General features: G+C 55.3%; 50 protein-coding genes (2 of these 50 cut by a window edge). 35 read left to right on the forward strand and 15 right to left on the reverse strand.

Annotated elements, in window-relative coordinates; genetic code table 11:
* Positions 1-803, forward strand: partial view of an MFS transporter gene (locus tag BSR28_RS02755; RefSeq protein ID WP_073713295.1) — the 3' end only. Its footprint begins 874 nt before the window's first position; 803 of the gene's 1,677 nt are visible here — the last part of the coding sequence; its start codon lies off the left edge, out of view; its stop codon occupies positions 801-803.
* Between the two features lie 66 nt (positions 804-869).
* Here the strand turns inward: BSR28_RS02755 and BSR28_RS02760 are convergent, their stop codons facing one another.
* Complete coding sequence (locus BSR28_RS02760; protein ID WP_073713296.1) at positions 870-1,178, reverse strand: hypothetical protein; 309 nt, start codon at positions 1,176-1,178, stop codon at positions 870-872.
* Positions 1,179-1,374: 196 nt separating this feature from the next.
* On the opposite strand from BSR28_RS02760, the gene tig reads away from it, so the two are divergent.
* The 3 genes from tig (at position 1,375) to BSR28_RS02775 (ending at position 4,438) form a co-directional block, all read left to right on the forward strand.
* On the forward strand, positions 1,375-2,934 hold the full coding sequence (gene tig / locus BSR28_RS02765; RefSeq protein WP_073713297.1) for a trigger factor: 1,560 nt from the start codon (positions 1,375-1,377) through the stop codon (positions 2,932-2,934).
* Positions 2,935-3,145: 211 nt separating this feature from the next.
* Positions 3,146-3,751 (forward strand): ATP-dependent Clp protease proteolytic subunit, encoded by a 606-nt coding sequence (locus tag BSR28_RS02770; RefSeq protein ID WP_089024671.1) that lies wholly within the window; start codon positions 3,146-3,148, stop codon positions 3,749-3,751.
* Positions 3,752-3,793: 42 nt separating this feature from the next.
* Positions 3,794-4,438: an ATP-dependent Clp protease proteolytic subunit gene (locus BSR28_RS02775; RefSeq protein WP_073708860.1), complete on the forward strand. Its 645-nt coding sequence runs from the start codon at positions 3,794-3,796 to the stop codon at positions 4,436-4,438.
* Between the two features lie 116 nt (positions 4,439-4,554).
* On the opposite strand, the gene BSR28_RS02780 is transcribed toward BSR28_RS02775, so the two are convergent.
* Positions 4,555-5,808: an ROK family transcriptional regulator gene (locus BSR28_RS02780; RefSeq protein ID WP_083562971.1), complete on the reverse strand. Its 1,254-nt coding sequence runs from the start codon at positions 5,806-5,808 to the stop codon at positions 4,555-4,557.
* A 72-nt stretch (positions 5,809-5,880) separates the two neighbouring features.
* Between BSR28_RS02780 and xylA the strand changes: the two genes are divergently transcribed.
* From xylA to BSR28_RS02815, 7 genes are all read left to right on the forward strand, one after another.
* Positions 5,881-7,050: a xylose isomerase gene (xylA, locus tag BSR28_RS02785; protein ID WP_073708861.1), complete on the forward strand. Its 1,170-nt coding sequence runs from the start codon at positions 5,881-5,883 to the stop codon at positions 7,048-7,050.
* 130 nt (positions 7,051-7,180) lie between these two features.
* Positions 7,181-8,614 (forward strand): xylulokinase, encoded by a 1,434-nt coding sequence (xylB, locus tag BSR28_RS02790; RefSeq protein ID WP_073713298.1) that lies wholly within the window; start codon positions 7,181-7,183, stop codon positions 8,612-8,614.
* Positions 8,615-8,636: 22 nt separating this feature from the next.
* Positions 8,637-9,767, forward strand: a complete 1,131-nt coding sequence (gene chvE / locus BSR28_RS02795; protein ID WP_073708863.1) for a multiple monosaccharide ABC transporter substrate-binding protein — start codon at positions 8,637-8,639, stop codon at positions 9,765-9,767.
* 58 nt (positions 9,768-9,825) lie between these two features.
* The gene (gene mmsA, locus BSR28_RS02800) at positions 9,826-11,370 is read left to right on the forward strand and encodes a multiple monosaccharide ABC transporter ATP-binding protein (RefSeq protein WP_073708864.1); all 1,545 of its coding nucleotides are present in this window, start codon (positions 9,826-9,828) and stop codon (positions 11,368-11,370) included.
* Between the two features lie 2 nt (positions 11,371-11,372).
* Positions 11,373-12,539: a multiple monosaccharide ABC transporter permease gene (mmsB, locus tag BSR28_RS02805; RefSeq protein ID WP_073708865.1), complete on the forward strand. Its 1,167-nt coding sequence runs from the start codon at positions 11,373-11,375 to the stop codon at positions 12,537-12,539.
* A 158-nt stretch (positions 12,540-12,697) separates the two neighbouring features.
* Positions 12,698-13,960, forward strand: coding sequence for an ATP-dependent Clp protease ATP-binding subunit ClpX (clpX, locus tag BSR28_RS02810; protein WP_073708866.1), 1,263 nt, complete (start codon positions 12,698-12,700; stop codon positions 13,958-13,960).
* Position 13,961: 1 nt separating this feature from the next.
* On the forward strand, positions 13,962-14,279 hold the full coding sequence (locus BSR28_RS02815) for a chorismate mutase (RefSeq protein ID WP_073708867.1): 318 nt from the start codon (positions 13,962-13,964) through the stop codon (positions 14,277-14,279).
* 112 nt (positions 14,280-14,391) lie between these two features.
* Here BSR28_RS02815 and BSR28_RS02820 read toward each other — a convergent pair whose 3' ends face one another.
* From BSR28_RS02820 to BSR28_RS02835, 4 genes are all read right to left on the reverse strand, one after another.
* On the reverse strand, positions 14,392-16,299 hold the full coding sequence (locus BSR28_RS02820) for an AMP-dependent synthetase/ligase (protein WP_073708868.1): 1,908 nt from the start codon (positions 16,297-16,299) through the stop codon (positions 14,392-14,394).
* Positions 16,300-16,303: 4 nt separating this feature from the next.
* Complete coding sequence (gene valS / locus BSR28_RS02825) at positions 16,304-18,973, reverse strand: valine--tRNA ligase (protein WP_073713299.1); 2,670 nt, start codon at positions 18,971-18,973, stop codon at positions 16,304-16,306.
* 69 nt (positions 18,974-19,042) lie between these two features.
* Positions 19,043-19,867: a pyrroline-5-carboxylate reductase gene (gene proC, locus BSR28_RS02830; protein ID WP_083562973.1), complete on the reverse strand. Its 825-nt coding sequence runs from the start codon at positions 19,865-19,867 to the stop codon at positions 19,043-19,045.
* Complete coding sequence (locus tag BSR28_RS02835; RefSeq protein ID WP_180372208.1) at positions 19,868-21,829, reverse strand: helicase HerA-like domain-containing protein; 1,962 nt, start codon at positions 21,827-21,829, stop codon at positions 19,868-19,870. It lies immediately after the preceding gene.
* Between the two features lie 124 nt (positions 21,830-21,953).
* Between BSR28_RS02835 and BSR28_RS02840 the strand changes: the two genes are divergently transcribed.
* From BSR28_RS02840 to holA, 3 genes are all read left to right on the forward strand, one after another.
* On the forward strand, positions 21,954-22,763 hold the full coding sequence (locus tag BSR28_RS02840) for a ComEA family DNA-binding protein (protein ID WP_073713300.1): 810 nt from the start codon (positions 21,954-21,956) through the stop codon (positions 22,761-22,763).
* A 63-nt stretch (positions 22,764-22,826) separates the two neighbouring features.
* Complete coding sequence (locus tag BSR28_RS02845; RefSeq protein WP_073713301.1) at positions 22,827-24,416, forward strand: ComEC/Rec2 family competence protein; 1,590 nt, start codon at positions 22,827-22,829, stop codon at positions 24,414-24,416.
* 46 nt (positions 24,417-24,462) lie between these two features.
* Entirely contained in the window at positions 24,463-25,437 is a 975-nt protein-coding gene (gene holA, locus BSR28_RS02850; RefSeq protein WP_073708872.1) for a DNA polymerase III subunit delta, read from the forward strand.
* Between the two features lie 187 nt (positions 25,438-25,624).
* On the opposite strand, the gene rpsT is transcribed toward holA, so the two are convergent.
* Complete coding sequence (gene rpsT / locus BSR28_RS02855) at positions 25,625-25,885, reverse strand: 30S ribosomal protein S20 (RefSeq protein ID WP_073708873.1); 261 nt, start codon at positions 25,883-25,885, stop codon at positions 25,625-25,627.
* Positions 25,886-26,108: 223 nt separating this feature from the next.
* The gene (locus tag BSR28_RS02860; protein ID WP_233120595.1) at positions 26,109-26,744 is read right to left on the reverse strand and encodes a type II toxin-antitoxin system PemK/MazF family toxin; all 636 of its coding nucleotides are present in this window, start codon (positions 26,742-26,744) and stop codon (positions 26,109-26,111) included.
* 190 nt (positions 26,745-26,934) lie between these two features.
* Between BSR28_RS02860 and lepA the strand changes: the two genes are divergently transcribed.
* From lepA to BSR28_RS02890, 6 genes are all read left to right on the forward strand, one after another.
* A complete protein-coding gene (gene lepA, locus BSR28_RS02865) occupies positions 26,935-28,800 on the forward strand; it encodes a translation elongation factor 4 (RefSeq protein WP_073708874.1) in 1,866 nt (621 codons plus the stop codon).
* The gene (trmB, locus tag BSR28_RS02870) at positions 28,797-29,624 is read left to right on the forward strand and encodes a tRNA (guanosine(46)-N7)-methyltransferase TrmB (RefSeq protein ID WP_073713302.1); all 828 of its coding nucleotides are present in this window, start codon (positions 28,797-28,799) and stop codon (positions 29,622-29,624) included. Before lepA ends, trmB begins: the two co-directional genes overlap by 4 nt.
* A gap of 4 nt (positions 29,625-29,628) precedes the next feature.
* Entirely contained in the window at positions 29,629-30,891 is a 1,263-nt protein-coding gene (gene hemW, locus BSR28_RS02875) for a radical SAM family heme chaperone HemW (RefSeq protein ID WP_073713303.1), read from the forward strand.
* Positions 30,892-30,958: 67 nt separating this feature from the next.
* A complete protein-coding gene (locus BSR28_RS02880) occupies positions 30,959-32,335 on the forward strand; it encodes a hypothetical protein (RefSeq protein WP_073713304.1) in 1,377 nt (458 codons plus the stop codon).
* Between the two features lie 77 nt (positions 32,336-32,412).
* A complete protein-coding gene (locus tag BSR28_RS02885) occupies positions 32,413-33,309 on the forward strand; it encodes an NAD(P)H-binding protein (protein WP_073713305.1) in 897 nt (298 codons plus the stop codon).
* A gap of 63 nt (positions 33,310-33,372) precedes the next feature.
* On the forward strand, positions 33,373-34,929 hold the full coding sequence (locus BSR28_RS02890) for a family 20 glycosylhydrolase (protein ID WP_233120596.1): 1,557 nt from the start codon (positions 33,373-33,375) through the stop codon (positions 34,927-34,929).
* Positions 34,930-34,982: 53 nt separating this feature from the next.
* Here BSR28_RS02890 and BSR28_RS02895 read toward each other — a convergent pair whose 3' ends face one another.
* The 5 genes from BSR28_RS02895 to BSR28_RS02915 are packed head-to-tail and all read right to left on the reverse strand — an operon-like array spanning position 34,983 to position 39,248.
* Entirely contained in the window at positions 34,983-35,519 is a 537-nt protein-coding gene (locus BSR28_RS02895; RefSeq protein WP_233120597.1) for a DedA family protein, read from the reverse strand.
* Positions 35,509-36,408, reverse strand: a complete 900-nt coding sequence (locus BSR28_RS02900; protein ID WP_073713307.1) for a metal ABC transporter permease — start codon at positions 36,406-36,408, stop codon at positions 35,509-35,511. The genes BSR28_RS02895 and BSR28_RS02900 overlap by 11 nt, the downstream gene beginning before the upstream one ends.
* Positions 36,405-37,190: a metal ABC transporter ATP-binding protein gene (locus BSR28_RS02905; protein ID WP_073713308.1), complete on the reverse strand. Its 786-nt coding sequence runs from the start codon at positions 37,188-37,190 to the stop codon at positions 36,405-36,407. The genes BSR28_RS02900 and BSR28_RS02905 overlap by 4 nt, the downstream gene beginning before the upstream one ends.
* A complete protein-coding gene (locus BSR28_RS02910) occupies positions 37,187-38,260 on the reverse strand; it encodes a metal ABC transporter substrate-binding protein (protein ID WP_083563047.1) in 1,074 nt (357 codons plus the stop codon). The genes BSR28_RS02905 and BSR28_RS02910 overlap by 4 nt, the downstream gene beginning before the upstream one ends.
* A gap of 49 nt (positions 38,261-38,309) precedes the next feature.
* Positions 38,310-39,248 carry a DUF3097 domain-containing protein gene (locus BSR28_RS02915; RefSeq protein ID WP_073708882.1) on the reverse strand — a complete coding sequence of 313 codons (939 nt, stop codon included), beginning with the start codon at positions 39,246-39,248 and terminating at the stop codon, positions 38,310-38,312.
* Between the two features lie 206 nt (positions 39,249-39,454).
* On the opposite strand from BSR28_RS02915, the gene hrcA reads away from it, so the two are divergent.
* The 9 genes from hrcA (at position 39,455) to BSR28_RS02960 (ending at position 48,042) form a co-directional block, all read left to right on the forward strand.
* Positions 39,455-40,492: a heat-inducible transcriptional repressor HrcA gene (hrcA, locus tag BSR28_RS02920; protein ID WP_073708883.1), complete on the forward strand. Its 1,038-nt coding sequence runs from the start codon at positions 39,455-39,457 to the stop codon at positions 40,490-40,492.
* A 69-nt stretch (positions 40,493-40,561) separates the two neighbouring features.
* Positions 40,562-41,659 carry a molecular chaperone DnaJ gene (gene dnaJ / locus BSR28_RS02925; protein WP_073713309.1) on the forward strand — a complete coding sequence of 366 codons (1,098 nt, stop codon included), beginning with the start codon at positions 40,562-40,564 and terminating at the stop codon, positions 41,657-41,659.
* 26 nt (positions 41,660-41,685) lie between these two features.
* Complete coding sequence (locus tag BSR28_RS02930) at positions 41,686-42,483, forward strand: 16S rRNA (uracil(1498)-N(3))-methyltransferase (RefSeq protein ID WP_073713310.1); 798 nt, start codon at positions 41,686-41,688, stop codon at positions 42,481-42,483.
* Positions 42,484-42,671: 188 nt separating this feature from the next.
* Entirely contained in the window at positions 42,672-43,733 is a 1,062-nt protein-coding gene (locus BSR28_RS02935; RefSeq protein ID WP_073708886.1) for a PhoH family protein, read from the forward strand.
* Positions 43,730-44,188 carry an rRNA maturation RNase YbeY gene (ybeY, locus tag BSR28_RS02940; RefSeq protein ID WP_073708887.1) on the forward strand — a complete coding sequence of 153 codons (459 nt, stop codon included), beginning with the start codon at positions 43,730-43,732 and terminating at the stop codon, positions 44,186-44,188. The genes BSR28_RS02935 and ybeY overlap by 4 nt, the downstream gene beginning before the upstream one ends.
* A gap of 6 nt (positions 44,189-44,194) precedes the next feature.
* The gene (locus BSR28_RS02945; RefSeq protein WP_233120598.1) at positions 44,195-45,499 is read left to right on the forward strand and encodes a hemolysin family protein; all 1,305 of its coding nucleotides are present in this window, start codon (positions 44,195-44,197) and stop codon (positions 45,497-45,499) included.
* Positions 45,500-45,544: 45 nt separating this feature from the next.
* Positions 45,545-46,507, forward strand: coding sequence for a GTPase Era (gene era / locus BSR28_RS02950; RefSeq protein WP_073713311.1), 963 nt, complete (start codon positions 45,545-45,547; stop codon positions 46,505-46,507).
* A 9-nt stretch (positions 46,508-46,516) separates the two neighbouring features.
* The gene (gene recO, locus BSR28_RS02955; protein WP_073708889.1) at positions 46,517-47,263 is read left to right on the forward strand and encodes a DNA repair protein RecO; all 747 of its coding nucleotides are present in this window, start codon (positions 46,517-46,519) and stop codon (positions 47,261-47,263) included.
* Positions 47,260-48,042 (forward strand): isoprenyl transferase, encoded by a 783-nt coding sequence (locus tag BSR28_RS02960; RefSeq protein ID WP_073708890.1) that lies wholly within the window; start codon positions 47,260-47,262, stop codon positions 48,040-48,042. Before recO ends, BSR28_RS02960 begins: the two co-directional genes overlap by 4 nt.
* A gap of 64 nt (positions 48,043-48,106) precedes the next feature.
* Here the strand turns inward: BSR28_RS02960 and BSR28_RS02965 are convergent, their stop codons facing one another.
* Both BSR28_RS02965 and BSR28_RS02970 read right to left on the reverse strand, forming a co-directional pair.
* Complete coding sequence (locus tag BSR28_RS02965) at positions 48,107-48,481, reverse strand: Fur family transcriptional regulator (protein WP_073709156.1); 375 nt, start codon at positions 48,479-48,481, stop codon at positions 48,107-48,109.
* A gap of 97 nt (positions 48,482-48,578) precedes the next feature.
* Positions 48,579-49,592 carry a LacI family DNA-binding transcriptional regulator gene (locus tag BSR28_RS02970; RefSeq protein ID WP_073713312.1) on the reverse strand — a complete coding sequence of 338 codons (1,014 nt, stop codon included), beginning with the start codon at positions 49,590-49,592 and terminating at the stop codon, positions 48,579-48,581.
* 189 nt (positions 49,593-49,781) lie between these two features.
* Here BSR28_RS02970 and BSR28_RS02975 point away from each other — a divergent pair, with 189 nt between their 5' ends.
* The 6 genes from BSR28_RS02975 to dusB all read left to right on the forward strand — a co-directional run.
* Positions 49,782-51,029, forward strand: coding sequence for a sugar ABC transporter substrate-binding protein (locus BSR28_RS02975; RefSeq protein ID WP_073713313.1), 1,248 nt, complete (start codon positions 49,782-49,784; stop codon positions 51,027-51,029).
* Between the two features lie 86 nt (positions 51,030-51,115).
* Complete coding sequence (locus BSR28_RS02980; protein ID WP_083562978.1) at positions 51,116-52,717, forward strand: ABC transporter permease subunit; 1,602 nt, start codon at positions 51,116-51,118, stop codon at positions 52,715-52,717.
* Between the two features lie 82 nt (positions 52,718-52,799).
* Positions 52,800-53,648, forward strand: a complete 849-nt coding sequence (locus tag BSR28_RS02985; protein ID WP_073709158.1) for a sugar ABC transporter permease — start codon at positions 52,800-52,802, stop codon at positions 53,646-53,648.
* Between the two features lie 140 nt (positions 53,649-53,788).
* On the forward strand, positions 53,789-55,180 hold the full coding sequence (locus BSR28_RS02990) for a glycine--tRNA ligase (RefSeq protein WP_073708893.1): 1,392 nt from the start codon (positions 53,789-53,791) through the stop codon (positions 55,178-55,180).
* Between the two features lie 83 nt (positions 55,181-55,263).
* Positions 55,264-56,619, forward strand: a complete 1,356-nt coding sequence (locus tag BSR28_RS02995; RefSeq protein ID WP_073713314.1) for a YibE/F family protein — start codon at positions 55,264-55,266, stop codon at positions 56,617-56,619.
* A protein-coding gene (gene dusB / locus BSR28_RS03000; RefSeq protein ID WP_198928925.1) for a tRNA dihydrouridine synthase DusB crosses the window boundary here: on the forward strand, positions 56,612-57,671 show its 5' portion. The gene runs 167 nt beyond the window's last position; 1,060 of the gene's 1,227 nt are visible here — the first part of the coding sequence; its start codon is at positions 56,612-56,614; its stop codon lies off the right edge, out of view. Before BSR28_RS02995 ends, dusB begins: the two co-directional genes overlap by 8 nt.

Genomic DNA, 57,671 nt, shown 5'->3' on the forward strand with positions numbered 1-57,671 from the left:
ACGTTCTGCTAGATGTAACTCTCTTTAAACTAACGACTTTTACCTGGGGCAATATTGCCGCCATGGTCGTGGCCATGGGCGAGTTCGGTTTGCTGTTCGTACTTCCGCTCTACCTGCAAAATGTCCTAGGGCTAACCCCGATTCGGGCTGGTTGGGTGCTGGCTGTGATGGCCATCGGAGCCTTCATTTCCGGCGGCTTAGCAGGCCCTCTGGCACGTAAAATTACAGCGGCAAAAACGGCCATGCTAGGTCTAGTTCTGGAAGCCATTGGAATTGCCCTAGTGGCAGTCATAATCACCCCTGAAACTGCGACCTGGCTGATCGATCTGCCGCTGGTTATCTACGGTGCGGGCCTAGGACTCGCTTCGGCCCAGCTAACCTCAACCATCCTAGTGGATGTGCCGGCTGCCAAATCCGGTCAAGGTTCCGCAACTCAGTCTACGGTTCGTCAGCTGGGATCGGCTTTAGGCGTTGCGGTAATCGCCACCATCATGGCCAGCTCCGTGGGGGCTCACGCAGAAGGTGCCCTCAGCGAAGTTACCAACCTACCCCCGCAAGCTAAGACGATGATGGAAAAGAGCCTCGCACCCTCGGCCGGGTCAATCCTGATGTCCCTGCGTGAAGGTAACGGTCGCGCCGCGCAACTAGACCCCCAAACCCGTGAACTAGTCACCCAAAAGCTATCGGAAGCTTTCGTGAGTGGCTCTACCGTTCCCCTGTGGGTTGGTGCCGGCTTTATGCTGCTTGGTGTCGGAGCGACCTCGCAACTGGTACGCGCTAACCGGAAGCGAACAGAAAAATAATCGGTGAAAGAAGAATGCGCCACTCCTGAAAACAGGGGAGGCGCATTCTTAATATTTATGATCTGGTTAGGAAAGATCCTTAAAAGCTTTATAGCCGAGCTCTCTATCGATCTCGTTCCGGCGACGCTCAAGAGTTCGCCAAGCAGAAATCGCAAAGGCGATGGTGGCGGCAAAACCAACAACCAGCAGCACATTAGCCACGTGATAGGCACGAACCGAAAGATAATAACTAGAGGTGGGATCGCCAATCGCCGCAAAAATATACCACTGAGCCAGGATGCAAACGATCGCTAAAACCATAAAAAACCACCCGGGCTTGGTTAAGTCTTTATACCAAGGGCGTTGGAAACGGGGATTGATCGGTTTACGATTCAAGAAAGCAGCCTCCTAGAATGCGGATTTTTCAGCTAGATTAAAGAATACCCTACCTTCTACGGAACCTGCGCTTGCGCTGTGTGAGAACCCATAATCCCATTACCGCTCACAGTTTGTCGGAAGATAGTAGGATTGATGGGTATGACTGGGCGCCAAATGCGCCGTAACTACTAGCTATTAATATTGGAGCATTCGCGTGAAGAGCACCGTCAAGAACCTCGAACCGACTAAGGTTAAGCTCACGGTTGAGGTCCCCGCTGAAGAACTAGACCAGCCCATGAAGGCTGCCTACAAGGAAATCTCAGAGCAGGTCAGCATTCCTGGCTTCCGTAAGGGCAAGGTTCCTGCTCGTATCATCGACCAGCGGATTGGCCGTTCCTACGTCATCCAGACCGCTATTGACAAGTCCCTAGGCGGCTTCTACCGTGACGCCCTAGTTGAAAACAACATCCAGCCGCTAGCCCAGCCGGAAGTTACCATCGAAGAGATCCCCGCTGAAAGCGGCGCCTTCGAAGGCAAACTAGTCTTCACCGCCGAGGTAGAGCGCGTTCCCGAATTCGACCTACCCGAACTAGGCGACATTGAAATCACCGTTGATCAGGTCAAGGTCGAAAAGGCTGACGTTGACGCTGAACTAGAAAACCTACGTAAGCGCTTCGGCACCCTAAAGGCTGCCGACCGCCCCGTCAAGGACGGCGATTTCGTCTCCATCGACCTAACCGCCACCATCGATGACGAAGAAATCGACTCCATGGCCGGTGTCTCCTACGAGGTTGGCTCCCACACCATGATCGACGGACTAGACGAATCCCTAATCGGCCTAGACGTTGACGAAGACGCCACCTTCGAATCCACCCTAGCCGGCGGCGAGCACGCTGGTGAAAAGGCCGTCATCAAGGCCGTCGTTCGCTCCGTCAAGGTCCGCGAACTACCCGAGGTAGATGAAGACTTCGTCCAGCTAGCCTCCGAATTCGACACCGTCGAAGAACTAACCGAAGACCTAGAAAAGCAGATCGGTGACCAGAAGCGCGCTGAACAGGCCGTTGAAGCTCGTGACCGCCTAGTTGAGGTCCTAGTCGAAAAGGTAGAACTACCGCTACCCGCCGGTGTCATCAACGAAGCCATCGAAGGCCGCGAAGGTGACGAAAAGGAACTTCGCGCCCAGGCCGAAGAATCCCTCCGCAAGGAAATCCTACTTGACCGCCTAGTCGAAGAAACTGGCGCTCAGGTAGACCAGCAGGACCTACTACAGTTCGTCTTCCAGGCCTCCCAGACCTACGGCATCGAACCGCAGCAGCTCCTCTCTGACCAGCAGCAGATGGCCGCCGTCTACGCCGAACTAGCCCGCACCAAGGCTGTGGCCCTCTCCCTAGCTAAGGTTACCGTCAAGGACTCCGATGGCAACGCTGTCGACATGAGCGAATTCACCAAGGACGCCCTAGGCGAAGAAGCAGCTGAAGAAGAAAAGCCCGCTGCTAAGAAGACCGCTGCTAAGAAGCCTGCCGCTAAGAAGGCTCCGGCCAAGAAGACCGCCGCCAAGAAGGAAGCTGAAGGCGAAGAAAAGCCGGCCGCTAAGAAGACCGCTGCTAAGAAGCCTGCCGCTAAGAAGGCTCCGGCCAAGAAGACCGCCGCCAAGAAGGAAGCTGAAGGCGAAGAAAAGCCGGCCGCTAAGAAGACCGCTGCTAAGAAGCCTGCCGCTAAGAAGGCTCCGGCCAAGAAGACCGCCGCCAAGAAGGAAACCGAAGGCGATAAGTGAGTCTAAACCCTGAGGGCTAACCTCAAGGAAAAACTTAAAGTCTCCCCGAAGTTCAGTTATGAACTTCGGGGAGACTTTTCTCTACCTGCGCTGAAAGTGAAAGGAGCGCCCTCGGGAAAGCAAAAAGTGCGTCCACGCGTTAGTTTAATAATCTACGGCCATAAAACCTTGCGCCAGAAAACAGAAATAAGGAGAGTCTGTGAACTACCCGATGACCATGAATGATGCCAACAGCGTGGCTGCCCAGGGCATCAGCCAGCATGTGTACTCCCGACTGATGAAAGAACGTATCATCTGGCTAGGTGAAGAAGTTCGTGACGACAATGCGAACCTCATTTGCGCCCAGATGATGCTGCTAGCTGCGGAAGATCCCGACCGCGACATCTACCTCTACATCAACAGCCCCGGCGGTTCTGTTACCGCCGGTATGGCAATCTACGACACCATGCAGTTCATCAAGCCTGACGTCGCCACTGTGGCCATGGGTATGGCAGCCTCTATGGGGCAGCATCTACTAACTTCCGGAGCTCCAGGTAAGCGCTACGCTACCCCCAATACTCGCATTCTGATGCACCAGCCTTCTGGTGGTGCTGGTGGTACTGCTGCAGATATTCGCATTAATGCCGATCTCATTATTCAGATGAAGCGAACCCTGGCCCAAATCACCGCGGATCGTACCGGCAAGTCTCTAGAGCAGATCCTGGCAGATTCTGATCGCGACCGCTGGTTCACTGCTGAAGAAGCCCTAGAATACGGCTTCATCGATCACGTGGTCTCAGGTTCAGACGCCGTTTCTGGCGGCGGGGGAGTGAGCTAAGCTCACCCAGCAGATAGCTTTTATTACGATTAAAGGAAAAAGATGACTATTTACACCCCGCAGGGACTAGTGAAACCAGATATGCAAGCCCGCTACGTTCTACCTCAATTCGAGGAGCGTACCGCCTACGGCATTAAGCGCCAAGATCCCTACGCCAAACTCTTCGAAGACCGAATCGTCTTCCTAGGCGTACAGGTAGACGACGCTTCTGCGGATGATGTGATGGCGCAGCTGCTGGTGCTCGAATCTCAGGATCCCGACGCCATGATCACCATGTACATTAACAGCCCCGGTGGTTCCTTTACTGCTTTGACTGCTATTTACGACACCATGATGTACATTCGCCCAGAGATTCAGACTGTCTGCTTGGGGCAGGCAGCCTCTGCGGCCGCTGTGCTGCTGGCTGCTGGTTCTCCTGGAAAGCGTCTGGCACTACCCAACGCTCGCGTCTTGATTCACCAGCCGGCTATGGAAGGCATGCGCGGCCAGGCCTCGGACATTGAGATCATGGCTGACGAAATGGACCGTATGCGTGCGTGGCTAGAAAATACCCTAGCTGAACACTCCGGGCGTAGCGCCGAGCAGGTCTCCCGCGATATTGATCGTGACAAGATCCTGACCGCTCAGCAGGCCCTCGAATACGGCCTGATCGACCAGGTACTAGAGTCGCGGAAAGCCCCGCGCTGAGTAGGGTTCATCTAAATAACTCAAAGTTTTGGGGTGGGTTTAGGAAGTTTTAAAACTTCCTAAACCCACCCCAAAACAATTCCAGAAACCAAATAGTTTATGGGATAAACAATTATTTAGAGCCAGCGTTCAGGTTCAGTTAAGAAGTGGTCAAAAACTTGGAATGCCGCACCTAGAGAAGGTAAATCGACATCGGAAGAACCCGCCAGTACTTGGTTGGGTGCATAGTTACTGGAAAGTACTCTTTGATTGAGCTCTTGCTGGATTGTAGGTCGCAAGGCTTCCGTTAATTCTGCTAGGTGACCGCCCAGCACGATGGTGTGGATATCTAGAACATTTACTACGCCTGCTAGGGCTTGGCCTAAGGCTCGCCCAGCTCTAGCTACCGCCTTCTGGGCTAGATGATCACCGTCGGCAATCGCCTTCAACAGGTCTGCACCGGGGGTGGTAACTGGACGACCGGCATTATTCATTAGGGCGCGCCTACCGGTGACCGTTTCCAAACAACCACGGGCGCCACAAGTACACAGAGCCCCGTTAGGATCAATGCAAACGTGGCCGATTTCGCCGGCCCAGCCATTAGCGCCATTAAGGATTTGGCCGTCCAAAACCGCGGTCATACCAATGCCAATCTCACCCGAGATAAAGATGAATGAATCATGCTTGACGACGCCGCCGGGGCGCTTGGCCCTAACCACCTGGGAGGTGACGTTAGATTCGTTGGCTACCTGCAGGTAGGTCTGGCCTGTTACAAAACCTTGTAAGTACTCCGTAAAATCTCGGTCATTCCAGCCGAGGTTAGGGGCGCGCAAAAGGTAGCGGGCGTCCTCGTCCACTAGGCCGGGGAGGGAAAGGCAAGCGCCCAATAGGCGTCCCTGAGGATACTTTTTAAGGGCCTGTAGGCAGTTAAGGGCTAAGCCGCGTAATCTTTCTAGGACTTCTTCTGGATCTCTGTACCTTAGGTCCTGGTCGACGCTTTCGAGGGCGACTGTGGCACCACTTAAAGAGACTAATCGGGCCGAAAGTCCTGAAACGTTAACAGCTAATCCTAGCGCGAAAAGTGCTTCCGGATTGATTTCCATGGGGATGCCGGGGCGTCCGGGTCCCTTATCGAGTTCTTGGTCTAAATCCTTGGCAGGGCGCAGAAAACCAGCATTTAGAAACTCTTCGGTCAATTTGGAGACCGTCGCTCGAGTAATGCCCGCTCTTTGGGCAATTTGGGCGCGAGAAACGGGTCCGTCGGCCTCGAGGAAGATTTTTAAAACGGTTTGTAGGTTTAGTTCTCTGAGGTTTCCGGGGATAAAACCACGTTTTTTGTCGGATTTCGTCTTTGGAATTTGATCCGTACCACTATTTTTCGTGCTTTCCATAGTTTGACTATACCGCAAAAAAGGATTAGTTTAGTTTCTATCCAAATAAAAACTCAAAGATGAGGAGCAGAAATGCGCAAACCACAACCTTCGGATAAATTCTCTTTCGGCCTCTGGACTGTGGGCTGGACTGCTGGTGACCCCTTCGGTGAACCGACCCGTCCCGCACTTGATCCCTGGGCCTACGCCGAAAAGCTCGCTGAACTAGGCGCTTGGGGCTTTACCTTCCACGATAACGACGTCTGGGCCTTCGACGCCTCTGACGCCGAACGTGCCGCCCGCGTCGAAAAGCTAGCCGAAGCTGCTAAGGCACACGACCTAACCATCGAAATGGTTACCACCAACACCTTCAGCCACCCGATCTTCAAGGATGGCGGTCTCACCAACAACGATCGCAACATCCGCCGCTTCGGCCTCAAGAAGATCCTGCGCAACGTTGACCTAGCCGCTGAACTAGGCGCCACCACCTTCGTCATGTGGGGCGGCCGTGAAGGCTCTGAATACGATTCCTCCAAGGATCTAAACGCAGCTTTCGATCGTTACAAGGAAGGCCTAGACACCGTCGCTGGCTACATCAAGGAAAAGGGCTACAACCTACGCATCGGCCTAGAACCCAAGCCGAACGAACCCCGTGGCGATATCTTCCTACCCACCGTTGGTCACGCCCTAGCCTTAATCGCTGAACTAGAAAACGGCGACGTTGTGGGTCTAAACCCCGAAACTGGTCACGAGCAGATGGCAGGCCTAAACTACACCCACGCTCTAGCTCAGGGTCTAAACGCCGGCAAGCTATTCCACATCGACCTAAACGGCCAGTCCGGCATCAAGTACGACCAGGACAAGGTCTTCGGCCACGGCGACCTAATCTCCGCCTTCTTCACCGTCGACCTACTAGTCAACGGCTTCCCCAACGGTGGCCCCAAGTACGAAGGCCCCATCCACTTCGACTACAAGCCGGCTCGTACCGATGGCATGGACAGCGTCTGGGAAACCGCCGCTGCCAACATGGAAATGTACCTAATGCTGGCTGAAAAGGCTAAGGCCTTCCGTGAGGATCCTCGTACCCAGGAACTCATGCGTCAGTCCGGTGTCTTCGAACTAGCTGAACCGACCCTAGCCGCCGGCGAAAGCTACGACGATTTCATGAATGCCAACGAAGATGTAGACGTTGATGCCCTAGCCGCACGCGACTACCACTTCGTAGAGCTACACCAGCAGGCAATGCGTCACCTAATCGGCTGACCCATTAACTAGCTACTAGGGCTTTTCGGGGCCCGCAATCACAGTGGGCCCCGAAAAGCCACCAATCGGTTCAACGACGAACCAGCCCCCTCGCATCACCAAAGACGGTAGATCAGCGTAAAGGACAAAAATGACAAAGTATGTAGCCGGAATCGACTCATCCACCCAATCTGTAAAAGTACTAGTCTGCGACCCCAACAGTGGCAAGATCGTACGTCAAGCTTCGGCCAAACACCCCGACGGAACAGAAGTTGATCCGCAAGCTTGGCTAGACGCCCTTGAACAGGCCCTCTCAGAGGTTGGCGGCCTCGATGACTGCCTAGCAGTCAGCGTCGCAGGCCAGCAACATGGCATGGTCCTGCTAGACGAAAAGGGTGAAGTAATCCGTCCCGCCCTCCTCTGGAACGATACTCGCTCCGCGAAGGCTGCAGAAGACCTCATTGAAGAACTCGGAAACGGTGACGTCGAAGCAGGTAAAGAAGCCTGGGCCAAAGCTACCGGTAGCGTCCCCGTTGCCTCCTTCACGGCCACTAAACTACGTTGGGTAGCCGACAATGAGCCGGAAAACGCCGCTCGTATCCGCGCGATCTGCCTCCCACACGACTGGTTGAGCTGGAAGCTATCCGGTTCAGAAGATCTGAACACGCTAACCACAGATCGTTCCGATGCCTCCGGTACCGCCTACTTTGACCTAAGTGGCGACCACTACCGTTATGACCTCCTGGCACTAGCCCTAAAGATCGACGAGGAAGCGGCAAAAGAAATCATCCTGCCGCGCGTCCTCGCCCCCTCAGAGAGCACCCAGACCGTTAGCGAAAAATACACCAAGTCCGAAGTTAAAATCGGCCCCGGCTGCGGTGACAATGCCGGCGCCGCCCTCGGCCTAGGCCTAGAACCCGGCGTCGCTTCCGTCTCTCTAGGCACTTCTGGTGTGGTCGCGGCAGTCTCTAGCCAGCCGGTCTCTGACCCCTCAGGGCTAGTCGCTGGTTTCCAAGATGCCACCGGCAACTGGTTACCTCTGGCCTGCACCCTTAACGCTTCTCGAATCGTTGACGTAGTCGCCCGCATGATGCAGGTGGACTACCGAACCTTCGATGAACTGGCCCTCAAAGCCGAACCGGGCGCCGGCGGTATTACTCTGACCCCGTACTTCGCGGGCGAGAGGACCCCGAACCTGCCAGAGGCCACTGCCAGCTTTACCGGTATGAACATGGAAAATACCACTCCTGAAAACCTAGCTCGAGCAACCTGCGAAGGCCTTTGCGCCCTCATGCGTTACGCCCTCGACGCCATGAACGAAGTGGGAGCCGGCATTGAACAGGCCGTACTAATCGGTGGGGGAGCAAAGTCCACCGCCGTTACCGAATTCATTAGTCCCATCCTGGGCGTTCCCGTAACCGCCCCGGAACCCGGCGAATACGTGGCTCTCGGTGCCGCACGCCAAGCAGCATGGGTAGCCCTTGGGGAACTACCTGAATGGACCACCGATGCTGCTGAACTGCCCCGCAAGGGCGACTACACCGAAACCCTAGAACGAGCCCGCAACCGTGCGCTCGACTACTAAAAGAATCAAAGGAGAACCCAAGATGGCTTCACTCAAGAAGATTAGCGCCGTCCTCGCCTGCGCCGCCCTAGCACTAGGCACCGCCGCCTGCTCGGATACCCGCAGCTCGGACAGCAAGTCCGGTAGCTCAGCTGAAAGCACCAACGCATCCGACCAGCTAGTCGGTATTTCCATGCCCACCAAGTCCCTAGAACGCTGGAACCGCGACGGTGCCCACCTGCAGGAACTACTGGATAAGCAGGGCTACAAGACCGACCTCCAGTACGCTGACAACAAGGTTGGCGACCAGATTTCCCAGATCGAAAACATGGTCAACAAGGGCGCCAAGATCCTAGTCGTAGCCTCCATTGATGGCTCCGCACTTGCTCCCACCCTCGATAAGGCTCACGCTAAGGGCGTCAAGGTCATCGCTTATGACCGCCTGATCCGTGATACCGAATCCGTTGACTTCTACGCCACCTTCGATAACTACAAGGTCGGCAAGATGCAGGGTGAATACCTAGTCAAGGCTCTAGGCCTAGACCAGGGTAAGACCGGCATTAACTTCGAACCCTTCGCCGGCTCTCCCGATGACAACAACGCTAGCTTCTTCTTCGCTGGCGCTTGGGACGTGCTAAACCCCTACGTTGAAAAGGGCGCCCTAGTGGTTCCTTCCGGCAAGGCTCCCAAGACCAATGATCAGTGGCAGTCCATCGGTATTAAGGAATGGTCGCTAAAGTCCGCACAGGACGAAATGCAGACCCGTCTAAACACCTTCTACAAGGATAAGAAGGTACAGGCTGTCCTATCTCCGAACGACTCTATCGCTCTAGGTATTACCCAGGCTCTAGTTGCCGCTGGCTACCAGGCTGGCCCCGAATACCCGCAGCTAACCGGTCAGGATGCTGACGAAGCAAACGTCAAGAACATCATTGCTGGTCTACAGTCGATGACCGTTTGGAAGGATACCCGTACCCTAGGTGAGGTTGTCGCCAAGATGGTTGACGAGGTCGCACAAGGTAAGGACGTCACCGTTAACGACAAGGAAACTTACGATAACGGCAAGAAGGTTGTTCCGGCTTACCTAATTGACCCGGTCACCATCACCAAGGAAAACATCAACGAAAAGCTCGTTGACTCCGGTTTCTACAGCAAGTCTGACCTAGGCCTCTGAGTCTAGAAAATAGAAACTAAACTAAGAAGACAGCGATAAGAAAGAAAAAGGGGGAAGAATGCTCACAGATGAAGTCATCTTGCAGATGAAGTCCATTACCAAGGCATTCGGTGGCATTAAAGCCCTCAGTGACGTAAACCTAACCGTAAAACGCGGTGAAGTACACGCCATCTGTGGGGAAAACGGTGCCGGTAAATCCACCCTCATGAACGTCCTGTCCGGGGTCTACCCGTACGGCAGCTATGAGGGAGACATTGAATACCTAGGTGAGGTTTGCAAGTTCAAGTCGGTGCGCGACTCTGAGAAAGTCGGGATCGCGATCATCCACCAGGAACTTGCCCTGAGCCCCTACCTCTCTGTCGCAGAAAACATCTTCTTAGGAAACGAAAACCGCAAAGGTTTCTTGATCGATTGGGACACCACCCGGGCCAACGCCCGCAAGCTACTAACCCGGGTGGGTCTCGACGTCAACGTTGATACCCCGGTCGGCGAACTCGGCGTCGGCAAACAGCAACTCATCGAAATCGCCAAGGCCCTATCTAAAGAAGTAAAGCTACTGATTCTAGATGAGCCCACCGCCGCTCTAAACGATGAGGACTCGGCACACTTGCTGGACCTGATGCGCTCACTGCGTGATGAGGGCGTCTCAATGATTATCATCAGTCACAAGCTGAATGAAATCGCAGCTATCGCTGATTCCACCACCATCATCCGTGATGGTCAAACCATCACCACTTTGGACATGCACTCTAAAGAAGGCGTGACCGAAGACCAGATTATTAAGCACATGGTGGGTCGTGATCTTTCAAACCGTTATCCCGAACACCAAGCCAGTGTAGGCAGTGACGTCTTCAAGATCGAAGACTGGACGGTTTCCCATCCGGAAGATCCTTCCCGCTTGGTACTTGATAAAGCCAACCTCGAAATCAAGGCTGGAGAAATCGTCGGGCTAGCAGGCCTAATGGGCGCTGGACGAACCGAGCTGGCAATGAGTATCTTCGGACGCAGCTATGGCAACTACCTAGGCGGTAAAGTTACCAAGAACGGCCAAGAACTAAATACCAAAACCGTGCGCCAGGCGATTGCTTCATCCCTAGCCTACGTGCCTGAAGACCGCAAGAGTCTAGGTCTTAACCTAATCGAATCGATTCGACGTAATACCACTGCGGCTGCTCTTGGAAAGACCTCCCATAATGGCGTAGTCAACCAGCACAATGAGCGAAAGATCGTCTCTGACTTTATTCGTGATCTGCGAATTAAAGTCTCTTCAATGGATAATGAAGTCTCTTCGCTCTCTGGTGGTAACCAGCAGAAGGTCGTACTTTCGAAGTGGATCTACACTGATCCGGAACTGCTGATTCTAGACGAACCTACCCGCGGTATTGACGTGGGCGCAAAGTTCGAAATCTACCAGATTATTGACCGCCTAGCCGATGACGGCAAAGCAGTCCTAATGATTTCTTCCGAACTACCGGAACTCCTAGGTGTATGCGATCGCATTTACACCATGGCATACGGCCGAATCACCGGCTGCCTAAATAAGGGCGATGCCACCCAAGAAAGCTTGATGCAACTTATGACCCTGGAAAAGGATGGAAAATAAACATGTCTAACCTAAGTAAAAAATTAGGGATTAACGTCCGGGAATACGGTATTCTGGGCGCCCTTGTTATCATCATTATTTTCTTCCAAGCGATTTCTAAGGGCAGTCTGCTAGACCCCAACAACGTGGCTTCACTTATTCAGCAGAACGCTTACGTGATGATCCTGGCCATTGGTATGACCATGGTGATTATCGCTCGACACATCGACCTATCCGTCGGCTCTACCGTAGGTCTAGTTGGTGGTATCGTCGCCTACACGATCAGTCAATGGGCACTATCTTGGCCGTTAGCGATCCTCCTCGGCCTAGTAGTCGGTGCAGTTATTGGAGCTTGGCAAGGCTTCTGGGTAGCCTACGTGGGAGTTCCCGCCTTCATCGTGACCCTAGGTGGCATGCTGATCTTCCGCGGCCTCACAATCCTTTTGGTAGCCCGCACTATTTCCAGCCTTCCCACTGGCTTCAATGCGATCGCCAATGGTTCAGTTCCGAACTGGCTAGGCTTTGCCGGCGACCTAGACGTCGTCACCCTGATCCTAGGTGCAGTTACCATCCTGGCCTTCGTCTACAGTTCCTTCCGCAGCCGCCAGAAGAAGGCTGCACACGCTGAAGAAACCATCTCCATGGGATTGTGGATCGGCCAGATCGTACTAGTATCACTAGGTATTGGTTACCTAACCTACCTGCTCGCCCTATCTGCCGGTGGTACCCCAATCGTGCTAGTCATCATCGGCGTGCTGGTCGTGCTCTACAGCCTCCTAATGGGACGCACGGTATTCGGCCGTCACATCTACGCCGTAGGTGGCAACCTAAAAGCCGCACAGCTAAGCGGTGTTAACACCAAACGCGTTGACTTCATGGTCTTCGTAAACATGGGCATCCTAGCAGCACTAGCCGGTGTCGTAACCACCGCCCGCTCCGGTGCCGCAGTTTCCAACGCCGGTAACATGTTCGAACTAGACGCCATCGCCGCCGCCTTCATTGGTGGTACCGCAGTCTCTGGCGGTAAGGGTAAGATCTCCGGCGCGATTATCGGTGCGCTAATCATGGGTGTGCTGAACATGGGCCTCTCCATCCTCAGCGTCGACCCGGCTTGGCAGCAGGTCATCAAGGGCCTAGTCGTCATCTTGGCAGTTGCCGTCGACATCGTCAGCAGCCGTCGCAACAACTGAGGCCAGTAAGTAGTAGAAACGCTACTTTACTCACAAAAACCTAAGATTTCGGCGAATGGGAGCTTCCCATTCGCCGAAATCTGTGTGTCCGCCAGAAAATCAGCGATAATAAACGTATTCTAGGAAGACCCTATACACGCCCAAACCTGGGAGGGCTAATGGCTCGCATTACTGACACGACGGAATTGCTCAAATGCTCTTTCTGCGGAAAGAGTCAAAAACAAGTCCGTAAACTCATCGGTGGACCCGGTGTGTACATCTGTAATGAATGTGTGGAACTCTGTAACGAAATCCTCGCCGAAGAAGCCTCCAATACGGCTGCTCCCATTACGCTACGCGAACTACCGAAACCCAAGGAAATCTTCGCTTTCCTCGAACGTTTCGTCATCGGCCAAGAACGCGCCAAGCGGGCCCTCTCCATTGCCGTCTACAACCACTACAAACGGGTTAATGCGGGCGCCCCGGAAGGCGCCGACAACTCCATGGGGATGACCAAATCAAATATCCTCATGCTAGGCCCCACCGGCGTTGGTAAAACCCACCTAGCCCGCTCCCTAGCTCAGCTACTTGAAGTTCCCTTCGTGATCGTGGACGCCACCGCTCTAACCGAAGCCGGCTACGTTGGTGAAGACGTAGAAAATATCCTACTCAAACTCATTCAAGCGGCTGACGGTGATGTTTCACGCGCAGAACGCGGCATTATCTACATTGATGAAATCGACAAGATCGCCCGCAAGGCCGAAAATGCCTCCATTACCCGAGACGTCTCTGGTGAAGGCGTACAGCAGGCCCTTCTAAAGATTATCGAAGGCACCAAAGCCTCCGTTCCGCCCAGCCCGGGACGTAAACACCCGCACCAAGAATTCATCGAGATCGATACTTCCTCGATTCTCTTCATTGCCGCGGGAGCCTTTGCTGGTGTCGACGACATCGTCAAGGCGCGCCTAGGTAAGCGTTCCACTGGTTTCGGCTCTGACCTTAAATCGAATGCTGAGCACGGTGACCTCTTCGCGCAGGTAACCACCGAAGATCTACACAAGTTCGGAATGATCCCTGAATTCATCGGTCGTCTACCCGTGGTGACCACCGTAAGTGAACTATCCGTAGCTGACCTAGCCAGGGTTCTAACTGAGCCCAAGAACGCCCTGGTCAAGCAATACCAGCACCTATTCGCCCTAGATAACGTGGAACTAGAGTTCACTCCCGAAGCCATTACCGCCATGGCCCAAATCGCCGCAGACCGGCAGACTGGTGCGCGCGCTCTCTCCTCGATTATTGAGAATGTCTTGGCTGAAACCATGTTCGAACTGCCCTCAGTTCCCGGCATCGCGAAGGTCACCATCACCGAAGAGGTCGTTACCGAAGGGGCCGACCCCGTGCTAACCACCATTGCTGATATGCCAAAGCGAAAGAGCGCCTAGTATGACCTCAAACCACGACGATCAGGAATACTATCTAGCCCAGCTAGAGCAAGAACGACACACCATCGACAACCTCGATGCTGTCCTAGTGCACACGCTGGCAGAACGATTCCGTTGCACCCAACGAGTTGGACGTCTAAAAGCTGAAGCAAAGCTGCCACCCGCAGACCCCCAGCGGGAAGCCCGTCAGGTCCAACGTCTGCGTGCTAAAGCAGAAGAGTCCGGGCTTGATCCCGAGTTCGCAGAAAAATTCCTTAACTTCATCATCAAAGAAGTCATTCATCACCACGAAGCGATTCGAAAAGAACAACAGAACTAAAACATTTCCCTCCCCAGCAAAGCTGAGGAGGGAAAATCAGTCTTAGGGCCTTACGGGTCAGAACCTAATAAGAGGGGAGACCCAGCAGTGACCTAGCAGGCGGTTAATACACTCAGTGACCGCGTTCTACCGGGCCACCATAGATCTCATCGATCTCAGCCTTAAAGGTTGCCAAAACATTTGGTCGTTTAACCTTCATCGACGGCGTTAACAGGCCGTTATCTTCCGTAAAGTCAGTTACCAAGACCTTGATTTTACGGATTGATTCTGCCCTAGAAACCTGCGCATTGGCCCGATCTACCGCACGGTCAAGAGCCTCGAGCACCTCAGGGTGTCGGGCCGCTTGCGCGACGTCCATATTAGGCAATCCGTGATTCTGTAGCCACATAGGTAGCATTTCCGAATCCAAGGTAATTAGCGCCGCAATAAACGGACGCTTGTCGCCAACCACTACGACCTGAGAAATCAACGGGTGACCACGCAGGGGATCTTCCAAGACTGCCGGAGCCACGTTCTTACCACCGGCGGTCACGATCAGTTCCTTAGCACGACCAGTAATTCGTACATAGCCGTCAACATCAAGGGAACCAATATCGCCGGTGCGGAACCAACCGTCTTCAGTGAAGGCCTCTTCGTTAGCCTTATCGTTATTACGGTAAGCACGCATGACGGATGGGCCCTTAATTAGGATCTCACCCTCGTCAGAAATCTTGAAAGCCACCGTAGAGATGGGCGGACCGATGGTGCCAATCTTAGACAGGCGCGTGGTATTTACCGAAGCGATCAGGCACTCGGTCAGACCGTAGCCTTCAAGGACCTGCAGGCCGGCACCACGGTAGAAGTGTCCCAGACGCAAACCCAGGGGACCGCCACCAGAGATAACCATTTTGACGTTCCCACCCAGAAGGTGTCGAATCTTTGAATACAGTAGACGATCAGCTAAGAGGTGCTGCGACACTAGGGTCTTCGAGGGGCCCTCTTCAGTGTCCAGAGCCTGCGAATAAGCGATCGCAGTACGTACTGCCCAGCGGAAGATACGGCTCTTAGTGCCAGAAGCGGCGGCTTGGGCCTCTGCCGAGTTGTAAATCTTCTCGAGGACGCGGGGTACCGCCAACAGGTAAGAGGGCCGGAAAGAGGCCAGATCATCCAAGAGGCTCTTCACGTTCGGGGTATGACCCAAAACGCCACCACCAGAGATCTGGAAAATCTGCAGGAAGCGAGCGTACACGTGCGCCAAAGGTAAGAACAAGAGTAGGCGCGAGTCGCGGCCCTTGGCCACATCAGGCATCCACTCGTGGCCATTCATCGCCAGGATGGTGAAATTACCGTGAGTAAGCTCAGCCCCCTTGGGGCGACCAGTGGTGCCAGAGGTGTAAATAATCGTCGCTAGTGAATCAGTATTCAGCGCGGCGCTGCGTTCCTCCACGACCGCTTGGGCTACCTCGCGGCCGGCTTCCTTAATGCGGACGATACCGGAATCGTCAAGAGCAAGGACGTCGATCAGTTGATCCTTTTCAACCGAAGCGCGCACTAGGCGACGCATGGTGGCATTTTCAGTGATCACCATCCGCACATTAGCATCAGAGACAATCCAAGAAATCTGTTCCGAGGAAGAGGTCTCATAGATCGGCACCGGGACTAGCCCGGCTGACCAAGCAGCAAAATCTAGCAGGGTCCACTCATAGGAAGTGTGCGCCATGATGCCCACCGAATCACCCGGCTGCAGGCCCAAGCCCACCAAACCACGCGCAGTGCTCATCACGTCAGCGGCAAAATCCTTGGCCGAGACACGACGCCACCCACGACCCAGGGAGTTGCGAACCTCGATCAGTGTCCCATGCGGGGTACGCTCGACGCGGTCTGCCAGAATCCACGGCAGGGTCATAGAAGAATCAGTCTTGGCCATGACCGGGCCATGCCATTCAAATACTTCGGTCTGACCGGCACTTTCAGGATCGTTTTGAGCTAGCTGATCTTCAGGTTGCTCTGCTAACGGGTCGGGGGCTTTATCACCAAACATTGGATCACTTTCGCTTCGCCGGCGGTTCACCGAGTTCGTGTTCAGCCATCTCAACCGCCTCAACAGAGGCAGCTTCGAAGACTAGGTCACCGGTAACGACGGCAGCCTTTTCAAGGTCAGTGCGGATTACTTCAAGATCAGCGACGGAAGCTTCCGGCACGGAAAGCACAGCCTTCAGGATCGGAGTCTTCGGGGAAACCTTGGCCTCCGACTTGATCTTTCGAAGTGCCATCAGAGCCTGAGCGGCTACCTCTAGCAGTTCGGCACCAGCGGGGGCTTCACCAAACTCGTCGACGGTCGGCCAAGCGGCCAAGTGGACGGAACCTTCACGGTACCAGGACCAGACTTCCTCCGCGCTGTAGGGCAGGAAGGGAGCCAAGAGGCGAACCACGGTGTTAACGACTAGGGCCAGGGCGGCGCGAGCGGAGGCGGCTTCCTCCTCGGGCCAGATACCGTCACGGTTGTAGGCGCGTTCCTTTACGAGCTCTAAGTAGTCGTCGGTGAAGTGCCAGAAGAAGGTTTCGGTAATCTCTAGGGCACGAGTATGGTCGAAGGCTTCGAAGGCCTCGGTCGCACTGGTGACGACCTTTGCTAGCTGGGCGAGGACCGCGCGGTCCACAGCCTGGGTAACTAGCTTAGGATCTAGGGCCACCTGGTGGGTTTCCGCATCCATGGTCAGGGCGAACTTAGAGGCGTTCAGCAGCTTAATCGCCAAGCGACGGCCAACCTTCATCTGAGCCTCGTCGAAGGTGGCGTCAGTGCCTAGGCGTGCCGAGGCTGCCCAGTAACGAACGGCGTCCGAACCGTGCTTTTCTAGGAGCCCCATGGGGGTCACCACATTGCCCTTAGACTTGGACATCTTCTTACGGTCGGGGTCTAGGATCCAGCCGGAGATGGTGGCGTGCTGCCAGGGGAGGCAGTTGAACTCTAGGTGGGAACGGACCACGGTAGAGAATAGCCAAGTACGAATGATGTCCTGACCCTGCGGGCGGACGGTCATGGGGAAGAGCTTCTTGAAGAGGTTCTCATCGCGCAACCAGCCAGTGGCTAGTAGGGGAGTTAGGGACGAGGTTGCCCAAGTGTCCATGATGTCGATTTCGGCGGTGAAACCACCGGGGACATCACGCTGGTCTTCAGAGAATCCGGGCGGGCAGTCGACCGAGGGGTCAACCGGAAGCTGGGCGAGCTCGGGGGTGAGGACCTGCTGGTAGTCCACGTCACCAGATTCGGTGATGCGGTACCACAGCGGTAGGGAAACGCCGAAGAAGCGCTGACGGGAGATCAACCAGTCGGTGTTTAGACCCTTAACCCAGTTTTCGTAGCGGACGCGCATGAAATCGGGGTGGAAGGCTAGTTCCTGACCGCGGGAGACTAGCTCTTCACGGAGGTCAGTCTGGCTGCCATCGCGAGTAAATTCGCGACCACCGTTGCGGATGTACCACTGACGAGAGGTTACGATTTCTAGGGGCTTGTCACCCTTTTCGAAGAAGTTGGTCATACGCTGGGTGGGCTTGGGCTCACCGAGCATTAGTTCAGCGGCCTGGAGGGCCTCGACGATTTCCTTACGAGCACTGAAGGTGGTCTTACCGGCACAACGTTCGTAGAGCTCGCGGCCAGCTTCATCGGTGATCCACTCAGGAACTTCAGCTAGCAGGCGGCCGTCCTTGCGAAGGACGGAGCGCATGGGCAGTTCTAGTTCACGCCACCACTGCACGTCGGTGATATCACCGAAGGTACAACACATGGCGATACCGGCACCCTTGTCCTTTTCGGCGGCCGGGTGGGCTAGAACCGGGACGGAAACATTAAAGACCGGGGAGGTTACGGAGGTGCCGAAGAGGTGCTGGTAGCGCTCATCATCCGGGTGGGCGATTAGCGCCACACAAGCGGGCAGCAATTCCGGGCGAGTAGTTTCAATGACTACATCTTTGCCGTCTTCGGTGCGGAAGACTAGTGAGTGGTAGTGGCCCGGGTATTCGCGAGCTTCCAGCTCTGCCTGTGCTACCGCGGTCTGGAAGGTAACGTCCCAAAGGCCGGGGGCTTCGGCCTGGTAGGCTTCACCGCGCTCTAGGTTACCTAGGAAAGCTGCCTGGGCGACCTTACGGGCGTTATCACCAATGGTCTGGTAGGTGAAGTTCCAGTCCACGGATAGGCCCAAGTGACGCCAGAGGGATTCGAACTGCTGCTCGTCATCCGCGGTTAGTCGCTGGCAGAGTTCAATGAAGTTCTTACGACTGATCGGCTTCTGGTCAGCGGCCTTAATGGACTTGCCTTCGCCACCCTCGTGAGGGGGGATGAAGTTTTCCTCGTAGGGGAGGGTGGGGTCGCAGCGGACGCCAAAGTAGTTCTGGACGCGGCGTTCGGTGGGGAGACCGTTATCGTCCCAACCCATGGGGTAGAAGACGGCCTTACCGTTCATGCGCTGGAAGCGAGCTAGAACGTCAGTGTGAGTGTATGAGAAGACGTGGCCGACGTGTAGGGAACCGGAGACGGTGGGCGGCGGGGTATCGATGGAGAAAACGTCCTCGCGCGGGGCGTCTTTTTCGAAGGTGAAGGTGCCAGTCTCTTCCCAGTGCTGGCCCCATTTAGCTTCTAGACCATCAGCGCTGACCCGATCTGGGGCATCAGCGGTGGGGAATTTTTCCGGCAAGGGGGCTAAACGGTCTAAACTCATACTTTTAGTCTTTCCTTCAAGTTAACGAATGGTGCCCTTCGACAGCCACAACTAATACAGTATTTTAGGCTAATCGCGACTAATTTTTGCATCGGCAGTCAAAGCGGCAAAAAATGCGTCCTGCCACACTTTTCGAAGCCCGCTAGATTCAGCCGCTAGGAGGCCGGCGACGGTCGAGCCACCCGGGGAACAAACCCGGTCTACTAGCTGCGCCGGCACCTGCTCTGATTCGGCTAGCTCTTGGATTAGCTGCCCGGTTCCCAACAGGGACTGGGCAGCCGCGAAAACCGCCTGCTGCTTGGTCAAACCCGCTGCTACGCCCGCCTGGGCGAGGGCGTCGACCGAGGCTGCGAACCAGGCTGGTGAACAGGCCGCGACGGCAGTGAAAGCCGCTAGCTTTGCTTCCGGGATTACCTGAACCTGCCCAAAGGTAGCCATGATCTCTTCAGCTAGCGCTAGTTCCGTTTCAGTTACCTCAGCTCCAGCTACTAGCGCAGTCATTGATTGCCCAACCTGGGCGGCAACGTTCGGCATGGCCCGGATAAGGTGCACCCCCTCGGGCAGATCATTTTGAATCTGCGCTAGAGAGCGTCCGGCGGCGAGGGAAATAGCTAGTGGTTTGGACCTGGCTAGGACCTCCTGCTGTGCCTGTAGCGCTGATGCTTGATCGGCAGGCTTCATCCCGAGGATCAGGACTTCTGCCGTGGACAGTAGTTCGGCATGATCAGCGACGTAGTTAACGCCGGTTTCTTCAGCCAGTTTGGGGGCCCGGGTGCCAGAGCGATCCGTTACGTAAATCAGTTTCGGATCAACTCCAGCAGCTACGAGTCCAGAAACAATCGCGCCCCCGAGGGCACCTGCTCCCCAAAAAGCAATTCTCTTTTCGATGGCCACTTAGCGCCTCCGCGTACCGAATAGGGTACGGGTAATTTCACGGCCCAACTGAGTGCCAATAGAACGCGCCAGGGAACCGAAAGCCTTATCTGCAGTTGACTGAGTCGTACGGGAAGTTCCCCGAGTAGAGTAGGTGCGTCCGGCTGCCCGGGCCCGCTCCCGCTCCAAACGATCGAGTTCCTTCTCCCGCTCGCGACGAAGACGTTCAGCTTCCTTTTCCTGTTCCGCGCGCTGTGCGGCGGCCTCAGCTTCCCGCTGCGCCTGCTCAGCCTGGGCCTGAGCTTGGGCCGCTTGCTGAGTCAAAACCTCATAGGCGGATTCGTCATCGATGCGGGTCTTGTACTTCGTGACCAGCTCAGAACTGGCCAGAATCTGGTCACGCACCGCGTCATCGGCCGCACCCATGACAGAACGCGGAGCCCAGAGGCGAGTCGGGGCTACCGGCGAGGGGGCGCCCTCCTCGTTCAGGAAGGTCACCACGGCCTGACCGGTACCAAGCACGGTTAGGAGCTCTTCGAGGTCGTAGTCAGACTTCGGGAAGGTCGACACGGTAGCCTTGAGGGCTTTCGCATCGTTGGGGGTGAAGGCGCGTAGGGCGTGCTGAACGCGACCTGCCAACTGGCCTAGGACGTCCTCGGGAATATCCTTCGGGGTCTGGGTTACGAAGAAAACGCCAACCCCCTTAGAACGGATCAAACGGACGGTCTGAACGATCTGACGCAGGAATTCCTTGGTGGCGTCCTTGAATAGCAGGTGCGCTTCATCGAAGAAGAAGATCAGCTTCGGGGCCGCCTTATCGCCCACTTCCGGCAGGGTGTTGAATAGGTCTGCTAGCACCCACATGAGGAAGGTTGAAACTAGGGCAGGACGCTGAGAGAGGTCCTGCATGCGCAGAACGTTGATGACGCCCTCACCATCAGCGCGGTGCTTGAGTAGGTCTGCGGTGTCGAAGGCGGGTTCGCCAAAGAACTTGTCGCCGCCCTGGGATTCGAGGGCAGAGACGGCACGTAGGATTACGCCGGCGGTGGCGGTAGAAATACCACCAATATTCTTTAGTTCTTCCTTGCCTTCATCTCCGGTCAGGTAGGAGACGACCGCTTTAAGGTCCTTTAGGTCGTCGAGTAGGAGGCCTCGCTGGTCAGCCCAAGAGAAAACCAGCTGGAGGGCCTGTTCCTGAGTTTCGTTCAGATCAAGGGTACGGGCCAGCAGTAGGGGACCCATATCTGAGACTCGGGTGCGTAGCGAGACGCCGGGAGCGTCCGGAGTGGCATCACCGATGGTCATAAACTCAGTGGCGAACGCGTGGCCATCCCAGTCCTGACCGTTGGAACGGGTACGGGCGATTAGTTTTTCCGAGGCGGTACCTGCCTGTGCAACGCCCGTCAGGTCACCCTTAACGTCAGAAAGTAGGACCGGTACGCCGTTGGCGCTCAGGGCCTCAGCTAGGAGCTGTAGGGTACGGGTCTTACCGGTACCGGTAGCGCCGGCGACTAGGCCGTGACGGTTAAACATCGAAAGGGGAACTTTAATTAGCGTTGAGGGGTCGGCATCGCCATCATCCTTACGCAAGGCACCTAGAGTAACGTGGGGGCCGGAAGGATTGTAGGCATCTCGAATCTCTGGCTTCGTGGAATCTGCCGGGTCTCCCGCGGCAGAGGCCGGGGCTTCAGAGCTAGTGCCTGCGCCGGTTGCGGGGGCTTCAGGAGTCGGGGCGGCAGCGGGGGCCGGAGTGGCTTGAGCTGCTGATGCTGGGGGTACCTCGGCCGGGTCTGCGGCAGCTTCCGGAGCTGCCTCTGGAGCGGGGGCAGGGGCCCCTCCTTCTGCCTGGGCGGCTTTTAACTGTGCTTGTAGGGCGGCGGCTTTAGCAGCGGCAGCTTTGGCGGCGGCTTCAGCGGCGGCGGCCTCGGCGGCAGCTTGGGCAGCAGCGGCTTCGGCTTGTAAACGTTCCAATTCGGTGCTCATAGTCACCATCTTAGGGAAAACGTGAGCACCTGTCAGACTTAAATCCCATTTTCCACAAAATTGAAATCCACAATTATCAATCTTGCGCCCCAAAGCACTAGGATTCAGCAGTCATATTGGCTCCATGAGCACACCCCAGTTTCAAGAAGCCAGACAAATTCTAAAATCCGTCTACCAAAAGCAACTTCGCCAGCCCACGGAGACCAAGGCAAGCAAAAAGCTAGGCCTCTGGGGAGACCCGGGAAAACGCCCCTGGTTGCCCGTAGGTATTGCCCTAAGCCTCATCGTCCTCTTGTTCTTCTACCTGACAGCCATGCCCAAAGCTGATGAGGAAGCCCCTTTAATTGGCGAACCGACAGTTAGCGCTACTTCTCACCAGGGGCGGGAGCAAGACCAGAGTACCGGGGAAGAAGCAGTCAGCAGTGAAGAGACTAAAGAAAGCGATCAGGTAGTAAGCTCCAACCCGAAAACCGTCGTTTACCTAAGCGGAGCAGTTAAACATCCAGGGGTCTACGAAATAGCCACCAATGACAGGGTCATTGATGTCCTTGAAAAAGCTGGGGGAGCGAAGGAAGCTGCAGACCTCAGTGCCGTAAACCTAGCCGCCCCACTAACGGATGGTGAACAGGTTGATATCCCAACCCGTATAGGAGATCAACAAGAGCTGCCACAGAAAGCTCAGGGCTCAAAATCCACCTCAGCGAAAACCAAGCAAACACGGACCAGAGCAGCCATAAAGCGCAAGCTCCGGATCAACCATGCTAATGCCCAGCAACTCCAGGAACTCCCAGGTATCGGACCTGCCTTGGCCCAAAGAATTCTGGAATACCGAAAAACTCACGGCCCTTTCAAACGCCTTTCGGAACTGAGCCAAGTAAAAGGAATCTCAGTCCGCACGCTAGAGCGTCTCACCCCACTGATAGCGCTTCCCTAAAGCGACGGTAAACCGATGTAAGAACCCCCAAAGCGAGGAATCTAGTGGAAGTAGAAGAAGAAAATGGATCGCCAGACCCAAAGCAAGTATCAAGCTACCCTGCCCATCATGACCGGACCATGGGCAGCGGTACTACTTGCCAATCAGCAGGTAACGGCTGCCAGCGCGATACCGCTTGTGTTCACCATCCTGATGCTGAGCTACCTACCAACAATACTGAAACTGACAAAAAACGCCCCGACTGAGCACACCGGCCCGTGGCTAAAAAGCGCCTGCGGAAGATTCCTAGTTGTACTGGTAATTAGCCTCTTACTTTTTGGAAAACAGCAAAGCCAACACCACGCCGTCATCGACCTCATGCAGGGGACTCGGAAGGGGAGCGCGTCGGGAACGACCATGCCTAAAAACCCCGCTGAGACACAACAAGTCCGGGAGCTAAGGATCCGCTGGTACCAGGCTCCAAGGTTTTCCATGACGCGACACCAATGGGTTAGTGCAGGCCAAATAATCACCAAAGACCAAACCTACCGGGCAGAGATTCTTTGGCCCTCCCAACTTCCGCCTCTTCCCAGTGGGACGCAAGTAGTTCAAGCCCGGCTCCAGCAGGTAACTAAACTTGGAAAGCCCTACCTGAAGGTTCAAGTCAAACAGGTGCACCAAACTACCACCACGCCCATAAACCGATTCCTAGCCGCAGGCGCTTTCGTTAGAACTAAGTATTTGAAACAGGTAGCCCGGAGCCCCGGAGAACCCAATGCCCGCAAACTCCTAGCGGCCATGGTCCTAGGAGAAAAAGATCTCCCAAAGACGGTCAAGAATCAGTTACAACGCAGCGGGATCAGTCACCTAACAGCATTATCCGGCTTGCACCTGAGCATCGTCACCATGCTCTTTATCTACACTTACGGCTGGTTAAAGAGAAAGGACTTAAGGGGGCATCGAAAAGGTAGCGCCCTTTGCGCCATTTTTGGGATCCTCATCTATCTCTGGCTTGTTGGACCTAGCCCTTCACTGATACGTGCCGCCCTGATGGCCACCCTAGTTACCTTCAGTGTCGTACTAGGAATCAGCGTGAGAGGAAAACAGGTACTAGCGTTGAGTGTTCCGGTAGCCCTCTACTATTGGCCAGAGCTAGCCGGCTCAGCCGGGTATGGACTCTCAGTCCTGGCTACCGGAGCAATCTGCGCCTATGCCAAACCGATGAGTGAAGTACTACCGTCCTTCTTGCCGCAGAAGGTCCGACAGGTTGTCTCTGCCAGCCTATTAGCCCAGATTGCGACGCTGCCGCTCATACTTGCTCTAGGCTGGCAGCCCAGCCTTTATGCACTTCCCATGAACCTGCTACTTGCGCCGGTTATCCCCGTAATTTTGATTCTGGTTTTACTGGCCGTAGCCCTAAACCTCTGCTGCCCGCCCCTAGCAATGGTAATTACCTATCCAGCCTTAAAACTCGGACAACTCATCTTGTACCTCAGCGAGCTAATTAGTGGCCTGCCGGGAAGTGCGCTTCCCCTTCCGCCCGGTCCAGTAATACCTATTTTGCTTTCCCTTACGGGAGGGGTGATTTATTTGCAGTTGGAACGCATCAGAGGGACGATCTTCAGGATTAAAAACCTAAAACAAGGTAAACTCCTAAGGGACCGCAGAAACTGAAATTCTGGTTCTGAGGATTTAGAGATTCATCAAGGAAATCGAGGAAATGGCAAAAGGAACTAGCGCGCACGCCACCACCTGGGATCGCGTAAAGATCGCCCCCATTGTGGTCCTCAGTGGCGCAGAAGAGCTATTCGCACAACGCGCGATCGCGCAGCTTCGTGAGCAGTTCCAAAAGCAATTTTCTGAATACGAAAAAACCACCCTAGATGCCTCAAACTACAAAGAAGGGGAACTGGCCACCGTCACTTCGCCGTCCCTGTTCGCCGAACCGCGACTAGTGATCGTTGAAAACGCCGGCAGCGGGGATCGAAAGTTCTACCAAGAACTCGAAAAATACGCCCAATACCCAGCCGATGATGTGTGCCTAGTGCTAAATCGGGGAGTGGGACGCTCTGCCCCCAATACTTTTAAGAAACTAGCAGCAGACTACCCAGAAGTTCAGTGCCCCAAACTGAAATATGCCAATGAACTCAATCAGTTCGTCAACCAAGAACTACGACGAGCCCGACGCAGTGCCACCGGCGGCGCAATCCAAAAACTGGTCCAAGCAGCCGGAACCAACCTCGCCGAATTAGCCTCAGCGATCACGCAACTGATTTCCGATAACCAGGGTGAAATTTCCGAAGCAGACGTCGATCGACATTTTGCCGGGCGGGTAGAAACCACTCACTTCGAAGTTGCCGATGCGGTAATCGAAGGAAAAATGCCCACCGCCTTGATTAAGTTCCGACAGGCCCTAGACACCGGCGGTAACCATCTAGGGATTCTCACCATGCTCGCGAAAAAACTACGGGAAGTGGCCCTTTATCAAGAGGATCCCAGCCTCGTTGCTGTTCCCCGCTTCGCGCTTCCCCAACTGCGAGAAGCTGCGCGAACTTGGAGTCCGCGGGCTCTGGCCGGTGCAATCTGCGCGGTGGCGCGGGCTGATGAAGAAGCTAAAGGCGCCTCGAAAGATCCCGAGCATGCCATCGAAAAATGCTTGATTGTCTGCTGTCGCCTAAAAGCCGGAAAAATTTAAACCATCAGTTAAAGAACTGCCGGCTCAGCCAGATTACCTAAGCAGAGGCCTCAAACTAGCGGATAAGTGAAAGATCCGAACTAAAAGAGGCAGCAAAAACGGGCCATCCGCTACTTCTCTAGATCTACCTAGAGGGGAGTAGGGAATGGCCCGTAACGCTTTAAGCGTTAGCTACCAGCGGTAAAGCTCAGAGAGCTGCAACCTGCTTAGCTAGCTTGGACTTGCGGTTAGCAGCCTGGTTCTTGTGGATAACACCCTTGGAGACGGCCTTATCCAGCTTGCGGGATGCAAGACGCAGAGCAGACTCAGCTGCTTCGCGATCGCCGGATTCAATAGCCTCACGGGTCTTACGCACAAAGGTACGCAGTTCAGACTTGTAAGCCTGGTTACGTACACGGCGCTTTTCGTTAGTCTTAATACGCTTCTTCTGGGACTTAATATTTGCCACGGTTGCTCTTTCGTGCCTTAGTTCTGACAGGGTCGGTGAGGGCTGTGTCGCATCCGGGACTGGGGCGTGGGGACACCCGTGGAGTGGATAACGACCGGTCATGCCCTCCGACCGAAAGGCATGTCCAAATGAACACTCTACCATACTGGCAATAGGTCGCCAGTGGTCTTAACTATGAGTTTAGTGACTAAAAAGTGGGCACTACACTACAGAAAGCCGATGTTTAACCCCAAAAGTCATGCAGTGCGGCAGCTGCCGCAGAGAACTGACCCTGGGAAACTTTACCGCCAATCCGGCGAACCTGATCCATAGGAACCACCAATAGTCGATCCAAACGCATTTCTGAAGTTCGGTGCTGAGAATCCCAATCGCCCTGGCCTACTTCATGCCAGTAGCGGCCCCAACGTGCCTCCTGATCCGCATCAACATCATGATCCTTACTGGTCAACTGCGAAACAATCAAAGAGGAACGGTAACGAGCCAAGACCAAGACCGGACGATCCTTGCCCTGAGTGTCGTCCTCCTCGTAAGGAACCCACGTCCAAACCACTTCACCCGGATCAGGCAAGTTATCGCGGTGCGGTTCATAGGTAAGTTCTGGTAAACCTAAACGCTCGGTATCCCAAACCGCAATCCGGGAAGCCAACTCAGCCGCCTCGGAGGCAGAAGGATGGCCAGAGGTAGAAGGTGCGCTGGACCTAGAAGTAGAACGGGACGAAGAACGCTTCGAAGATCCAGCGGGACGAGTAGTCCGGCGAGGCCCACGAGAAGTCCCCTTAGTGGCATCACGCAACATATCGTTAGCAGTGCGTCCCAAAGCGCGCATCAAAATATTAAAAAGTGAACGTAGGAAATCCACCTGCAGGCCTCCAAAACCAGATCAAAAGTGCCCCTAAGTGCCAAAGCTAACAGCGCTCCAAGGGGCTTAGTGCGCATAACTACAAAGAACTATAGCGAAATGGGAGGAAAATAGCAGTACTCATTTAGGCCTCGGCCGGCAGAACATGAGATAATAGCCCCCGATAAGCACCTAAAAGAGAGAGGTAAACGTGGCCCCGATCCCAAGCCCGCAACAGCTTGCCCAGATCCAACCTGCCCAAACCCCGGCAAACCTGATCCGCAACTTCTCAATCATTGCGCACATCGACCACGGAAAATCCACCCTCGCGGACCGCATGCTTCAAGCCACCGGCGTCGTCCAACCCCGTGACATGCGTGCCCAGTACCTAGACCGCATGGATATCGAACGCGAACGCGGCATCACCATCAAATCCCAAGCTGTTCGCATGCCCTGGGAAGTAGACGGTCAAGCCTACTCGCTAAACATGATCGACACTCCTGGACACGTGGACTTCAGCTACGAAGTTTCCCGCTCCCTAGCCGCCTGTGAAGGTGCTCTTCTGCTAGTAGATGCTGCTCAGGGAATCGAAGCACAAACCCTAGCGAACCTCTACTTGGCCATGGAAAACGACATGGTCATCATCCCCGTACTAAACAAAATCGACCTGCCGGCCGCCCAGCCTGAAAAATACGCCGAAGAAATGGCCAACCTGATTGGTTGCGACCCCGAAGACTGCCTAGCGGTCTCAGGTAAAACCGGGCAGGGCGTCCCCGAACTACTAGATCGAATCGTCAAGGAAATCCCCGCCCCCTCAGGCCAAGTTGATGCCCCCGCACGCGCCATGATTTTCGACTCCGTATACGACACCTACCGCGGCGTGGTCACCTACGTGCGTGTCGTTGACGGACAACTCAAGCCCCGCGAACGAATCCAAATGATGTCCACCGGGGCCCTACACGAACTACTAGAAATCGGTGTGATCAGCCCCGAACCCAACCCCTCAAAGGGCCTAGGGGTGGGCGAAGTAGGCTACCTGATTACCGGCGTAAAAGACGTCCGCCAATCCAAGGTCGGTGACACCGTCACCGGAGCCACCAACCCAGCCGATGAAGCACTAGCTGGCTACCAAGACCCCAAGCCCATGGTGTTCTCTGGTATCTACCCGATCGACGGCTCAGACTTCCCGAACCTTCGCGAAGCCCTAGACAAGCTCAAACTAAACGACGCCGCCCTGACCTACGAACCGGAAACCTCGGCCGCGCTAGGCTTCGGCTTCCGCTGCGGCTTCCTAGGCCTACTACACCTAGAAATCGTCCGTGAACGCCTAGAGCGCGAGTTCAACCTTGAACTGATCGCCACCGCACCCTCGGTAATCTACGACGTCACCATGGAAGACCGCAGCGTCGTCACCGTGACAAACCCGTCCGAGTTCCCCTCCGGTAAGGTCAAAGAGATTCGCGAACCCGTCGTCCGCTGTACGATCCTGTCGCCCTCTGACTACGTCGGCCAGATTATGGAACTGTGCCAAGACCGTCGCGGCACCATGCACGGCATGGACTACATCACCCCTGACCGGGTAGAAATGCACTACACCCTACCGCTGGCAGAAATCGTCTTCGACTTCTTCGACCAGCTCAAGTCCCGCACCCGCGGTTATGCCTCTATGGACTATGAGCCCGAGGGGGACCAGGCAGCAGACCTAGTAAAGGTCGATATCCTGCTAAACGGCGACCAGGTCGACGCTTTCTCTGCCATCGTCCATAAGGACGCCGCCTACGCCTACGGCGTGCGCATGACCGCCAAGCTCAAGGAACTAATCCCAAGGCAGCAGTTTGAAGTGCCCGTCCAAGCTGCGGTAGGCTCTCGCGTGATTGCCCGCGAAACCATCCGGGCACTACGTAAGGACATGCTAGCCAAGTGCTACGGCGGTGACATTACCCGTAAGCGCAAACTGCTAGAAAAGCAGAAGGAAGGCAAGAAACGTATGAAGGCCATCGGTCGCGTGGAAGTCCCCCAAGATGCCTTCATCGCCGCCCTCACCTCTGATGCCCCAACCGGCAAGGAAAAGAAATGAGCACCCGCGCCTACGGTTCGCACGACATTATTGACCTTAAAGGTGAACAGCTACCCGATGGTCGCTTCCGGGCCCGCACGAAATCCTTCGTTCGACGTGGCACCCGCATGGCGGCCTCGCTAGAAAACACCTGGCAAGAACACGGACCCAAGTACCTAATCGAAGTACCTCGGGCGATCGGACACACGTCCGTCGACCCCAATATCACGCTGGACTTTAAAGAGGTATTTGGTAATGACCACCCGGTGATTCTAGAAGTTGGCATGGGTGCTGGCGATCAGATCGTCAACGCGGCCAAGAACCACCCAGAAAATAACTACCTGGGCCTAGAAGTATGGCGACCTGGAGCTGCTAAAACCATCTCCAAAGCTGCTAATGCCCAGCTAGAAAACCTACGGATCCTAGAAGCCGATGCGGTACAGGTTCTGCAGACGTTAGTGCCTGCCGAATGCCTAGCTGAAGTCTGGACTTTCTTCCCTGACCCCTGGCGGAAAGCTAGGCACCACAAGCGCCGCATTGTCCAGGTCGAATTCGCGCAGCTGGTTGCTAAAGCCCTAGTCCCGGGCGGAATCTGGCGACTGGCCACCGACTGGGACGACTACGCCTGGCACATGCGAGACGTGCTGGCGCAAACTCCGGAACTAGTTAACCTCTACGAGGGTGCAAACCCCCGGGAAGACGATCCTGCCGGCCCGACCGTAGGTGGCTTTGCTCCCCGTTGGGAAGAACGCGTTCTAACCCGCTTTGAAAACCGCGGGCGAAAAGCTGGACGAATCATCATGGACTTCCAAGCGCAAAAACCGCTGACGGAAGTCAACCACTGAGGCCATGCCGCAGCAACCGACTGGAGAAGTATTCGACCAGAGTCGGGGATTGCCACCCGCCCCTTCGGACCCGGCACCTCTAAGTGCCTACCTGCACATTCCGTTTTGCCGGATTCGCTGTGGGTACTGCGACTTCAACACCTATACCTCTGAGTTCGGTCCCGGTGCTGACCACGGAAGTTTCCACCAGAGCCTAATCGAAGAAATTCGCCAGGCCTCACGCTTCCTTGAGGCCAGCGGATACCCCCAGCGTCCCCTAAAAACGGTCTTCTTTGGTGGTGGTACCCCCACCATGCTGGAACCAAGGATCCTGAACCAGGTACTGCAGGCGCTGCGCGATGAGATTGGGATTACCACGGATGCTGAAATCACCCTAGAAGCTAATCCCGATACCGTCACCGAACAGAGCCTAGCCGAACTAAAAGCCGGCGGTTTCAACCGGGTCTCCTTTGGTGTTCAATCATTCGTCCCGCATGTTCTGCAAACCCTAGATCGAACCCACCGCCCGCAAGCCGTCCCGGAAGTGATCGCGGCAGCCAAAAAAGTGGGTTTCTCTACCTCTCTAGATCTGATCTACGGCACTCCCGCGGAATCTGTTAAAGACTGGGAAGAGAGTTTAAAACAGGGTATCGCATTAGAACCAGACCATATTTCAGCCTACTCCCTGATTATTGAACCAGGCACTAAACTTCATGCCCGGATGGAGCGGGGGGAAATACCCTGGCCCGAGGATGATGACCAAGGAGAAAAATACGAGGTCGCGGACCGCCTCCTAGCCGAAGCTGGCTACCAGTGGTACGAAATCTCAAACTGGGCGCGCAAAAGCGGCGAAAACCTACCCGACGGCTACCCCCGGCACGCCTCGAGGCACAACTTGGCCTACTGGCAAAACCACGACTGGTGGGGATTCGGGCCCGGTGCGCACTCACATATCAACGGGCAACGCTGGTGGAACGTCAAGCACCCCCTCGCATACGCACAGAATCTACAGACCGGTAAGTTACCTGTCGCCGGGACCGAGATCCTGTCCGCAGCAGACCGAAGCCTAGAAAATCTCATGCTAATGATCCGCACCCTAGAGGGCTACCCGCGCGAACTCTTAATCTCGGGCACGGAAAGTGCCCAAAAAATCGCTGACCTGATTAGAGACGGGCTGATTGATGCCCCCTCGGCCCTGAAAGGTCAACTAAAACTCACCCTCAGTGGACGTCTATTGGCCGATTATGTAGTTCGCACGCTCTCGGATGAACTGAACGTATCAGAATAGGGAAGAAAAACCGCAAACAGGCGCGGAAAAGCGAACTAATTGCCGCATCTGCCGCTAAGATTTAGGTATGACTTACAAACCGCCAAAAAGCCTTCCCCGCTCCCGGGGGACAGTCTTGTTGGCGGTGGCTGCTGCACTTACGCTAGCCAGTGCCTGTTCCGCGCCCAGCTCTACCACTAAAACAGTTGAGCCCAAAGCCCCGGCCAATGAACAAAAAACGGTTGAGCCACAGTTAGCGCGTGAAACCCCAGAACCGACACTAGAGAGTCCCACCAAAGTTCCTGAACCGAAGCTAGCTGATTGGGATTACTTCCGCGATATCACCAATCTTGGTGGGGCCGGTAATCTACCCGCAGCCGCCGTAATCACCCAGCAGCAGGAAGTGAAACTTGCGGCTCCCAAATGGCAGTTAAAGGGCACTGGTGCCGTCCCCTTCCTGCCTCTAGAGGATGACACGGTCTTTGGCCGTGCGAGCTCCAATCCGGCCTATTGGGACAGTTTTGTTCCGGCCCTTTTCCATCCCGATTCCGTAGCGGTCATCGAAAAAGCTAACCCGGCAGACTATTACCTGCCCGTCGGTGGAAGCCGCTATCAACAAGTGGTGGTCTGGGCCGAAAAGCGCCTCACCCATGAAGATCTAGATCCTAAAAAATCTAAGCAGATACTAGCTAATCACAAAGGCGCACTAATGCCTTGGCGGTTACGTGCCTACGACTTGAATACTAGGCAGGTAACGGAGCTAGGTAGCTACCAAGACCTCAATAAGCAACTCACACCGCATGTGCAAGAACCGCTCGCACAGCCAGTTAGCGACGGAAAAACTGTTTACTACTGCACGGAAAGTCCCAAGGAAGCGGGACATGCGGTCATCGTCTCCCAATCATTAGAGCCTGGCTCGGCACTTACTGAATACAGTGAAGGATGCTTCCCCGCTTTCGACGGTAAGCGGCTACTAGCCCTGCGCACAGAAGGCCAAGGGGAGCGGGTGGTCGACACGGCAAACGGACAAACAATCTGGGAGCTTAAGCATCCTAACTGGCATATGAACGGACTCTGGGCAGATCCAGAAGTAATTGTTATTTCAGTTAGTTGGCGACCGGCCGTGAAGGCCGAAGATAACGTGCCTTTTGCGGCGCCCTCGTACCTATTGCTGATTGAACCGCGAGGGACGAAGTACGCTTGGGTCCCGGCCTGGAGCAGCCGCCCCATGGTGAATATTTCCGGTCCCTTGGTAGCTTTTGGAGGTGCGAACAGCGCCAAGGCGAGCGTGCCTGCATGGACCCGTATTGACGCGACCGCAGTTAATATCCTGCCTGGACTGAACGGTGACTGGATGCCCCTATTGGGGGACCGGGGACGTAGTCTTTTAGTCCCGAAGATGGACGGTAATCAGGTTAATTGGGACGTTTTTGAGGTTCCTTCACCTAAATCTCCAGCAAAATAGGACCAAAAACCGCTACGAAAATAAAAAATGTGAGATAAACTACCGTCAGGCTGTTTCTATTAGCAAGGAGGCTAATAATGAGAATTGCACTAGGCGGCGTGACCTCATCAATGGGCACCGAGATCCTTGCGGGTCTAAGCGAACTATCGCAACCACACGGAGGTGCAGAGCAGCTACATTTACGACTGCTAACCAGACACCCCGAAGCGCTCCCAGCACTTGCTGAAGGCTATGAAGTGGCCAGCGGAAACTACTCTGATTCGGCAGCCATGGAACAGTCTCTACGTGACTGCGACGTTTTCCTACTAGCCCCAGCAGTTCGCGATCCACAGCGAGTAGAGCTACACCGAAATGCGATCAGAGCAGCCCGAGAAGCAGGCGTCCAACACATTGTGTACCTATCCTTCCTGGGAGCCAAAGAAGATACCCTCTTGGGCTACGGTAAGGACCATCTGGCCACCGAAGAAGAACTGCGACACAGTGGCATGGACTTTACTATCATCCGTGCGGCCTTCCTGATGGATTACCTAGTGCAGTTAAGGGACGAACGCGGCATCATCTGCGGTCCGAAAGGAACGGGGACCTGCCCCTTTATTGCCCAACGAGACGTCTCAGATACCGTGGTAGGGGTCTTGATTGATATTGCCGCCGGTGGCGGAGGCGGCCACAGTGGCAAGACATATACCTTGACTGGCCCCGAAGACCTAACAGTTGCAGACGCCGTTTCGGCACTGAACCGGGGGATTGGTGAGGCACGGTATAGCTACCGTGGCCTGACCCGAGAAGAAGCAATGCAGTTATTGCAAAAACAGCGTCCCAATACTCACCGGGAGCTAATCGAACAGGCGACAGAGACCTTTGCCGCTGTCGAAGCTGGTGAACTATCGGTTACTTCCAAAGACCTGCGTAAGCTTCTAGGATATGACGGCCTAACTGTGGAACAGTGGGCAAAGTTTGTACTTCAGTCTAACTGAATAGCTGGTGGTTTTTGATACTGCTCGGGCCGAAACTCAAGAGAGAGAATGATGCTTTATTGTTTGAACGAACGCGATCTAGTTCAGCGGGCTTGCCAGCATAAAGGACTGATTCCTAAACCCCAATCACAAGTGATCAGGGGTGGTGAAAGTGAGTTCTATGCATTTTGGCCCGAGGGTGTTGGAGCGCAGGAATTCGTTCAAGGAATGACGCTTTTGGGGGACCAAACTTTGGTGCGTGCTGATGGCACCCGGGTTGAGCTGCAAGAAACCTCGCTGCTTTCTTCGGAAGGTTACCGCCTAGAGATCGAACCTCAGGGCATTCGGGTTCAGATTGGTGGGAAATCTGGCGCTTTCTATGCCGGTGTCACGCTTGCGCAGCTTTTGCAACAAGGCGGCCGACATGTTGCTTCCCAGGTAATCACCGATGAACCTAGTTTCGAATATCGCGGATTTATGCTGGATGTAGCGCGCAGTTTTGTCCCGCTTGCCGAAATTCTTGCGCTGGTCGACACCCTCGCCGTTCATAAACTGAATCGTTTGCACCTTCATTTGGTCGATGACCAAGCTTGGCGTTTTGAAATGACCAATGAGGGTAAAGCCTGTCAAGACCCGATTGATTACACTATGCTTCACCGTCGAGGTGGCCTTGGGGCCTGCGCGAGTGGAGACAATCCCGGTTTTGATGATCCACAGTTGGCAGCCAGTGAAGTAGTAGGGGATAACCTAAAGTTTGCTGGTATTCCTTCCGGACGAACCGGCTACTACACCCAGGCGGAACTTCGCTACTTGGTTGATTACGCGGCTCGTCGACAGATTCAAGTAATTCCTGAATTTGAGTTTCCGGGGCATAACCATGTGGTCCTGCATGCCTTGCCAGAACTGGTAGGAAAAGGAAGCTCCGCCGCGGGGACCCCGGGGCGTCCTGAAGTTTGGGACTCATGGCAGGTAGGACATTCCTATCTAGATTTTGACCTGCCTGAAACTTGGCGCTTTATTGAGCATCTTTTAAGTCAGGCCGCAAATGTATTCGGACGGTCGCGTATCCATCTGGGTGGTGATGAAGCACATGAGCTGCTTAAGAACTATGGCCCGCAAAAGTATCAGCAAATTCTGCAACGAGTAGTGGCCAGTGCACGAGTTCATGGCTTCGAACAGGTGACCCTCTGGCAGGAGGCCGCTGGCATCTACCTGCAAGAAAATGATTACTTACAGTTCTGGACAGATCAGCCCAGCGCGGGTGGACGTGATGCGATCAAGCGGGCAGCTAATCAGGGCAGTTTTAAGATCATTAACTCTGACGCGCACTATGTTTATCTGGATCAGAAGCTTAAGCGCGATGAGCTCTTGGGGCTTAACTGGGCTTGTCCAGACGGTTTGCCGGTCGAGCAGTGTTACCGCTTTGACCCGTTAGCAACTTTTGGGCCTGAACTAGCCGAACGAGTGATCGGTTTTGAAGCCCCGCTTTGGTCCGAAACGGTTAGATCCATTCGGGATATCTTCCACCTAGTATTTCCTAGACTTACGGCCCTAGCTGAAGTTGGCTGGAGTAATCCGAAGGATCGCGACTGGCAGGAATTTAAGGCCCGCTTGGGCACAGATGCTGGAATCTGGAGCTAGGTACTCACTAGCGTTGACCAGCTAGCTCAGTCACCTAGCGTTCTAGAGGCGTTTTAGAGTTGAGGGTCAACAGCAAAAGCCTTGCGACGGCGACGCTGGAGCATGACGTAAAGCGCGATTAAAACGATTAGCCCAATCAGGGCTAGGAGCGCCCACAGGGAACCGGCGATAGTGCCTAGCAGGGAGATCCAGAGCGCCAAGAAGCCTAGACCGTAGAGAGTTCCCCAAGCTAAGCAACCGGGCAGCATGGCGATAGTGTACTTTCCCCAGTTCATGCGTAGTAGACCCGCCCCGGCATTAACTGCGGTTTGGACTCCCACGGTGAGGAAACAGAGAGGAATGATGATAAGTCCCCATTTTTCTAAGGCTTGAGCGCCCTTTTGCGGGGTGGGGCCATTAAACCATCGGGACATAGCCACAAAGAAGCGATTGTGGGTAAAGGCCTGTAGAAGGGGATTTTTAAAATCGTGTTCTGCTGATCCGGTGATTAGTCGACCTAACCAATAAGTTCCTTGGGCGCGGAAGAAAACAATGACGGTTAGAGCTAGGATCATCCAGCCGGTTGGTAGGGCTTGGAGTCTATCGAGCACGGTTCTCCTTTAGTCGGTTTCGTTTTTTCACGGCTAAAAGTAGGGCTTGTCCAAGGGCGCTGAGACCATAGATGGCAATAGCCAGAACCACAATGGTAGCGCCTGGAGAGAGATTGTAAAAGTAGGTGATGGTCAGACCGGTCAAACAGATAGCTGCTCCTAGGAACATTGCTAGGTGCATGGTTTGCTTAAAGGAGTTCACATAGATCTGTGCGATTGCGACCGGCACGATCATCAGGGCTGAAACCAGCAATGCTCCCACGACCCGCATGGACACGGAAACAGTGAGTGCCGAGGCTGCGGCGATCAGAATACTGAGCAGGTTAACTGGCAATCCGCTGGCGGTGGCAAAATCTGCGTCGTTACAGGCCGAGAATAGGGCTGGACGAAGACCAATTCCCACCAGTAAAACCAGGGCGGTGAGCGCCCCGGAGATCCACAGGTCATTCCACGTTACGGTGGCAATCGAACCGAAAAGATAAGAGTTCAGCTGCGCGCTGGTGCCGCCCGCAAGGGAGATGAGGAGGACGCCGCCGGCAATTCCGCCATAGAACAACATCGCGAGCGCTACGTCACCAGAAGTCTTTCCCCGTGAACGAATTACTTCGATAAGAACTGCACCTGCTATTGATACCACTACTGCGAAGGGGAAGGCTAGGGTGTCTTTGGGGTTTAGCTGTAGGGCTGAGCCGACGAACCAGCCAAGGGCCACGCCGGTTAGGGCGACGTGCCCAATACCGTCACCGAGCATCGCGAGCTTACGATGTACTAGGTAGGTGCCCATTACCGGGGCGCTAATACCAATGAGTAGGGCCGCTAGGAGGGAGCGCTGCATTAGCGGGGAAGAGACCATAATGGCCAACTGGGACCAGAGGCTAGCGTCGCTCATAGGTGTCCTCCCGGTAGATGTGAAGCTTCAGTTTCCCCGCATAGAGCGTGAGCGTGCGCGGTGATTTGCTGCTTACGATCGGCGAAGTCAGCTAGGGGTCCGGACTCGACTACTTGACCGGCTTCTAGGATTAGGAGCTGATCGATGATTGATTCTAGGCAGCCTAAGTCGTGCAGGACTAGGATGATGCCGGTTCCGGCGGCTTTTTGCTTCTCTAGAATTTGCGCCAGCTGGTGTGCAGAGGCGGAATCGATCCCGGCTAGGGGCTCATCCATGACTAAAAGTTTTGGCTCGCGGACTAGCGCCCGAGCGATCAGCACACGTTGATGTTGCCCACCTGAAAGTTTCGTGACGGGGCGGTGATAGTGCTCTGCCATGCCTACTTGCTCGAGCGCGGCGAGGGCGCGTGTGCGGCGACCTCGCTGGCCCCATAGGCCCGGTCCGGCCAGTCCGGATTCGACTACCTCGAGGGCGGTGGCACTAATGCCCGCGCCTTGGGTTAAGCGTTGCGGTACGTAACCTACCTGCTTAGCAGTCCGAGGACGCCACTTTTGGTCTCCGAAATAGGTCACCTGACCGTGGTCCTTAGCGAGGATCCCCAGTAGTACCTTCAGTAGGGTTGATTTTCCGCAGCCGTTTGGCCCCAGGATCGCAAGGACTTCAGATTCGTGTAAATCAAAACTGATGTCTTTAAGGATTTGGGTGGTTTCGTAGCTGGCAGAAACACTGCGCGCCGAGACCAGAGGGGCTCGGCGCGCAGAATCGGAAGATTTTTGAATCACTGGCACTCTAGCGCTTTAGAAAGTTGGTCGATGTCTTTGGTAAACATCGTAGCGTAGTTTTCTTTTTCTTCGCTTTGAGTTTCAATGGGGGAGAGGACCTCCGTCTTGATGCCTAGATCCTTCGATAGGGTTTCAGCTACCTTCGGAGATACCAGTTCTTCGGTGAAGATGGTGTTTAGGCCGCGTTCTTTCACCAGTTTGGAGATCTCGGCTAGGCGGGCCGGGCTGGGAGCAGCTTCGGGATCTAGGCCAGAGAGACCTTCCTGTTCTAGATTTGTGAGCTTAGCCAAGTAGCCAAAAGCTTCGTGGGTGGTGACGAAGGTGCGGTGCTTGCAGTTTTTGGTTTTGTCGATGGCTAGGGTGGAAAGATCCTTCATCTGCGCTTCTAGCTTCTGTAGGTTCTTCTGGTAGTAGTCTTGGTTCTGCGGATCGATCTTGACTAGTTCTTCGGTAATGCTCTTGGCGACCGAGGACATATTGTTCGGGTTTAGCCAGAAGTGCGGGTCGAAGCCCAAGTTATCGTGGTCGTGGTGGTGACCCTCGTGCTCGTGCTCTTCGGCAGTGCCCTCGTGCTCGTGGCCTTCGTGCTCGTGGCCTTCGGCAGTGCCTTCGTGGTCGTGGCCCTCGTGCTCGTGCTCTTCAGCGGTACCTTCATGATCATGACCTTCATGTTCATGTTCGTCATGATCGGCGTCGACTAGGTTGGCTGAAGGAGCAATATCTAGCAGGTGCTTGGGAGGATTCTGATCAGCTGCCTTGTCAACGGCGCTTTGGAAGCCCTTGAGGTAAACCAAAAGGTCAGCTTGCGGAAGGGTTGCTACCTGCTGAGGAGAAAGTTCAAGATCGTGGGGTTCAACGCCGGCGGGGGCTAGCGAGTTGATCTTGACCTTGTCGCCGCCAATCTCTTGGACCAGGTATTCAACCGGGTAGAGAGAAGTAAAAACGCTAACGGTCTTGGCGGAGTTGCCGCTGCCTTCAGCGGTGCCTTTGGCACCCTCGGAAGGGGTGTTGCTGGCGCAGGCGGTGAGGAAGAATAGGGATGCTACGACGGGAATAAGTTTTTTACGCATGCCAAAAACTATACGCTTAATGAAAATCATGCGCAACAAGCTTTAATGTCTAGTAGCTCATGGTGGGGAAGGTGACGAAATCAATTAACTCTTCAACCCGGCCTAAAAAGGCGGCTTCTAGGTCGCGATAATCGCGAACCGAACGCAGTATTCGAACCCAAGCAGAAGCCACATCGGAATAATCTTCATAGGGCCATCCCAGAGCTTGGAGCGTACCCACCTTGAAATCAGTCCCGCGGGGAACTTCCGGCCAGGCTCGCAAACCTAAGCGGGCGGGTTTAACCGCCTGCCAAACGTCAATGAAGGGATGGCCGGTGATTAGGACAGCTTCTTCGCCCCACTGCTGCATAATCTCTTGCGCAATGCGGGTTTCCTTTGAGCCGGGAACTAGGTGGTCTAAAAGAATGCCCGCCCGGGCTTCCTCGTGAGGTTGAAACTCAGCTAAAACCTCGGAGAGATTATCGGCACCATCTAGTAAACAAACAACAATGCCTTCGGCCCTCAGGTCATCACCCCAAACGTGCTCGACCAGTTCGGCGTCATGTTTACCTTCAACCCAGATTCGGGACGGTTTAGCTACCTTAGCGCGCTGCTGTGGGAGGGCCCGCGAACCCGAATTGGTACGGTTCGGTCCCAAGCTAGTCGCGCTCAAAGGATCGCTACCAGGGGTAGAAGCCTGGGAGCTACGTTGCGGGTGTTGGCGGTTAACTGGCCTAGCAGGAGCTGGAGTGAGAATGACCGGTTCGCCCTCGTAAAGAAAACCGGGCCCCAGTTCGAACGTGCGGGTCCGACCGTGGCGATCTTCAAGGACCACCACCTGTAGGCCGCCTGATTTTTCCGTACGGATAACGGCTCCACACCAACCGGTTTCAATTTCCTCTACCACCAATCCAGGTTTCGCCGGCAGAGGCTTGGAGTGGCCATAGCGTGCGAACTCCCCGTGTTCGTGGGGGTTGGAAGATAAAATATCGTGTCCGTAGCGATCCATGGTTCCCTATTTTAGGGTAGGTATTTGTGGTTTTCGGGGATTGCTGTTCGCGTAGGGTGAGAGGTGTCGGAAAAAGCGGTTTAGATTTAGCAGTCGACGCTAGAGAGTGCTATTTTGGGGTACTAGGAATAAGTAGGTCTAAAAGCGCTGCCACTTTCTCTGACCAAGCGAAAGCCCCAGGCAGTCTGGAAGCAAACCGAGGAAAGATGCACGAAGTCGCCCCCAGTGGAATCAACCACCCGCGTCGGCGGGCGGTACTGTGTGCCCTGGTCCAAGACTATATTCGGACCCGCGAACCAGTTTCCTCCAAAGCCCTAGTCTCTGGGTACCAACTCAACGTCTCTTCCGCCACGGTACGAAACGACCTCGCCGCCCTAGAAGATGCTGGCTACATCTACCAACCGCATACCTCCGGTGGGCGAGTCCCCACCGAACGCGGTTACCGCGAATTCGTCAATCAGATCAGTCAAGTCCGCTACCTATCTGGAGCCCAGCGACGAGCCATCCAAACCTTCCTCACTGAACCCCTAGGGGTTGAGGAAGTCCTACAGCGAACCGCGCAACTGCTGGCTCGACTCACACACCACGCGGCCGTAGTTCAATACCCATCCATTACCCGGCAGGCACTTCGGCATATCGAAATCGTCCAGTTGAGTCCCACGCGCCTACTGCTGGTCATTATTTCCGAGGCAGGCGACGTCACCCAGCGCACCCTCGACCTACCCGCGCCCATCGCGGCCGAGGACGTGCAAAACCTACGGGTAGCACTAAACGCCAGTCTCTCTGGACTAGAACCCTCACACTTTGCCGAACAGGCCTCCGACCTAGGTCGGGACCTTTCCGCAGCGGCTCGCCCCGCAGCAGACAGCATTATCACCGAACTCAGCACCACCCTTGAACCGGTGTACCAAGAAAAGCTCCTAGTAGCCGGAATCTCAAACCTTGCGCGCGCAGGAAATGAACTATCTTCCGGACTGAGCGAAATCATCGAAGCCCTAGAGGAACACGCCGCCCTACTGCGCCTCTTCAAGGAATCAGCAGCGCCGGGACACGTGCACGTCTCCATCGGTTCAGAAAATCACGACCAGGCCCTAGCGGAAGTATCCGTAGTCGCCTCCGCCTACGGCAGTGGTCAATCCGGACCACACCTAGGGGTTATCGGGCCCAAGCGCATGGACTACCCGGCTGCCATGTCGGCCGTCCGGACCGTGGCCTCCTATCTGACCAAGAGCCTCGAAATCTAAAACGCTAGTTAGTAGCGCCCAAAGCAAACTAAAATCAAGAAACCATTAATACAGTAGGAAAGAAAGAACGTGGCTGATTATTACGAAATCCTAGGCGTAGAACGCGATGCCAGTGCAGAAGAAATCAAACGCGCCTATCGGAAGCTCGCCCGCAAACTGCACCCGGATGTAGCCGGGCCCGACGCAGAAGACCGCTTCAAGGAAGTCACGGTCGCCTACGAGATCCTTTCCGACCCCCAAAAACGCCAGCAGTACGACCTCGGCGGTGAAGGCGGCGACTTCTTCGGTGGCATGGGCTTCGACGCCGCCGACCTCTTCTCCACCTTCTTCGGTGGGGCAGCAGCCCAGCGTGGTCCCGTGCCGCGTGGCCGCCGCGGCCAAGACTCCCTAGCCACCCTAGATGTCACCCTTGAGGAAGTCACCTTCGGAGCAGAAAAAGAAGTCAAAATCAATACGGCCATCAAGTGCTCCAAGTGTGAAGGAAGCTGCTGCGAACCCGGCACCTCACTGCGCACCTGTGGCACCTGTGGCGGTTCCGGCTCACAGATGCGTCAGGCCCGCACCCTACTGGGAATGGTGCAAACCTCCGTTCCCTGTTCCACCTGTGCGGGACACGGCACCATCATTGAAACCCCCTGTGGCGAGTGCGCCGGTGAAGGCCGCGTCCGCTCTAGCCGCACCCTCAAGGTGGACGTCCCCGCAGGCGTTGAACACGGCACCCGACTACGCCTCTCCGGACAGGGTGAAGCCGGCCCCGGCGGAGGCCCCAACGGTGACCTCTACATCGAATTCCACGAACTACGTCACCCGACCCTACGTCGCCGCGGCGACGACGTGCACACCCAAATCACCGTGCCGATGACCGCCGCCGCCCTAGGAACGGTAGTGGAAATCGAAACCCTAGACGGCATGAAGGAAGTAAACATCAACGCCGGCACCCAACCCGGCGCTAGTATCCGCCTATCCGGCCTAGGCGTCACCCACCTGAACCGTCGAGGCCGCGGCGACCTACACGTCCTCGTTGACGTTGCCGTCCCCACCGGCCTAAACGAAGAACAGCGTGAACTACTAGAAAAACTAGCGGAAGTTCGCGGTGAAGAACGAAAAGCCCCGGCTGACCACCCCGGGATCTTCAGTAAGCTCCGCGACAAACTAGCGGGAAACTAAGACACCTAGCGGGAAACTAAGACGCCATGACCAGTCCCGTCTTCTACCTCGAAAATCCAGCCCAAGTCGCACCCGGAAGCACCCTAGTGCTAACCGGGGCGGAAGCTAAGCATGCCCATGTTATGCGAATCCAAGCTGGAGACCAGATCGACCTAGTCGACGGTAAGGGCCTACGCCACCAAGTGACGGTCAGCGGCTGGCACGGTAATGACCTGCAAGCCACCGTGGATAATGTAGAGACCGAAACGCCCTCAGTTCGCTTCGTGCTGGTTCAGGGGCTAGCCAAGGGCGGACGTGATGAGCAGGCTTTAGAAACGGCTACCGAAGTGGGCGTTCACCGGGTCATTCCCTGGGAATCCCAACGCAGCATCGTTAAAGCTGTAGCCCAAAAAGCCCAAAAACTACAACAAAAATGGACCGAGGTAACCAAGGCTGCGATGAAACAATCGCGACGTTCCTACTGGCCTGAAGTGGACCTACCCGTCAACTCAAAACAGCTGATCAAACAGGTTCAGGAAGCAACCGCCGCAGGCGCCACCGTCTACGTACTGCACGAAAGTGCCACGGAAACCCTTACCGCAAAACTGCGCCCAGCCGCCTCGGAACCTAAACCGGTCTCAACTGAAGCGGCCCCCACCGGCCCCACAGAATCAGAAATCTGGTTCCTAGTGGGCCCCGAAGGCGGCATCACGGATGATGAACTCGATGCCCTCACGCAAGCCGGAGCCCAAACTGTCAGGCTGGGACCGACTGTTTTGCGGGCGGCCACGGCCGGCACGGTAGCGCTCACCCTCATTCAAGGATTCGCTGGGCACTGGGACTAATCGGCGCAGTGTTTACAAGGTGCTGCGGGCTTAAAGTGCCGAGGCAAAACGGCCCGGGGACTAAAAGCAAGCCCAAGACTAATCGCAATCGGGGAACAAAAAGCGGCAAAACCCTCGCACATAAACCGGGCATAAGCCTGCTGCGCACCCTAAAATAGAGTCAAAACCGGTGAAAGAAAAGATCGTTAATGACACAAACGCCACAGAGTAAACCGCAAGCTCAACTCCACCCTACGGAAACCTGGCACCACAGCTCAACTATCACTATTCCTGAGGGGCTAGACCCGGTCCTGATCTACGGGTTAAACGATCAAATCCTGAAGATTATTGAGGGTGGTTTCCCGCAGGTTAAGTTTGTGACCCGCGGACCGGAAATCCGCCTCTCGGGGCCCTCGGCGCAGATCGAGGTGATCGAAGAGCTATTCCAAGAACTCTTTACCGTGGCCCGTAGTGGCACCCCGCTGGGAGCCGCTGCTGTCTCACACGCGGTCTCTTTGCTGACCGCCGCCGCCCAAGCTAACGCCTCAGAAGCGCTGAGCGACGATGTGCTCTCTATCCGCGGCAAGCGCATTCGCCCCAAGTCCAACGGACAGGCCCGCTATGTCGAGGCGATTGACGAACATACCGTAGTCTTCGGGATCGGCCCCGCCGGTACCGGTAAAACCTACCTAGCGATGGCCAAAGCCGTACGCGCCCTCTTAGGTGGTCAGGTGCGCCGGATCGTCCTGACCCGACCTGCCGTCGAGGCGGGGGAGTCCCTAGGCTTCCTACCGGGTTCTCTAACCGAAAAGATCGACCCTTACCTCCGCCCCCTCTACGACGCCCTCCACGACATGCTGGACGAGGAAGCACTACCAAAACTCATGGCCGCCGGCACTATCGAGGTCGCCCCCTTGGCCTACATGCGTGGTCGAACCCTTAACGACAGTTTCATCATTTTGGATGAAGCCCAGAACACCACCCCGCAGCAGATGAAAATGTTCCTGACCCGCCTGGGATTCAACTCCAAGGTTGTGGTCACCGGTGACACCTCTCAGGTGGACTTGCCCAAAGGGGTTCGTTCCGGTCTGCAGGTCGTTCAGGAAGTCCTAGAAGGTGTTGACGGCATTGAGTTCGTCCGCCTAGGCAGTGGTGACGTGGTCCGGCACGAACTAGTCTCACAGATTATCGATGCCTATGATCGTTGGGATCAGGCAGAAGCCCAGCACCACCAACGTGGTGGCCACAAGGAAGGTAAAGGCAAACGATGAGCATTGAAGTCCTAAACGAAAGCTCGGTAGAAGTAGAACTCGAAGAGTTCGTCGACTGCGCGGAATATGTTTTCAAACGCATGCACCTCTCAGATGCGGTGGAACTAGCAGTCTCATTCGTAGACCCCGAACCCATGGAAAAACTGCACCTGCAGTGGCTGGACCTACCCGGCCCCACCGACGTGATGAGCTTCCCCATGGATGAGCTGCGTCCCGGCACCCAGACCAGCCCGGTCGCCGAAGGCACCCTGGGTGATATCGTAATCTGCCCCCAGGTGGCCGCAGAACAGGCCCTAGCTGCCGGTCACGCCCAGATTGAAGAAATGCTGCTGCTAGAGGTACATGGCATTTTGCACCTGCTGGGTTACGATCATGCCGAACCCGAAGATGAAAAGGTCATGTTTGGCCTCCAGCGCCGCCTCCTCTTGGAATACCTAGCCAGCCGGGAGTCCTGATCAGTTTTGTTCAGCGTTACTGACCGGGCTGCTGATATTCCCGGAATCCTCCTTACGATTTTCGCCCTCGTCTTCTATCTATTCGCAGGTGCGCTAAACGCGGTCGAAACCGCCCTAGAACGGCTCTCGCGCGCCAGCGCCGAAGATCTAGTTGATGCCGGGCGAAAGGGCGCGGAAGTTGTTGTCGAACAGGTTACTGACCGCGACCGGACCGACCGTTCGGTACGCTCTGTCCGTCTTGTCCTGCAGACGCTTTCCACGATCTTCCTGACCCTGGTGTACATCCAGACCACTTGGTCTTGGTGGTTAGTGACCCTAGCTGCGCTGGTTACCAACTGGGCCTTGCTGATGATCATGGTTTCTGCGATCCCGCGGCAGTTCTCCATGCGACGCCCCGGTGGGGTTATGCTGAGCATGCGTCACCTAACGGAAACCTGCCGGACCATCATGGGCTACTTCGATCCTGCCGCGACCGCCCTAGCCCGCCTGCGCCCGGCCTCTGGTCAGACCGAAGCCGAAGCGCGTCATGAAATGGCTGATGACCTACGGGAAATGGTCGATCAAGTCGGTGAAGCTGAGCTATTTGAAGACGAGGACCGGCAGATGCTGCGTTCCGTTTTCGAACTAGGGCAGACGCTAGTTCGTGAAGTCATGGTTCCGCGAACCGACATGATTACCGTTAATGAAGAAAAATCCCTGAATGCGGCCGAGCATCTGTTTGTTCGTTCGGGCTTTTCTAGGATCCCGGTCAGTGGCGAAGACTCTGACGATATTAAGGGCGTGCTCTACTTTAAAGACTGCACCCGCCGAATGCTTTCGGATCCTGAAAGTAGGACCCTGCCGGTTACGTCGGTCATGCGTGAAGCGCACTTTATTCCCGAAACGCTCTATGCGGACGACCTACTTAGGGCCATGCAGCGGGAATCCTTCCACCTGGCCCTAGTGGTTGATGAGTGGGGCGGTATTGCCGGCTTGGTTACCCTAGAAGATCTACTTGAAGAGGTTGTGGGCGAGCTGCGCGACGAACACGACAATAAAGAATTCGAGCCTCGTGAGCTTCCTGACGGCGGATGGGAAGTACCTTCTCGTTTGCCGGTAGACGAACTAGGGGAGCTTTTCGGCATGGAACTAGACGACGAGGATGTAGACTCGGTGGGCGGTTTAGTGGCGAAGACCTTAAATAAGGTGCCGCTGCCTGGGGCCCGCGTTGAAATTGCAGGCCTAGAGTTGATAGCCGGGCAGGCCGTTGGGCGCCGGAAACAGGTGGCAACCTACCAGGTTCGCGCCACCGAAACTGAAACAACCGTGTAGGCTGGATTTAACTTGGCTAATAGAGAGATACAGGAGCCCAAGCAGATGAGCGAAACCACCGAAGACTTCAGCGGACTAATTACGGACTACGACCCGAACTTCCGCGCTGGTTTTGCTGCCCTAGTGGGCCGTCCTAATGCCGGTAAATCGACTCTTACTAACGCTTTAGTGGGAACCAAGATTGCGATTATGTCTGATCGCCCAGAAACCACCCGCCACACGATTCGCGGTATCGTGCACCGCCCCGAGGGGCAGATCATTCTGCTGGATACTCCCGGATATCACCGTCCCCGGACACTTTTGGGTAAGCGCCTAAATGAAATGGTTCGCGAAAGCCTCTCAGAGGTTGACGTGGTCCTGTTCTGCCTACCTTCAGATCAACGTATTGGTCCCGGTGACCGTTTCATCTGCGCACAGTTGATGGAAACTAAGCGTCCCGTCATCGCTGTGGCCACCAAGTCCGATAAGGTCTCACGCGAACGCCTAGCTGAACACCTTATGCAGATCAACCAGCTGGGGGACTTCAAAGCCATCATCCCCACCTCGGGCCTAAAGGGCACGCAGGTTGAAGAACTAATCAACCTAGTACTAGCTGAACTGCCGCTTTCCCCGCCGCTCTACCCAGAGGGTGACATCACTGATGAACCCGAAATGGTACTGATCGCAGAGCTAATCCGCGAGGCCGCTCTTGAAGGTGTCCGTGATGAACTCCCGCACTCACTAGCTGTGCAAGTGGAAGAAATCATTGAACGCGAACCTCATAATGAGGCGCAGCGTAACGGTACGGAACCGACGATGGTCGATATTCACGTCAATCTCTTCGTGGAACGAGATAGCCAAAAAGGCATCATCATCGGTAAGGGCGGTAAGCGCCTGCGCGAAGTAGGGTCAAAAGCCCGCAAGCAGATCACGGCCCTGCTAGGGCGTCGCGTCTTCCTTGACCTGCACGTGCGAACCGCTAAGGATTGGCAGTCAGACCCGAAGATGCTAGGCCGCCTCGGTTTCTAAGGAATCAGCTTGGCTGGCAAACTCTATCGAGATCGGGGCATCGTCTTACGTACCCACAAACTAGGCGAGGCCGATCGTATTGTCACCTTGCTCACCCGCGAACGGGGATTATTGCGGGTAGTTGCCAAAGGCATCCGGCGGACCTCCTCGAAATTTGGGGCCCGCCTAGAGCCCTTTGGAGTGGTTGATGTCCAATTACACGAGGGCCGTAGCCTAGATATTTTGACGCAGGCGGAACTAGTAAATGCCTACGGGGCGCTGATTGCCGCTGATTACGACCTTTACACCGCTGGGGCCCTACTGCTGGAATGCTCTGAGAAACTAAATGAAGCCGGGCAACCAAACCCGGAGCAGTTCCACCTTTTGCTTGGAGCCCTAAACGCTTTGGCTCGCCGGCGTTATCCACCCGATCTAGTGGTTGCCGCCTACCTGCTACGCGCCTTCAGTTTGGAAGGCTGGGAGCCTAGTCTGCACTACTGCGCCAACTGCGGGGAAACCGATTTGCGTTTCTTCTCGGCCGAGGGCGGCGGGGGACTATGTGCAAACTGTGCGTCCACCGCTGCCTGTCGTGCCCTTGCCCCTGAAGCCTTTGAGCTCTTACAGGCGCTGCTGGCCAGCGATTGGGAACGCGCCCTGCAAGCGCCCACTGGGCTCGCCGCACCCTCGCTCCAGCTACTTACCGGTTACGCTCAATGGCAACTAGAACATCACCTAAAATCAGTTCGAATTCGGGAACGGAGCTACGAAATCCTATGAACCCAGAAACGATTCCTCCCTTCCAAAGCTCCCTAAAAATGCCGGCGCAGTTTAAAACCGGCAGCGTTGAGCATGTGGCTATCATCATGGACGGCAATGGGCGCTGGGCTAACCAGCAGGGCCTGCCGCGAGTAGCGGGGCATCAAGCGGGCGAGTACGCGCTAATGGATACCATTGCCGGTGCTATTGAAGCGGGCGTGAAGGTGCTTTCGGTCTATGCCTTCTCAACCGAGAACTGGCGTCGATCCCCCTCGGAGGTCAGGTTCCTGATGGGCTACTCACGTAATGTACTGCGAGCCCGACGAGACCAGCTTGATGAATGGAATGTTCGCGTCCGCTGGTCGGGACGAAAACCGCGCCTGTGGAAGTCAGTGCTTAAAGAACTGATGGCGGCAGAAGAACAAACCAAAGACAATACGGGACTCACCCTAGTGATGAATCTGAACTACGGTGGGCGGGCGGAACTAGCCGATGCTACCCGCTTGATCGCGGAACGGGTCGCTAGGGGAGAGCTAAAGCCAGAGGGAATCACGGAGGACACGCTGGCACGAAGCTTGTACCTACCCGACCTGCCAGATGTTGACCTGCTGGTTCGCACCTCTGGTGAACAACGGCTGAGTAACTACTTGCTGTGGCAGTGCGCCTATGCGGAGATGATGTTCGTCCCAGAAGCCTGGCCTGACTTCGGCCGGCAGTCCCTGTGGCGCGTCCTTGATGAGTTTACGCACCGGGAACGTCGCTTCGGGGGAGCGGTGGACCGGGTTGAAGAGAACCAGTAGAAAAGAAAAACTGACCCGGTTGGCACCGGATCAGTTTTAGAGTTTAAAGCTGTTTGAAGACGGACTACTTAGAACAGTCTTGGCATAGACCAGTTAGGTCAGCAATATGTTCTACGTCAGTGTATCCATAGTGGTCAGCGACGGAACGCACCCACTGCTCGATTTCTTCCGATGCAATCTCAACCGTCTTATTGCAGTTACGGCAGATTAGGTGGTGGTGATGTTCAAAAGCGATGCAACGACGGTACATGGCTTCGCCATCATCATTGCGGGCAACGTCAACTTCCTTATCGTTGGCCATGGACTGCAAAGTACGGTAAACCGTAGCTAAACCAATAACGTGGCCAGCGTCGCGGAGGTCGTCGTGCAATTGTTGGGCAGAGCGAAACTGATCAGTTTCGGAAAGCTGCTTTTCGATGGCGGCACGTTGCCGGGTCATGCGCTGCACGGTAGCTCCTTAAAATAAGCCTAAAATTTGCTGGTCCTTTTAGCTTAACTGGTGGTTGACGATTTAGACTACGAATTGCATAGTGACTTTAGTTAAGCGGCTGCGCTGTAGATTGCCTTACAACCAAATCGGGGGAGAAGGTCAGATGGTTACTTTGCGCCTGGGCATTATCGATTTGTTCCTCTAAAAGCTGGACCGCAGCGTTGGCCATGGCGACTACTGGCTGGCGCAGAGTACTGAGCGCCGGACTAGTGTGGTTCATCAGCGCGGAATCATCAAATCCAATCACTGAAATCTGTTCGGGAACGCGATAGCCTAGATCTTCTAGTCCCGAAATTACGCCTAATGCCTGTAGATCTGAGCCTGCAATAACTGCCGTGGCTTCGGCAAGTTTGACCGAAGCAGCCGCTGATTCGCCACCGCTAAAGGTGTAGAAAGTCGGGATGATCGGGCAGGTTTCAAGCTCTTCGTCGGCGGTGGTGAGTTCCGTGAAAGCATTTTCAAGCAGTTGTGCCGGGATCGCATTATCACGCCCACAAACCAGGGCAATCCGCCGATGCCCTAGAGACTTCAGGTGGGCTAGGGCCTGGGCGACTCCCTGACGGTAATTGACTGTCACGCTGGGGAAGTCTAGTTCTTCACGGGGCCCATTTATCAGTACTGCCGGCGTCCCCTTCTTTTTGAGTGCCTGGTACTGACTTAGGTCAGCCTGTAGATCTGCGTGTCGACCGCAAACAAAGATTATTCCGGCTACCCCGGCGTTATCGCAGAGGGTTTCAACTAGTTCTGCCTCAGTAGAACCACCCGGTGCTTGGGAACAAATGAGGGTTGGGTGGCCGCGGTGAGCTAGTTCTAGTTGCAGGGTGTGGGCGAACTCGGCAAAGATTGGGTTGATCAGTTCCGGCACTACTAGGCCAATGGCGGTCTGTGCTGGGTTTGTCAAAAATCCTGGTCGGTCATAACCCAAGGTATCGATGGCAGTGAGAACTGCTTGGGCAGTTTCTTTTCGGACTTGGGAGGAACCATTGATAACGCGAGAAACGGTGGCAGTAGAGACCCCTGCCAACTTTGCCACGTCATCCAGTCGCACTCTTGTAGCCATATTTGCTCCCTTGCAAAACTATTTGAAGATAAACGAAGTTTAGCAGGATTTTCTGAAACAAATGTAATTTTCTGAAACTTGTTGCATTTGTTTTCAATCGGTACTAAAGTGTGGTCTACGACGTACTTAGCGCTCGGTATCGAAGCCGATCTGAGTGCGTAAACACCAAAAGATTTCACAGGAGAAACCATGCGACGTGGCATAGCAATGACAACCGTTGGCGCCCTAGCGCTAACCCTAGCCGCCTGTGGCGGCACCGAAACCAAGCCCGCAGATAACCAGACCGCTACCTCGACCGCCGAAGCTGGCGGCGAAGCCGTAGCCGGCGAACTAACCATCTGGGCTGACGATACTCGCTCCAGCCAGGTTAAGGAACTAGCCGCCGACTTCACCAAGGAATACGGCGTTAAGGTCAACGTAGTCCAGAAGTCCGAATCAGACATGAACAAGGAGTTCATCTCTCAGGTCCCCACCGGTAAGGGCCCGGACCTAATCGTTTTGGCTCACGACCGCCTAGGTGAACTAGTTGCTAACGGTGTCGTGGGCACCGTCGACATTGCCGACAAGGCTGGCCAGTTCTCTGAAGCAGCACTAGCTGGCGTAACCTACCAGGGGCAGACCTACGGCGTTCCTTACGCGATTGAAAACGTCGCCCTAGTACGTAACAACAAGCTAACCAAGGCTGAGCCCAAGACCTTTGATGAAATGATCGCCGAAGGCAAGAAGGCCAACGTCGAATACCCCTTCATCGTCCAGATGGGTGACAAGGGCGACCCCTACCACTTCTATGGCTTCCAGACCTCCTTCGGAGCTCCTGTCTTCAAGCAGGATGAAAAGGGCTCCTACACCACGGAACTAGCCCTAGGTGGCGACAACGGCAAGAAGTTCGCCCAGTGGCTAGCCAAGGAAGGCAACGAAAAGGTCTTCGACCCGGCCATCAGCGGCGAAATCGCCAAGCAGGCCTTCCTAGACGGCAAGGCTGCCTTCACCGTTACCGGCCCGTGGAACACCGGTGCCTTCCGTGAGGCCAATATGGACATCACCGTCCTGCCTATCCCGCAGGCCGGCGACCAGCCCGCACAGCCTTTCGTAGGCGTACAGGCCTTCTTCCCGTCAGCCAAGACCCAGAACCAGCTACTGGTCAACAAGTTCTTGATCGACTACCTAGCAACTCCTGCTGCCCAGCAGAAGATGTACGACATTGGTAAGCGCGTTCCCGCCATGCCGGAAGTCGCCTCCAAGATCTCCGATCCTGACGTGCAGGGCTTCTCTGCCGCTGGTGAAAAGGGTGCCCCCATGCCCGCCATCCCCGAAATGTCCGCCGTATGGGACTTCTGGGGTGTCACCGAAGCTGATATCGTGACCGGCAAGCAGGCTGCTGACGCTGCCTGGGACACCATGGTTAAGAACATCGAAGGCGCAATCTCTAAGAAGTGATCGTCTCATTGTGACCCCGCGGCCTATGCCGCGGGGTCACACCGCTAAAAACAGAAACTGACCGACCGGACTAAAGGTAATAGCCGATGAGCCCTTCGCAGCCTACCGAAGCTAAAGCCCTCGAACCAGAGGCGCCACCAAAGAAAAAACAGTTTGACCGATTCGACCTTTCCGTAGGATTCTGGGTCAAAATCGCCCTTCTAGCCCTGATTAACGCCCTGGGAGTCTATGGCATCATGGCCGCCTGGGCAGTAGGCTCATGGATCACCCTAGGCGTTGTCCTGGTAACCCTAATCGCCACCGATTACATCTACCTCTCACGCCGCTTCATCCCGGCCAAATACCTATTCCCCGGTCTAGTATTCCTGCTGATCTACCAAGTGTTCGTCATGGGATACACCGGTTTCGTCTCCTTCACTAACTACTCCACCGGACACAACTCCACCAAGCAAGATGCCATCACGCAGATCTTGGCTCAGAACCAAAAACGTGTCCCCGGTAGTCCCACTGAGACCACCGCCGTCCTAGAAAAGAACGATCAGCTCTACCTAGCAATCCTCAACCAAGAGGGTAAGGTTCAGATCGGTAACCTAGAGCATCCCCTTCAGGCTGCTGACGATGCCGTGGTTAACGGCCAAAAGATCACCGAAGTTCCCGGCTACAAGGTCCTCACCTTCGCGGAACTAGTAAAAGACCAGGGCCGGGTGGCACAGCTAAAAGCGCCCGTCTCTGATGACCCCAACGACGGCTTCTACGTCACCACCGATGGTACTAAAGGTTACCTGGCTAAGTCCGATTTCCGGTACGACAAAGAAAAAGACGAACTAGTCAACACCACTGATGGCTCCATCTATCGTCCCAATAAAGAGGGCCTTTTCGAAAACGAAGCAGGCAAGACCATCCTGCCTGGTTGGCGGGTAAACGTCGGCTTTAAGAACTACACGAATATGGCCCACGGTTCCGACCTAGCATGGCCCTTCGTGAACTCCCTGATCTGGTCCTTCGCTTTCGCCTTCCTCTCAGTCTTCACGACCTTCGCTTTCGGCCTGCTACTAGCTTTGGTCTTCCATGATAAGCGCATCCGAGGACGCAAAATCTACCAGTCCCTGTTCATCCTGCCCTACGCCTTCCCGGCCTTCCTCTCCACCCTGGTTTGGAAGGGTATGCTGAACACCAAGTTCGGTTTCTTCAACCAGGTACTACTGGGTGGGGCAGAAATCCCATGGCTCACCGATGGTTGGCTAGCAAAGTTCTCCGTGCTTTCAGTAAACCTCTGGTTGGGTTTCCCCTACATGTTCCTCATCTGTCTTGGTGCCCTACAGGCGCTACCGGATGACGTCATGGAAGCAGCCAAGATTGATGGCGCCGGACCGGTGCGTACCCTGATGAGCGTCAAACTACCCCTCATCTTGGTCTCCACCATGCCCCTGTTGATTGCTTCTTTCGCCTTCAACTTCAACAACTTCTCACTGATCTACATGCTTACCGGCGGTGGCCCCAACTATCCGGGTCTCTCACTGCCGCTGGGTGAAACCGACATCTTGATCTCGCTGGTCTACAAGATCGCCTTCGGCCCGGGCAACCAGAACTACGGTCTGGCTTCCGCCCTGTCGATCCTGATCTTCCTAGTGGTCGGCGTGATCTCTTACTTCGGCCTGAAACGTTCCAACGCGATGGGAGATAACTGAAATGACTACTAAAACCTCAGTACCCCGCAGCTCCAAGAAGCAGACTGAAGCGATCGTGAAGGAAGTACAAGAGCAGAACCGTATGACTACGGGACGCTGGCTCAAAGAAATCGGCTGGCGTCACCTGGTAGGTATCATCGTGATCATCTACTGCCTAGTTCCGCTACTGTACGTTCTTTCCGCCTCCCTAAAGCCCAACTCCAACCTGACTGGTTCGAATAAGCTCTTCCAAGAGGTCTCTTTCGCAAACTACGCGGCACTTTCAGGGACCGACTACTGGCACTGGATTACCAACTCGCTGATCATCTCTTCGATCACCGCGATTGGTACCGTGCTCATGGCCTCTGCCGCCGCCTATGCTTTCTCTCGCTACCGTTTCAAGGGACGCGAAGCCACCCTAACCTTCCTGCTGCTAGTGCAGATGTTCCCGCAGATGCTAGCTTTCGTGGCTCTATTCCTATTGCTCCTAGCGCTAAAGGACGTCTTCCCGGTTCTAGGCCTGAACTCGCAGCTTGGTTTGATCTTCGTCTACCTGGGTGGCGCACTGGGTTCTAATACCTTCCTCATGTACGGCTTCTTTAAGACCGTTCCCCTTGAGATTGACGAGGCCGCTCGCATTGACGGTGCCTCTCACGCTCAGATTTTCTGGGGCATCATTATGCGCCTAGTAACCCCCGTCCTAGCGGTTGTGGGCCTACTTTCCTTCATCACCTCTTTTGGTGACTTCGTGATCGCGAAGGTAGTCCTTCAGACCCCTGATAAGTTCACGCTAGCGGTGGGCATGTATAACTGGGCGGCCGACGCCCGTACCGCCCCGTGGGGCCTGTTCGCGGCTGGTGCGGTCGTGGCGGCGATCCCCGTGATTATCCTGTTCCAGTTCCTGCAACGCTATATCGTTTCCGGCCTGACCGCCGGTGGCGTAAAGGGATAATCCGCGCCAGGTGTGCTGAATCTCTAAGCCGGAAAGCGCCCTCGGAAGGTAGCCTCAACTATCTTTCGAGGGCGCTTGCGCTAAGCTAGGAACAGCGCATCAGCCAGATGCTGCATTCAACTGGATAAATAGGAGTATTCGTGGCTAATACCTCACGACTAGATAATGTCATTAGCTTGGCAAAACGCCGTGGTTTCGTCTTCCCCTGTGGTGACATTTACGGCGGTACCCGCTCAGCTTGGGACTACGGGCCCCTGGGTGTGGAACTCAAGGAAAACATCAAGCGTCAGTGGTGGAACTACATGGTACGTTCCCGTGCCGATGTCGTCGGTCTAGATTCCTCCGTTATCCTTCCCCCGCAGGTTTGGGAAGCTTCCGGTCACCTTAAGGCCTTCACCGACCCGCTAATCGAGTGCCTTTCTTGCCACAAGCGCCAGCGTCAGGACACCCTACAGGAAGCCCATGCGGAAAAGCACAATCTGCCCAACCCGGATGAGGTTAACCTAGCCGATATCGCGTGCCCCAACTGTGGTAACCGCGGTAACTGGACCGAGCCGCGCGCCTTCTCTGGCCTGCTCAAGACCTACCTAGGCCCCGTGGATGATGAATCCGGCCTCCACTACCTGCGCCCGGAAACCGCTCAGGGTATCTTCGTTAACTACGCGAACGTGCAGACCTCTGCCCGGATGAAGCCCCCGTTCGGTATTGGCCAGATCGGTAAGTCCTTCCGTAACGAAATCACCCCCGGTAACTTCATCTTCCGCACCCGTGAATTCGAACAGATGGAAATGGAATTCTTCGTCAAGCCGGGCACCGATGAAGAATGGCACCAGTACTGGATTGACCAGCGCTGGAACTGGTACACCGACCTAGGTATTGATCCCACTCACCTGCGCATTTACGAACACCCGAAGGAAAAACTCTCCCATTACTCGAAGCGGACCGTCGATATCGAATACACCTTCGGTTTTGCCGGCTCGGAATGGGGCGAACTAGAAGGTATCGCGAACCGTACCGACTTCGACCTCAATACTCACTCCGAGCACTCTGGTGCGAAGCTAGACTACTTCGATCAGGCAACCGGCGAACGCTACGTTCCCTACGTAATCGAACCGGCGGCTGGTCTAACCCGTTCCCTCATGGCCTTCCTAGTTGAGGCTTACACCGAGGACGAGGCCCCCAATACCAAGGGCGGCGTCGACAAGCGCGTGGTTCTGAAACTCGATAAGCGCCTGGCCCCGGTGAAGGTGGCAATCTTCCCGCTTTCCCGCAAGCCGGAACTAACCGAACCGACCAAGCAGATCGCTCAGGAACTGCGTCAGCTCTGGAACGTCGAATACGACGATGCTGGTGCTGTGGGTCGTCGTTACCGTCGTCAGGATGAGATCGGTACCCCGTACTGCGTCACCTTCGACTTTGACTCCTTAGAGGATCAGGCAGTAACTGTACGCGACCGCGACACTATGGAGCAGGAACGCGTGGCTATCTCTGAACTCAAGGGGTGGCTAGCTCAGCGTCTATTGGGCTGCTAAACCGATTGAAACTACACTGGTGAGTGTCTGGGGAGACCCGGACACTCACCAAAAGTTTTTTAAAGCAAAAGCGGGAGGCTGATTTGACTTCGCCAGATCACGAAGAACTCCATGGGCACACCCATGACCACAGCCAGCCGCTAGAGCTTGCCCCCAAGACCGCCCGACGTATTAAGTTAATGCTGGCCTCCCTAGTGCTGCCGCTGATCCTGGCCACTGTCGTGGGCATGGCGTTCTTGTGGCCACGTTCGGTACCGCAAATTGGTTCTCAACCGCTGCTTTCTGAAGGCACTACCCAGGCTCAGGTGACGGTACTTCCGGCCACCGCGACCTGTGGCCAAGCCGGCCAAGCCGCGGATGAATCTTCAGTTTGCGCTAAGACTGAAGCGGGGGAGTCAGTCCTAGTCCACGTGCCCCCAGAGGTAAAACCGGCACTCTCTGAGGGAAGTAAACTGATCGTCCTGCATGCCACCCAAGAGCAAGAGGGGCCCGCCTACATCTACCTTGATGTCGAAAGGACGGTGCCCCTAGGGGCGCTGGTAATCGTCTACATGGTGCTAGTCGTCGCAGTGGCTTTCAAACGCGGTTTCCTAGCTCTTTTGGGCTTAGCTGCCTCCCTAGCGGTTATCGGCATGTTCCTAGTTCCGGGCCTAATGGCTGGGAAATCCCCACTGCTTCTAACCTTGGTGGCAGTCTCTGCCATGATTATTGCTTCGGTTTATCTAGCCCATGGGATTTCAATCAAAACCACCACGGCCCTACTAGGCACTTATTTCGGTTTAGTGGTCACCACTCTGCTGGCGCTATTTAGCACCTGGGCACTGAACCTGACCGGCACTGGTGAAGAATTCCAGTTCTTGCACACAGCCTTCCCCGGACTGTCACTAACTGCGCTTCTGACCTGTGGAGTTATCGTAGCTGGCCTGGGCGCACTAAATGATGTGACCATTACCCAAGCTTCGACTGTTTGGGAACTTTATGCTGCGGATCCGCACGCTTCCCGGCGGGGAATCTTCGCTTCGGCCATGCGCGTTGGACGCGACCATATTGCCTCAACCGTTTACACTTTAGCTTTCGCCTACGCCGGCACCGCACTACCAATGCTAATGCTGGTGTACATGGTGGATCGACCCTGGGTTTCCATTCTGACTTCCGGTCAGGTAACTGAGGAACTGGCCCGGACTCTAGTAGCTTCTATCGGTTTGGTCCTAGCCATCCCAGTGACTACCGCAGTTGGGGTAGCGCTGCTTCCCGGAGTGGGCACCCCAAGGGGTGAGTCGAGCTCTACCGGAATCGCGGAAGCTCAGGAACTAGGTTTGAGGCAAGGTGAAGCAGATGCTACCCAAAGACTTACGGAGCCCAACCCAGAACTGAAACTTGAAAACGAAACTGAACCACGGGGCGGCAAGTACCCCAGCAGAAAGAGGAACCATGACTGAAACGCAGCAAGCGCCCTCGGCCGAAGGTCTGAAAATCGGACGCCTGCGTTTAGGGACCCCGCTGGTATTAGCCCCCATGGCGGGCGTAACCAACGCTCCCTTCCGGCGACTGTGCCGGGAAGCGGGTGAGCAGGGCCTCCCGTCGCACCTACGTGCCAGCCTCGATACGGCTCAGCCTGGGATTGATGCTCCGGCCGGTCTCTACGTGTCAGAAATGATTACCTCTAGGGCCCTGATTGAAGAGACCCCGGAAACGATGCGGATGATTACTCCGGACCCCACCGAGCGGGTTCGTTCCATCCAGCTTTACGGCGTTGACCCGGCCACGATGGCGCGCGCTGCCGCGATCCTCTGCGAACGCGATCTGGTCGACCATATTGACATGAATTTTGGCTGTCCCGTCCCCAAGGTTACTCGCAAAGGTGGCGGCTCGGCCCTTCCTTGGAAGTCAGACCTATTTAACGCGATTGTCCAGCAGGTGGTCGCGGCAGCGAAGCCCTATGGGGTTCCGGTGACGGTCAAGATGCGAATCGGTATTGATGATGAGCATATAACCTTCAAGGATGCGGCCTTAGCGGCGCAAGATGCCGGGATTGATGCGGTAGCCTTGCATGCCCGAACCGCTGCTGAACACTATTCCGGGCAGGCACACTGGGATCAGATTGCCACGCTGGTTCAGATGCTGGAGATTCCCGTCTTAGGTAATGGTGATGTCTTTGAGGCTGAGGATGCCCTTGCGATGATGGACCAAACTGGTTGTGCCGGGGTGGTGGTTGGACGCGGTTGTCAGGGCCGCCCGTGGCTCTTCCATGATCTTGCTGCGGCACTAAATGGCTCTGAGGATCGTTTCCGCCCCACCTTAGCACAGGTGGCGGAACTGATTTTGCGTCATGCCGAGTTGATGATCGAGAACTTTGATGATGAGTTCCGAGCCATGCGCGAAATGCGCAAGCATATCGGCTGGTACCTGCGTGGATATCAGATTGGGGGACCGACTAGGGGAGACCTGAACCGGGTTTCTTCCCTGGCAGAGCTTCAGGAGCGCTTGGCAG

Origin of the sequence: Boudabousia liubingyangii (genome assembly GCF_001907245.1) — a bacterium.
Taxonomy (GTDB): domain Bacteria; phylum Actinomycetota; class Actinomycetes; order Actinomycetales; family Actinomycetaceae; genus Boudabousia; species Boudabousia liubingyangii.

What these genes read in the sequence shown, in the direction of transcription:
- BSR28_RS02820 (WP_073708868.1), bottom strand. Translation starts at nt 16,299, where the DNA reads ATGTTTGGTGATAAAGCCCCCGACCCGTTAGCAGAGCAACCTGAAGAT.
- BSR28_RS02900 (WP_073713307.1), bottom strand. Translation starts at nt 36,408, where the DNA reads ATGAGCGACGCTAGCCTCTGGTCCCAGTTGGCCATTATGGTCTCTTCC.
- BSR28_RS02985 (WP_073709158.1), top strand. Translation starts at nt 52,800, where the DNA reads ATGACTACGGGACGCTGGCTCAAAGAAATCGGCTGGCGTCACCTGGTA.
- BSR28_RS02815 (WP_073708867.1), top strand. Translation starts at nt 13,962, where the DNA reads ATGACCTCAAACCACGACGATCAGGAATACTATCTAGCCCAGCTAGAG.
- clpX (WP_073708866.1), top strand. Translation starts at nt 12,698, where the DNA reads ATGGCTCGCATTACTGACACGACGGAATTGCTCAAATGCTCTTTCTGC.
- BSR28_RS02885 (WP_073713305.1), top strand. Translation starts at nt 32,413, where the DNA reads ATGAGAATTGCACTAGGCGGCGTGACCTCATCAATGGGCACCGAGATC.
- BSR28_RS02930 (WP_073713310.1), top strand. Translation starts at nt 41,686, where the DNA reads ATGACCAGTCCCGTCTTCTACCTCGAAAATCCAGCCCAAGTCGCACCC.
- BSR28_RS02970 (WP_073713312.1), bottom strand. Translation starts at nt 49,592, where the DNA reads ATGGCTACAAGAGTGCGACTGGATGACGTGGCAAAGTTGGCAGGGGTC.
- BSR28_RS02960 (WP_073708890.1), top strand. Translation starts at nt 47,260, where the DNA reads ATGAACCCAGAAACGATTCCTCCCTTCCAAAGCTCCCTAAAAATGCCG.
- holA (WP_073708872.1), top strand. Translation starts at nt 24,463, where the DNA reads ATGGCAAAAGGAACTAGCGCGCACGCCACCACCTGGGATCGCGTAAAG.
- BSR28_RS02910 (WP_083563047.1), bottom strand. Translation starts at nt 38,260, where the DNA reads ATGCGTAAAAAACTTATTCCCGTCGTAGCATCCCTATTCTTCCTCACC.
- BSR28_RS02780 (WP_083562971.1), bottom strand. Translation starts at nt 5,808, where the DNA reads ATGGAAAGCACGAAAAATAGTGGTACGGATCAAATTCCAAAGACGAAA.
- BSR28_RS02840 (WP_073713300.1), top strand. Translation starts at nt 21,954, where the DNA reads ATGAGCACACCCCAGTTTCAAGAAGCCAGACAAATTCTAAAATCCGTC.
- chvE (WP_073708863.1), top strand. Translation starts at nt 8,637, where the DNA reads ATGGCTTCACTCAAGAAGATTAGCGCCGTCCTCGCCTGCGCCGCCCTA.
- era (WP_073713311.1), top strand. Translation starts at nt 45,545, where the DNA reads ATGAGCGAAACCACCGAAGACTTCAGCGGACTAATTACGGACTACGAC.
- hemW (WP_073713303.1), top strand. Translation starts at nt 29,629, where the DNA reads ATGCCGCAGCAACCGACTGGAGAAGTATTCGACCAGAGTCGGGGATTG.
- xylB (WP_073713298.1), top strand. Translation starts at nt 7,181, where the DNA reads ATGACAAAGTATGTAGCCGGAATCGACTCATCCACCCAATCTGTAAAA.
- BSR28_RS02770 (WP_089024671.1), top strand. Translation starts at nt 3,146, where the DNA reads ATGACCATGAATGATGCCAACAGCGTGGCTGCCCAGGGCATCAGCCAG.
- mmsB (WP_073708865.1), top strand. Translation starts at nt 11,373, where the DNA reads ATGTCTAACCTAAGTAAAAAATTAGGGATTAACGTCCGGGAATACGGT.
- BSR28_RS02835 (WP_180372208.1), bottom strand. Translation starts at nt 21,829, where the DNA reads ATGAGCACCGAATTGGAACGTTTACAAGCCGAAGCCGCTGCTGCCCAA.
- mmsA (WP_073708864.1), top strand. Translation starts at nt 9,826, where the DNA reads ATGCTCACAGATGAAGTCATCTTGCAGATGAAGTCCATTACCAAGGCA.
- valS (WP_073713299.1), bottom strand. Translation starts at nt 18,973, where the DNA reads ATGAGTTTAGACCGTTTAGCCCCCTTGCCGGAAAAATTCCCCACCGCT.
- BSR28_RS02980 (WP_083562978.1), top strand. Translation starts at nt 51,116, where the DNA reads ATGAGCCCTTCGCAGCCTACCGAAGCTAAAGCCCTCGAACCAGAGGCG.
- BSR28_RS02880 (WP_073713304.1), top strand. Translation starts at nt 30,959, where the DNA reads ATGACTTACAAACCGCCAAAAAGCCTTCCCCGCTCCCGGGGGACAGTC.
- ybeY (WP_073708887.1), top strand. Translation starts at nt 43,730, where the DNA reads ATGAGCATTGAAGTCCTAAACGAAAGCTCGGTAGAAGTAGAACTCGAA.
- BSR28_RS02935 (WP_073708886.1), top strand. Translation starts at nt 42,672, where the DNA reads ATGACACAAACGCCACAGAGTAAACCGCAAGCTCAACTCCACCCTACG.
- trmB (WP_073713302.1), top strand. Translation starts at nt 28,797, where the DNA reads ATGAGCACCCGCGCCTACGGTTCGCACGACATTATTGACCTTAAAGGT.
- BSR28_RS02775 (WP_073708860.1), top strand. Translation starts at nt 3,794, where the DNA reads ATGACTATTTACACCCCGCAGGGACTAGTGAAACCAGATATGCAAGCC.
- BSR28_RS02975 (WP_073713313.1), top strand. Translation starts at nt 49,782, where the DNA reads ATGCGACGTGGCATAGCAATGACAACCGTTGGCGCCCTAGCGCTAACC.
- BSR28_RS02915 (WP_073708882.1), bottom strand. Translation starts at nt 39,248, where the DNA reads ATGGATCGCTACGGACACGATATTTTATCTTCCAACCCCCACGAACAC.
- BSR28_RS02965 (WP_073709156.1), bottom strand. Translation starts at nt 48,481, where the DNA reads ATGACCCGGCAACGTGCCGCCATCGAAAAGCAGCTTTCCGAAACTGAT.
- xylA (WP_073708861.1), top strand. Translation starts at nt 5,881, where the DNA reads ATGCGCAAACCACAACCTTCGGATAAATTCTCTTTCGGCCTCTGGACT.
- hrcA (WP_073708883.1), top strand. Translation starts at nt 39,455, where the DNA reads ATGCACGAAGTCGCCCCCAGTGGAATCAACCACCCGCGTCGGCGGGCG.
- BSR28_RS02845 (WP_073713301.1), top strand. Translation starts at nt 22,827, where the DNA reads ATGGATCGCCAGACCCAAAGCAAGTATCAAGCTACCCTGCCCATCATG.